Below are 57,671 nucleotides of genomic sequence, written 5' to 3'. Positions count from 1 at the left end.
GTTGGCTCGTCACCGTCACCGACTCGGTGGCCCGTCGCGGTCGCCGAAAATGGTCTCGTGGAAGCCGATGACGAGGCCGGGAACGACCGCCATGAAGAGGTGTTCCTCGAGCGGGATGCCGGCGACCTCGACTCCGGTTCGGAGTTTGATGTCGAAGACGCCGACCGCGAGGGTGTACCGGTCCCAGACGTAGGCGACTGGGTACAGCGCGAGGATGGTCACTGCCGCCTTCCGAAGGGCGTTCGCGCGGGACAACAGCAGGGCTGCGACGGTTCCCCAGACGACCTCCGTCACGAGGTACGTGTAGCGACCGAAGACACTGATATCGAGCATCGGGCCAGGTTCAACGGCCGGTGCAAAAATCCCCCGGGCCGATCCTCCTTGGATAAAACGGGCAGTACGTTAAATACCTCTGCGTCAGTATGTTCCCCTAGAAGGATGAATATCGCTGATATCGCCACCACGGAGTTCATCGAAGTCGACGTCGGCACACGCATGGGGAAGGTCCGTTCGATGTTCGAGGACGGCAACCCCAAGGGAATCATCGTCACCGACGACGGGGAGTACGAGGGCGTCATCAGCGAGCGGGAGGTCCTCCAGTCCCACGTCGAGGACGACGCCAAGGTGGCGGCGCTCACCAAACCGAGCCGGAGCACGCCGTCGCCCAAGGTCGACCGGCAGGAGGACGTCCGGGAGACCGCACGCGTCCTCGTCGAGAGCAACGCCAAGGTCGCCCCGGTCTTCGAGAACGGCAACCTCTGGGGCGTCATCACCGACGACGCCATCCTCGAGGCCGTCCTCGAGAACCTGGACGCGCTGACCGTCGAGGACATCTACACCGCCGATCCGGTCACGCTCACCGAGGACGACGGGATCGGCAAGGCGATCAATCTCCTGCGCGAGCACGGGATCTCCCGGCTGCCGATTCTCAACGAGAACGGCTACCTCTCGGGGGTCGTGACGACCCACGACATCGCCGACTTCGTCATCCGGGAGAACCACACGACGACGACCGGCGACCGAGTCGGTGACACCCAGCGCCTGCTCGACGTGCCGGTCTACGATATCATGTCGAGCCCCGTCGAGACGACGACCCTCGACACGACCGCCGAGGAGGCCGTCGAATCGATGCTCGACGACGATTACGCGGGGCTGATGGTCACGCCGGCCGACGACGACCGCATCGTCATCGGCGTCATCACCAAGACGGACGTGCTGCGCGCGCTGACGTTCACCGAGGAAGAGCACATGGACGTCCAGATCACGAACATCTCGATGCTCGACACCATCACTCGAGAGGGTATCGTCGAGAACATCGAGGAGGTCGTCGACAAGTACCAGGACATGCAGGTGATGCACGCACACGTTCGATTCAAAGAACACCAAGAGCGACTCCGCGGCACCCCGCTCGTGCAGTGTCAGATCCGCCTGCGAACGAACAAGGATCAGGTCGCCGGCACCGGCGAAGGCTACGGCTCCGAGAACGCCTTCCGCGTCGCGCTGGACAAACTCGAGCGCAACGTCTTGGAACTCAAGGGCGTCACCAGCGACGAGGAGTACCGCGGCCAGCTCCTCCGGAAGCTGAACCAGCTGTAGCCGCACTGCCGTAGACGGCCGCCGTCGTCGACGCCACGCTCTCCCGATTATTTTCGACCGCCGAACGGAATGCGGACCCGGGCAATCGACAGCGATACGACACGATACGCGTACCGGGGTGATCGAAACTACGGATTCAGGATCGGACCGTCTCGTCTTCGCCCTCGAGGCCGGTGTCGGTGATCCGGAACTGGGCCGATTGGCCGGCGGGCTTCGAGCGGTGTTTCTCCAGCGTCGCGCGCCGTTTGCCGCCGCGGAAACGCTCGAGGCGGAGGACGGTCCCGGTCCAGTGCTCTAACGTGTTGCCGCCGAGTCCCTTGGTGCGATCCGAGTCGGGGTCCGAAAAGACCTGATTCGTCAGGACGACCGCCAGATCGTGTTTCCGGGCCAGCGAGAGCAGGTGCGTTACCTGCCGGGTGACGCTTCGCAGCGCCTCTCCCTCGTCGCCGTCGGCGGTGCGCTCGAGCCGGTAGAAGCCGGTCGCGCTGTCCAGGACGATCAGTTCCGCGCGCTCGGCGAACTCCTCGGCGTCGCGGACGGCCTCGGCCTGCTCGTCGAAGTCCAGTGCGTCCTCGATGACGATTCGCGAGGCGACGGCTTCGATGTCGTCGGCTGCGTCTGCGTCTCGAGTGCCGTCGGTTCGCGGCGACTGCGTCTCGACGGTGGCCTCGAGCAGCTGCTGGAAGCGGTCGACCGAGACCCCCTCGGTGTCGATGTAGACGGCGGTGCCGCCGTCGACGGCCGTTTGGACGGCCGCCGACAGCGCCAGATTCGTCTTTCCGGCGGCCGGCGGCCCGTATAACTGCGTGACGGTGCCGCGTTCGAACCCCCCACCGAGCAACTCGTCGACCGGGCCGCAGCCGGTTGGAATCGCCTCGTCGGTCACGGTTCGAGTTGGCAGGGTACGCGCAAAAAGGCCCCGGAACGGGCCCGCGCTCGCGTTCGGGTCGCGCAGCGAGAGTGGGTCGCTGCTCGGAATCGGTCGGGAAACGCACAGTCGGGAGCGTCGGCGGAGCCGGCAGTTCGCGTACGTTTATTCGTCGCGGGGGCGAAGCCCGGCTGTGATCGTCGTCGCTACGGCAGACTTCGAGGTGTACCACGGCGTCGTCAACGAACTCCGCGACCGCGGGACGGTGTTTACGACCATCGAGCCCGACGAGGAGCTGCCGGAGCAGACCACTATCGTCGTCACCGGGGCGGAGCACGCCGACGCGTTCGCGGACGTGCCGACGATCGTCGCCGAACCCGACCACCCTCGGCGGGCGGTCGATCAGGCGCTGGCCGCGGTCCGCGGCGACGGCGGCCGAACGATCATCGGCGTCGATCCGGGGAAGAAACCCGGCATCGCCGTCCTCACCGGCGAGACCATCGTCGCGACCTTTCAGGTGCCCCTCGGCGACGCCGTCGACGTGATCCAGCGCGAGGCCGCCGAGGCACCGTCGCCGGTCGTCCGGATCGGCGACGGCTCCCGCCTCGAGAGCGCGAAACTGGTCAACGAACTCGACACCGTCCACGTCGAACTCGTCGACGAGACGGGGACGACGCCCTATCTCGGAACGGGCTCGAGGGGGATGGGTGACGTGCTCGCCGCGGTCAACATCGCCCGGCTCGAGGGGGAGGTGGTCGACGCCCGCGAGATCGAGCCCACGGAGGGCGAGATTCAGGTGATCAAGGACCGCTCGCGCGAACGGAGCGAGCGCAATCGGGCGATCGACGAGGTCCTCGCCCGCCGCGTCGCGTCCGGGGAGTTGACCATCGACGAAGCGCTTTCGGAGCACCGGAACGGCTCCGATGGGGATGGGAGTAGCGACGAAGACGGCAGCGGCGACGACCCGAGAGACGGCGACAGCGACGGAGACGAGTAAGACCGGTTCCGGCGCTCACTCGACCGTCACGCTCTTCGCGAGGTTTCTGGGCTTGTCGATCGATCGACCGAGTCGGTTCGCGACCCAGTACGACAGCAGTTGGAGCTGTACGTTCGCCAGTATCGGCATCAACTGCGGTCGGGTCTCGGGGATACGCAAGCGGTCGTCGACGTGGTGTTCGACCGCGTCCGCCGAGTCCGTCACCGCGATCACCGGCGCGTTGCGGGATTCGGCCTCCTTGACGTTCCCGATCATTTTCTCCCGTTTCGACGAGCCGCTGATGATCGCGAAGACCGGCGTCCGCTCGGACACCAGCGCCAGCGGCCCGTGTTTCAACTCGCCGGCGGGGAACCCCTCGGCGTGTTTGTACGTGATCTCCTTCATCTTCAGCGCGCCCTCGAGGGCCACCGGCGCGCCGTAGCCGCGACCGATGAAGAAGTACGCGTCCGACTCCACGTAGTCGCGGGCGACCGCCTTCGCGCGCGACCGGTCCAAGATCGACTGTATCTGGTCCGGCAACGCCCGAAGCGCCTCGACGAACCCGCGAGAACACTCGCCGGTGAGCGCGCTCGAGAGCATCGCCAGCGCGGCCTGCTGGGAGGCGAACGTCTTCGTCGCGGCGACGCTGATCTCCGGGCCGGCGCGGATGTACATCGCGTGGTCAGCCTCGCGCGACGCCGAACTCCCGACGACGTTGGTCACTGCAAGCGTCTCGGCACCCCAGCGGTTCGCGTCCCGGAGCGCCCCGAGCGTATCGGCCGTCTCGCCGCTCTGGGTGACCGCGATCACCAGCGTGTCGTCGCCGATGGGAATCGCGTCGGCGTCGTACTCGCTCGCGTGGAAGGCCGACGCCGTGATGCCGCGGTCGCGAAAGAGCCGCGCGGCGTAGAGCGACGCGTGGTACGACGTTCCGCAGGCCACGAGTTGGATCCGCGCCGGCGGACTGAGGTCGTCGATTTCGTCGATCGACACGGAGCGGTCGATCTCGTCGATGCGCTCGCGGAGACAGTTGCGAATCGCCCGCGGCTGTTCGTTGATCTCCTTTCGCATGTAGTGGTCGTAGCCGCTCTTGCCGGCCTCCTCCGGGTCCCACTCGACGGTCTGTACCGGCATGTCCACGAGCGCCCCGGACTCGTCGGTGATCTCGACGCCCGACGGCCGAATCGTCGCGAACTGTCCGTCTCGCAGGTAGACGACCCGATCCGTGTGCTCGAGAAACGCCGGCACGTCGCTCGCGAGGTGATAGCCGTCGTCGCCGATGCCGAGGACGAGCGGCGACCGGTGGCGCGCGGCGAGGACCCCCTCGGTGCCGGAACAGACCGCCGCGACGGCGAAACTCCCCTCGAGCCGATCTACCGCGCGCCGAAACGCCGTCTCGATGTCGGCCCCCTGTTCGAGCGACGTCTCGATCAGGTGCGGGACGACCTCGGTGTCGGTCTCGCTGTCGAACTCGTGGCCCGCGGCCTCGAGTTCTTCGCGGAGGTCGCGGTAGTTCTCGATGATCCCGTTGTGAACGACGGCGACGGAGCCGTCGCAGTCGGTGTGGGGGTGTGCGTTCTCGTCGGTCGGCGGCCCGTGGGTCGACCAGCGGGTGTGGCCGATCCCGGCCCGTCCGTCGACGGACCCGTCCGGTACCGCCGCCTCGAGTTCCGACAGTTCGCCGTTTCGCTTGTACACGGAGACCGACGAATCGGCGATGGCGACACCCGCCGAGTCGTACCCCCGGTACTCCAGCCCCGAGAGGCCGTCCAGCAGCACGTCGAGGATGTCGGGGTCCGTCTGTGCGGGCGTGTAGCCGATGATGCCACACATCAGGACCGCACCTCCGTTCCCTCGGGGATCGTTCCGCGGACGGTCGTCCCCGGGTGGACGTCCACGTCGGGGCCGACGATCGATCCGGGAACGTACGTGACGCCGCCGCCGTCGCGGGCCCGATCGGCTAAGAGCGCGCCGAGGGACTCGTCCTCGAAGATGCGGTCCCCGACGCGGACGTCGCCGGGGCCCCCGGAGACTGTCGATCCAGCGCCGATCGTCACGCCGATGCCGGTGATGCACTCGACCGCCGTCGCGTTGGCTCCGAGGCGCGTGTCGGCGTCGATGACGCTCTCTTCGACGACCGCGTTCGTGCCGACGGTTGCATTTTCGCCGAGACAGACGTAGGGACCGACGACGGCACCCGGTCCGATGACGCAGTCGCGGTCGATGACGACGGGTTCTCGAATCACCGCCGACGCGTGCACGCTCACGCCGCGGTGATCGTCCAGCGGTCGGTCCCCGTCGACGATTCCCGCATCGAAGAGTTCGAACGAAACGTCGAGCAGGTCCCACGGATAGGTCGCGTCGGCCCAGATCCCCTCGGAGACCACCCCGCGGACGATTTCGCCGGAATCGACGAGTGCCGATAGTCCGTCCACCAAGTGGTGCTCGCCGGCAGTCGGTTCCACTGCTCGAACGGCATCGAACACCGCCGGCTCGGCGACGTAGACACCGGCGTTGAGGTAGTAGTCTCGGTCGTCGTGCGGGTTTTCGACGATGTTCGTCACGTGCCCGTCCTCGAGGGTGACGCCGCCGTAGGCTTCGACGGACGAGCGCTGTAACAGCCCGAGCGTCGCGGCCGAATCGGACTCGTGGCCCGCGATCGTCTCCCGGATAATGCGGCTATCGACGATCTGATCGCCGTTGATCACGAGGCAGGACCCGTCGACGGCGGATTCGGCCGCGAGCAGGGCGTGGCCGGTTCCGAGTTGGTTCTCCTGCGTGACGTACGTGAGCGGAACGTTCCGGTACGTCGGCCCGAAATACGACTGGACGCGGTCGCACCGGTAGCCGACGACGACGACGATTTCGTCGATGCCGGCGTCGACGAGCTGATCGAAGACGTGCTCGAGAATCGGCTTCGTGGCGGCGGGAAGCATCGGTTTCGGCCGGTTCCGTGTCAGGGGGCGAAGCCGGGTGCCCTCCCCGGCCGCGAGGACGATAGCAGTATAATCGAGCATACGGCTGCTCGTTACCGAGCCCCACGTTTTGAGACCCCAGACAGTCTCACCAAGCCAATAACAGAAATAACGTGGAACATTATCGCCGTCGCAACCACAGCGGGAGAAACAGTTTCTTATCCGGCAACGGATTCCGTGGCATTGCCCGCGTCCGACCCGTCGGACAGCGCGAGATGGACGTGTCCGTCCGCGTTCGAGACGGACGGTTCGTCCGGGGGATCGCCCGGATAGAGCAGCCAGACGACCCGAACGTCCTCGCCCGTCATCGTCGGCTCGAGGTCGTAGTCGACCTCGGCGGTTTCACCGGCATCGACGCGTACGTCGCGCCGGTCGAGTTCTCGTTGGGCCGCGATCATCGTGTCCGTTTCGTCCGACGCAATCTCCTGTTCCGCGACGATCACGGTGTAGTTCACGGACTGGCCCTCGCGGTTCTCGATGCCGACGGTGAGCGCGGCGCTGTCGCCCGGTTCGAGGTCGGTCGGATAGCTATCGGCCTCGAATTCGTCCTCCGAGAGGAGATAAATCGCCGAATAGTCGTCGTCCTGCGGGAGCACCGTGGCGGCGTAGCCGACGCTGCCGGCCGCGAGTAACACTGCCGCGATCAACAGTCCGTTCAGCGCCGCGTCCGCGCGGCTGTCGGGGCCGCGTATCGCAGTCCGTCCCCTCGCCAGCCACGACCGGTAGGGGACTCGAAAGCGGTCCGGTTCCGGGACGGCCAGCCGACGGACGGTGGCGACGACCGTCGCGATCACCGTCCCGACCGTGAGTGCGACCACGAACGGGGCCGGTCGAATCCCCCACGGCGTCAACTCGAGCGAGACGGCGACGAACGGAGCGACCACGAGACTCGTCCCGACCGCGTAGGCGACGCGCTCGATGCCGTCGATCCGTGCGGGCCACGGCGCGTTCCACACGCGAGGATCGAGTCGGGCACCGTCGGATCGGTCCCCGCGTTCCGCGTCCGGCGGCTCGCGGTGGGGGTCCTCGGGGTCTCCCTCGGCCCGGCACGGCCCTCGTTCGGGAAAGAGGGCGGAAACGAGCGCGTATCCCGGGACGAAGAGGACGAACGCGATCCCCACCGGGACCCGGAGGGGCGTCTCTCGAACGACCGGCGCGAATACGACGCCGTTTGCGAGTATCGTCACCGCGACGGCGGCGGTGAGATCCGCCGGCAGTGCGCGGATCGTCCGAAGCCGCGAGCGCGTCGGTGAACGAACATCGGCCATTGCCGATGGCATTTCAGCCGCCGTCTAAAACAGTCGTGTTCGTTTCGACGGATAACCCGATATACCGGACGAATACGGACGTATTACTGACTCCCAGCGACGGCCGACGGCAGTCGGAACGGCTCGGCGATACGGGCTCGCTCGTCGGGCGCGACATCGGCGATCAGTTCGCGACCGCTCCGGACGAACGGGCCGCCCGGCTCCGGCCACTCTCTCTCGTTTTCACAGGGGATACTGGGTGTTAACCGAGAGACGAGCACCTACTCTTTTGGGCGGCTGTGCCGTCGATAGCGTATCCGTTCCGGTGATCCGCTCGCATGTCCCTCGACGTTCGGAAACATAGCAGTATCGAACCGGTGAACCGAAACCAGTGGAATCAGGTCGTGACCCAATCGGATCAGGGAAGCGTGTTTCACCGCTACGAGTGGCTTCGGGCGATCGAGGACGGGACGTCGCTCGAGCCGAGACATCTCCACGTCTCGAAAAAGGGGAATCCGATCGCGATCTTACCGAACTTCGTCCATCGGGTTGGCTCGACCCCGATACGGCGTCTCGTCTCCGTTTCCCCCGGCTCGGGCGGGCCGGTCGCGATGACCGACGAGGAGGCGGCCGTCGAACGGTTGGTCGAGGGGGTTTCCCACCTCTGTTCCGGACTGGTCGCCTTCAACCAGCTGCGAATGACCTACCCGGAGTCGGTTCGATACCACGACTTCCTGAAGGAACGGGGGTACCGGCTGACGGTCCGGCGGTGTCGGTTCACGCTCGATCTCACCCGCCAGTGGGACCGGCTCAGTTCCGAGATGCACAGTTCGCGCCGGCGGGCGATCGAGCAGGGACACGATCAGGAGTACGAGATCGTCGACGAGGACCTCAGCGAGCCCACGTTATCCGAGTTCTACGACAACTTCTCGTCGGTGATGGACCGCGTCGAGGGCGACGGCCTCCCGCGGTCGTTCTTTCGCGCGCTCGGCGAGTTCCCCGAGCGGGTGACGGTGTTCTCCCTCCGCGTCGACGGGGACAGGCGCGGCATGATCATGGTCCTGTTGGACGACGGTCGGTCGACTCTCCACTACCAGTTTTCCGGGATCACGGAGGACCACTTCGAGTACAACGCGTCGGAACTCCTCCACGAGCACGCGATCAAGTGGGGGATCGAAAACGGATACGAGACCTACGACTTCCGCGGGACGGACCCGGACTTCAGGGACGGCCTCTTCCGCTTTAAGGAGCGGTTCGGCGGGAAAGCGAAACCGATGCTCTGGTGGGAACGCGGTCATCCGACGCCGGCGCTACCGGCGTTGAACGCCGGTCGAACCATCTATCGACGGTACACGTCCTGACGTCACCGGCACCGCTGGTAGCCACTGAAACGAGTTCCACACTGATCGCTGGCCGGCGGTGCGATCAGGTGCGCATTGACTTTCAGTGGCGACGATATCGCTTCCGCCGCCATCACCCACCGTAGACACCGTCGGATGGATCCGCCCCTGGGTTAACCGGATCTTTCGCGACCGTGACCATCACTGGTTTCAAACCCGCATCGCCCGTCGTGGGCGGTATGTTTTCGCCGACAGCCGATCGACCGCTCTCCGTCGGCAGCGGCCGCCGTCCCCATCGATCGGCCGCTTCGACGCCGCCGGTGGCCGACCGCTGCATCGATTTCTCGCTTCCCCGTCGACGCGCGGTCCCTCGAGCAACAACAGGGCCGTCACGCTCGCGTGGCACATGAGCGCGGACAACACCAAGAACAGGGCCACAGCGACGGAGACGGCGACCGAACACGGCGACGACGCCGGAGGGGACGATCGGAGCAGCGGTCCGGACCGCGAGGAACGACCTCGATACCGCCCCCGCGACGGACGCTCGCTCGAGTCCCGGTATCGGCGGACGATGCTCGGCTCGCTCGCACTCGGCGCCCTCGCCGCCCTCGGTGGGTTCGCCGTTCCCGACGCGCGCCGGATTCTCTTCGCGTTCGCCGGAACGGGACTGTTCGGCGGGCTGCTCGCCTACTCCCTGTCGCCGACCGCTGTCGTCCCCGCAGCGGTCACCGACCGCGTCTCGACGGCGACCGCCGAGAATCAACGCGCGGTCGCCGACGCAGTCGGCGGAAGCCGTGACCCGGTCTACGTCCCGCACGACGGCGCGGTCCCGGCGCGGCTCCACCTCTCCGGACCCGTCGATTCGACCCGGTCCGGAGACGCGCTCGCTCGAGGCGGAGACGAGACCGGGACGACCCTCGAGCCCTCGGGCGGTCGACTCTTCTGCGATTTCGAACGCGAGTTACACGAGGAACTCGGGAGCGCGCCGCGGCCGCTCGCCGCCCAGCTCGCGGCGGGTCTCGTGGACCTGTTCGAACTCGCGCGGGCAGTCGAGCCGTCCGAGGTCGGAGACGGCTCTCTCACGCTCACCGTCTCCGGCAGCGTCCTCGGCGATCTCGACCGGTTCGATCACCCCGTCGCCTCGTTTCTCGCGGTTGGCTTCGCGACCGGACTCGATCGACCGGTCCGCCTCGAGGTCGCGCCGGGGTCCGACGAGACGGAGTGGCTGGTCACGTGTCGGTGGCCGCCTCAGGGAGAGTGACGGCTCGAGGGATCCTCACGGAAGCGGACCGACCGACAGGATGTCGGTGAGACGGAGGACGACGACGACCGCGTAGCCGAGGAGACCGAGCGCCGCGAGCCGTCGGAGCCGCGAGCGCCACGGGAGGGCCACGAGCCGCGACGTCGAGAGCTCCGTGACGACCACCAGTCCGAGCAGCGATACTCCGAAAAACAGGCCGTAGGAGAGCGAGTCCAGTACGGCGAGCGAGAGCGCCGTCGCTCCCATCACCGCGATCTGCCACCGAACGATTCGGAACCGGCGGTGAGTCGTCATCGGCCGTAGACAGGACGACCGGACTCGTAAAGCCACCTCTCGGTCGGGACAGATGGTCATGAGTAATGGTATCTTTCGGACGGATACCGCACTCGGTCACGCAGCAGGCGTCGACTCGGCGGTCCGCGAGCGATCGCGAGCGGGTAGCTGCCCGCCGCTCTAAATGTCATGTAAATGATCATTTTCGCCGCCGGGACGGACGGACCGCTTTTACCGAGGGTGAGCAGATAGTGGGATCGATAACGCCCTATGGTCGACCGAACCGACGCTCAGGCGTCAGTGCTCATTCCGACGGGGTTCGCTCCGGGCGGGTACTCGTGTGTCCGGTCGCTCGCTCGGCGCGGCGTTCGAACCGTCGTCGCGTCGGAGCACAGGGACGTTCCGGCCGGCGCGTCCCGATTCTGTGACGAACGGCTCCGTATCCCGGCACCTCGAGACGACCTGCTCGCCTACAGGGACGCACTGAAACGGATCGCGGCGCGGCCGGGGATCGAGACGATCGTCCCGATGCGACCGCAGGACACCTATCTGTTCGCGAAGTATCGCGAGGCGTTCGATCGACACGTCTCGCTCGTCGTCCCGCCGTTCGAGACGCTCGCGACCGTTCACGACCGAATCGCGCTCTTCGAGGCCGCGTCGGAAGCGGGGGTTCCGGTTCCGGAAACCGGCCGCCTCGACGAGTTCGCCGACGGGCGGACGGAGTACATCGTCAAATCTCGGTACAACCTCCTCGCCAGCGAGTACGTACCGTCGTACTCGCCGACCGAATCCGGCTTCGCGGACGGAATACGACACGTCGAGCCCGGCAGCGAACCCGACATCGCCGCGCTCACCGCGGAGATGGAGCACGTGCCGATCGGCCAAGAGCGCATCCGCTCGGAGACGCAGTACGTCTTCGGTGCGCTCTACGACCGCGGCGAGCCGGTGACCACGTTTCAGCACAGACAGATTCGCGGCAACTCCTACGCCAGCGGCGGCGGCGTCTATCGGGAGTCGATGTACGATCCCGAACTCGAGTCGGTCGGGAGGCGGCTGTTGGATTACCTCGAGTGGCACGGCCTCGCGTGCGCGGAGTACGCGAAAGACAGCGAGACGGGCGAGTACAAACTGCTCGAGATCAACCCCCGAATGTGGCAGTCGCTCCCGTGTGCCGTCCGCGCCGGCGCGGACTTTCCGTACGATTACTGGTGTCTCGCCACGGGTCGACCGGAGTCGATCGATCCCCGCTACGACGTCGGCGTCAAGAGCCATTTCCTGTATGGAGAACTGAACCACCTCCTCAGCGTGCTTCGCGACGAATCGAGCATGGCGGCCCGACCGGAGTTTACGACGCGGACGTGGGAGATACTCAAATCGTTCTGCCTCGCGCCCCACTTCGACGAGTTCAGACTCGACGATCCGGTTCCGTTCGCTTGCGGGCTCTGTCACCTCCTCAGAACCAGACTGCGGTAGCGGGCTCGTCGGAGTCCGGTCGTCACACTCGCCGCCAAGTTATTAGTGCGTGTCCGGCGGAGGACTGTCGATACATGAACCAGCAGACGACTCACGGTCGGAAGCCGACGGTCGATCGCTGCGAGTATCGATCGCGCGACCTCGAGCACGCGACCCCCTAATCGATGGGGGGAAACGGGTTCGAAGCGCCCGCGGTTTCGAGAACCGCGCCTCGTCGATTCCGTCGAGTCGCACACCGGGATTCCCTCGGCACGCTCCCGCCATGGTGAGCCGATTGCTCTCCAACGTGCTCTCCGATTTCGGCGGGAGAGTCGTCCACGTCATCAGCACCGGCGTATTACTCATATTCCTGACCCGAACGCTGGGACCGGAGTTGTACGGGCTGCTCGCGCTGGCGATATCCATCTTCGCGACCGCGCGATTTTTCAGCGAATCCGGCCTCCCGCGCTCTGCGGCGCGATACATCGCGCAGTTCAAGGAGGACGACCCGGGGACGGCGTTCAGGACCGTCCTCGAGTCCTGGAAGCTACTCGCCGTCGCCGCGGCCGTCGTCTCGCTCGCGCTCGCCGCCCTCTCCGAACCGGTGGCGACGCACCTCGACGAACCGGCGCTCGCACCGCTGCTCGTCGTCGGGTCCGGGTACGTCTTCTTCTATTCGATCCACACCCACCACCGGTTCGTGATGCAGGGGTTCGAGGCGATCGCCGCCAGCGCGAAGGTCCACTCGCTCGAGGGCGCCTGCACGCTCGTCTTCGTCGTGGGACTCGTCCTGTACGATCCGACGCCGCTGTCGGCCGTCACCGGCTACGTACTCGGGTACGCGGTCGCCGCCGTCGCCGGGTTCGTCGTCGTCTACCGGCTGACGAGGGGTATCGATGCGTCCGACTCGAGTCGGGGAACAGTCCGGGCCAAGATCCTCACATACAACGTCCCGATGAGCGTGACGCGGCTCTCCGACGAGGTCGATCAGGAACTGGACACCGTTCTGGTCGGCTTCTTTACCAATCCGACGCAGGTCGCCTTCTACACGCTCGGGAAACAGATCAGTCAGTTCACGCGGGTGCCGGCGGCCTCGATCGGGTTCGCGCTGTCGCCGACCTACGGGTCCGAGCAGGCGAGCGGGCAACTCGAGCAGGCGACCGAGGTCTATCAGGAGAGCCTCTCGAAGACGCTGATCCTCTACGTCCCCGCGGTGGCGGGAATTCTCGCCATCGCCGACGTCGCGATTCCGACGATCTTCGGCGAGGGGTACGCCGACGGGGTGCTCGTCGTCCGGGTACTGGCGCTGTTCGTCCTGTTCGAGGCCTTGGAACAGATCTCCGGTCCTGCGCTGGATTACCTCGGCAGAGCGCGGTCGCGGGCGGTTCTCAAGTCCGTCACGTCGTTCGGCAACCTCGGGTTGAATCTCGTCCTGATCCCGCTCTACGGGGCGGCCGGAGCCGCCGCGGCGACGGTCGTCACCTTCGGGCTCTACGCGGTCTGCTCCGTCGCGATCGTCTACACGGAACTTCCCTTCGATCCCCGGCGGGTCGGGATCAGCCTCTCGAAGGTGGCGGGGATCTCGCTGGTGATGGGGGCCAGCGTCTACGGGCTCACGGACGCGCTCACGGGGTACGCCTCGCTGGTGCTCGGCGTCGGCGTCGGCGTGGCGATCTGGCTACTCGCCTGCCACCTCTTCGGGCTCCTCGATTTCCGGCGGCTCCTCGTCCAGCTCAGAGGGTGAGCGACGATCGGCGCGAGCCAGTCGTTTACGCGTAGTACGACACCGAGCCCGAATCGTAGACCCGGTGGCGGTCGTTTAGCTCCTCCCGCGGGAACTCGGACTCGGGGACGTACTCCCTGAACTGTAACGGCCGCCGCTCGAGTTCGCCCTCGCGGACGACGACGCCGTCGTACCCCGCGAACAGGTCCTCGTCCGCGGCGTTGGCGATCGTACACGTCGACGACCGGACCTCGGTCAGATAGCGGCAGGTGACTCGGTCGGCACCGATCTCGCCGGCGCGTCGCTCGTCGATCGCTTCGAAGGACGCCCGCTCCTGCTCGGTGAGGTAGTACGTATAGAACGGGCGTTCGACCATCGGGTTGTCCGTGGCGACGAAGTCGTTCGAGACGGCCGCGACGGAGAAACAAGAGACGACGAGGAGCAAGACGACGAAGGCCTTGAACCCGCCCCGGCGCAACAGTTGGTGGAGCCCGACGGCCCCGGTGAGCGCCACGAGCATGAAGCTGTAATGCTCGAACCGACCGACGTTCACGCCGACCAGCGAGTCCAACAGGAGCGTCGGCCCCGGGAAGACCAGCGGGATCAGTACGACGGTCAGCACGCCGACCGCGACGAACGTCGTGTCGTGGGTCCGCGTCGACCGGAGCCAGAACAGGAACCCGAGCAAGACGAATCCCAAGAGGAACGCGTACGGGACGTAATTGGCGAGTTCGACCCACGGCGCAGTGAGCACGCTCGAGGGGGCGGACTCCCCGCCGGAGCCGGCGAAACTCGTGACGATCGCGTCCGCGATTCGCGCGACGAGAAACTCCGCGCGGTAGAGCCAGTACGTGGTCGTGACGAGGGCCGCCGACGCGAGGAGGAACCCGTCGACGATCCGGGCTCGACGGCCGAGGAGCCGCTCCGCGACGAACAACACGCCGAGGATGACCAGCACGAACGGGATCGAGACGGGGTGATAGACCACGATTCCGAGGAGGAAGAGCAGGGTCAGCGCCCGCGTCCGGGCCGATGGCGGCGTCACGGCCGCGAGCAGCAGTCCGAGGAAGAGCACGGACGTGATGCTCCGGGGGATCGAATACATCCCGTAGAAGATGTACATCGGGACGGAGATCAGGAGGAGACACGATAGCAGCCCGACCCGCTCGTTGGGGTACACTCGGCGGGCGAAGGAGTACATCATCGGCACGCCGGCGCCGAAGGTGAGCCCGGAGAGCAGATACATCGTGGCGTGGGGCGAGACCCAGTCGCCGAACACCTGCGACGTGGCCCCCGCGAGGGCGTGCCAGAGGACGAACGGCTCGTACGACGCGGGCTGTGACGGCGTCGACCCCGTTTCGACGACGAAATTCGTCATCGAGATGTGGGTCGACAGATCGGTTCGACCGACGAAGAAGTCGTAGTTGAGCGTCACGCTGAAGATTACGAGCAACAGCGCGACCGCGACGTGATAGAGGACGATCGTCCGGCTCGTACTCTCGTCAGTCGAGACGGCGAGCAGGAAACACGTCGTGTACAGCGCCCCGACGCCGAGGAAGAACACCGTGGGACGAACCTCGGAACTGGCGACGAGGAGTACGAGCGCGCTCAGGATGACGTGGAAGACGATCGAGAGGAATCGCCAGTCAACGGCCCCGAGGGAGCCGAGCTGGGTGTGGCGGGCGATTCGGTCGGTGCCGACTCGACGGACGACGAGCGGCGAGGCGACCATCGGAATCGCGACGTACAGCCCCAGAACGGCGAGATTCGACAGCCCGAGCCAGAGCGGCACGGCGAGCCCGATCACCGCCACGATCGGCAGCGCGACCATCGCGCCGACGGAGAGGGCGACAAGTCGCCGACTCATCGGACCCCCTCGAGCGGACGGGTGATCGCCGGGTCGCGACGGCTCGAGCGGGCGACACACCGGTCGTTTCGTCCGGGCAGCGCTGCAGTTGCTGTCGTCGCGGTCACGAGTGGCTCCCCGCTACGCGAACCAGTCCGGAAAAGCTATCCCCCGTTGTTCGCGCGTTCGTGAACGTTACTGCCCGTCTCTCTCGAGGTGACCGATCCCGCCGAACTGGAGCGACCCGTCGGGTTCGCACCGTGGGCTATCCTCGCCCATAGTGTCATCGTATTTTCGTATTACCTGACGACGAACCGTCTAATCCGAGATTCCGACCCACCACGGTACAAACTGTATTGTCACCGGAGCCGATACCGCCGATAGCATGCGAACTCGACGGTCGTACCTGAAGATCGCGGGGGCGCTACTGGCGGGTGCGGGGGTGACGGCGGGTGCCGCGACGCTCGCGCCGACCGACGACCGGACCGTCCACCCCAACGCGACCAACGAGACTGCCGCCATCGAGCCGCCCGAACAGCCGGCGGACGACGCGGCGGTGATCGACGTCGACTACGACCGACACGATCGGCCGGGGGAAGTCTACCGCATCTGGACGGGCAAGGAGGGACAGACGTACTCGTTCGTCGACGATCAAGTATACGACGGCGACAGCGCGATGCGCTGTCGGATCGAGAACGGCGAGAACAACGGCAGCAACGCGACGTACTGGTTGCCCGTCAACGGCTACGGCCAACCCAACGAGGTCTACCAGCGAGCGGTGATCGCGCTGGGCGACGACTGGGAAATGGAGGACGAGGACGTCTGCCGGTTCTGGTGTACCGGGCTGAACGACGAGGCCGGTCCGGCCGGCTCCGGCGGCAACGGACCGCCCACCGGCGACGACGGCTGGTCGAACCTCGTGACCGTCACCACTCGCGGACCGGACGGGAACGGGACCGACGAGTACAATCTGGCCGCCTACACGTACCACATGGACCAATCGTACTCGGCCGGCGAACTCGAGGTCATCGCGGCACCGATCCCGAGCGGCGAGTGGTTCGAACTCGAGACCCACGTACGGATGAACTCGATCGTCGACGGGGAGGCGGTGCCCAACGGCGAGGTTCGGTACTGGCTGAACGGGGAACTGGTGTACGAACGGACGGACTTTCGGTGGACGACGACCGACGCGCAGGCCGTCGAACACGCCGGTCCGATCGTCCGGTACGGCGGCAGCGAGAACGCGCCGACGGATCTCCGGCTGTACTACGACGAGCATCGGCTCGTCCTCGGCGACGCCCCGCCCATCCCGTCCTACGACGAGAAAGACGGGTTCGTGAGCCCGACGGTCAGAGACGAGTACGAGGGACGGATCACGTTCGTGAGCCGGGACGAGCGGACGACGTACACGATCCGCTGTGACGGCGAGATCGTCCACTCGGAGTGGAGCAACATCGACGGCCAGCGGGCGACGTACAACGACACCGTCTCGATTACCGACGACGGGGAGACGGTCGTCGAGGCGACGATCGTGCCCTCGAGTACGGACGGCTACTTCTATAACGGCGAAATCGTCTCGATTTCGGCGGACCCCGACCCCGCCGAGCTGTGGGTCGACGGAGACCAAGCCGACATCGACGACTACGCCGGCGACTCCGCCGGCGAGTGATCGAGGCCCCGTTCGTCTCGGCCGGCCGCGGGCCTCACTGGGTCCGCTCGAGGTACAGCGAGCGGCCCAACCGGTAGAGCGACCAGCCGAGTCGGGAGTACCCCGTCTCCATCTCGACCAGGGGGATCGCGTCGCCGCCGTACTTCCGTTTGAACGTGAACACCGAGTTATCGAAGTGCGAGCCGGTCCGTCCGAAACTGTACCGGTCGTCCCCCCGCTCGATCCCCCACTTGATCGCTCGTTCGTGCATGAGTTCGGAGGGATGGTATTGGTAGTTCTCCGCGTCCGGAATCGCCGACAGCCAGTGGTGGAGCGTTCCGCCTTCCTCGTCGAGCAGGTAGACGTATCGGCCGACGTCGTCCCCGTCGACGACGGCCCGGAGCACGCGGACCCGCTCCTCGAGCCGGTCCGCGATCGCTTCCAGGAACTCACGGGGATGGGCGGTGCCGTCGACGCGGTCGACGTTCTTCGCGTACCACCGATACGTCGTCTCGAGGTCGTCCCCGAGCGGGTCGATCTCCACGCGATAGTCCTGCTCGTGAGCCTTCCGGAGGTCCCGTCGGCGCTCCTTGTCCATGTTCTCGCGGATGGCCTCCCACCCGTCACCGAGGTCGAGAACCAGGAGACAGGAGTCGAGCGTCGAGCGATAGCCCCGCGCCTCGAGGTAGCGACCGTACCGGACGTACTCCGGGTCGTACGCGCGAACGCGGTGGGAGAGGACCCGCGGTCCGGACACCGTCTCGAGGGCGTCGAACAGGAGGTCGACGGTCTCGCCCTCGCTCGAGGTGACGACCGGGCCGCCGAATCCCGGATCGGCGGAGACGAGTTGCCGAACGGGCGGGGTCACCGGGAGCGCGTCGACGACGGCATCGGGCAGCGAGAGGTCGGTGACGAAGTTCGGCATGAGTCCGACCGGGTTCCCGCGTTTCTTCACGACGATGTGACACGGGTCGGAGTCGAACCCGTCCTCGACCGCGCGGAGCCACTCGTACCGGTGAAACAGCGTTCCGCGGTCGGACTGGGAGACGACGTTGTTCCACTGGTTCTCGTTGGCGCCGCTGATGGACCGGTAGCACACCGCCGAGAGCGGTGAGTCGTTCCGGTCGTCCGCGTCCGCCGCACCCACCCGTGTTCCGTTCGTTCGCGCTCTGATCGAGCGAGCGACCGCCCGCGGATCGAACTCCGAGAGCCGATCCTCGATCGTCGATCCGCTCGCGATACCACCGGTATCGGTACTCGCCGAGTCGCGCTGTCGGTCCTCGGTATCGGTCATACGGCCAGTCCACCACCGACCTATGTGTCGTTTTGTGTTGTGTATGTGTACTGTGAAATAATCCAAACAATCCCGTACAGGCGATGTACAGGCTTGGGACAAAGACAGCTCGGTCTGTGGATGCGCGTGCGTCCGTCGTGCGTGGACGGTCGCGCAACTCCGTCGCGTGTCGGTCCGCTCCGAGACGCGATCGAAACAGTTCACTCGTCGGCTGCAACTGGCGATTCAATACGTTATTACTCGCCCATCGTCCCGCGACCGTCGAACGTTCCGGAGAGACCGAATTACTACGAGCGTTAATATTCTCCATCAAACAGTCGTATTTTCGGTACGAAGTCAGGAAACGAAGGTTGATAACGGAACGATTGATTACTCGAGTCGCATGGTCCCCAATCGGTTCTTACCCGGTGGCGACGAGTCGACGAACGCTGCGGAGCGGGCGTCCGACGACGCGTGTTCGCGTCGGTCGTACCTGCGAGCGACCGGCGCGGCGGTCGCGGCCGGGCTGACCGCCGGCACCGCCAGCGCATCGGCGGCCGGCGCTGACGGCGCGCCGGCGACCGGCACGGCGGACGACGCCTCGAGCGTGATCGACATCGACTATGATCGAATCGGCGCACCGTCGGACGCGTACCGCGTCTGGAACGGGAACGAAGCGAGCGCGGCGATGGGTCAGCACCCGACCCAGTCCGGGTCGCAGTCGCTTTCGATTACGGTCGGCAGCGGCGATAGCTGGGGCACGAACGCGATGTACTGGCTGCCCGAGCAGGGCTACGGACAGCCGTCGGAGGCCTACCAGCGACAGCGGGTCTCCATCAGCGACGGCTGGGAGATGGCCCCCGACGACCTCTGTCGGTTCACGGCTATCGGGTTCAACACCGAGGCCGGCAACGCGGGCTCGGGCGGGCGCGGACCGCCGACGGGCGCCGACGGCTGGTCGTCGGTCGTCTGTCTGGCGAACCGCGGGAACCCGCCCGCCGGAACGTACGGGCTGGCGACGTACACCTACCACATGGACTATCACAGCGGCTCCGGCGAGATCGAACTCGCCGACGCGGTGATCCCCATCGGCGAGTGGGTCGACCTCGAGACATACGTCCGGATGAACACGTACCGGAACGGTCAGGCGAATTCCGACGGCGTCATCCGCTACTGGCTCGACGGCGAACTCGCCTACGAGCGCGAGGACCTCCGGTTTACGACGACGGACGCGCAGGGGATCGAGTATCTCGGTCCCCGCGTCAGGTACGGCGGCAGCGAGGTCGCCCCGACCGAGCAATCGATTCAGTACGGCGATCACCGGATCGTCGTCGGACCCGCCGCGTCCGACCGCGCGCCGTCCGCTCGGCGCTCGTAACGAGCCCCGGTGGGTCGCCGAAGGGACGGTTTCGTGCCCTGAGTTCCGCCACTGCCGTTCCGCTGCGGCGGAGTTCTGTGCGGGTAATTAGATATTACGACGGGTGGGTCACCACAGTGTGTAGTGAAACGTTTCGCTCGAGTTGTTCATCGCCGGTAATATTATTTTACTCGCATCCGTTTTGGTATTGCATACAGAAGGAGACGAGAGTAGACAAATGAAACCCCGGGACGGCGACGCGTCGGAATATAAGTTATCGGTACAGATAGGGTATAGTTCCCTATACTAATACTAAGATAAATATATACTCTGAAAATATGAACAACAATGAGTCCGGAAAAGTTTATAGCGGTATCTTCTCATTACCCGATCGAATGGCACGCGACAGATCGGTAGCGGATGACGACAGTACCGACGCCGATGGCCCACGGCGATCGACGACCGACAACGGGATCGACCGTCGTTCATATCTGAAACTAACCGGAACGGCCGCTGCACTTGCGGCGGGCGCGGGCGCAGCGACCGGGACAGTGAGCGCCGCGAGCGAGGTCGACTGGATCGAACTCGACTACGACCAGTACAGCAGTCCCGACGACGTCTACCACTACACGTCCGGGAACGGCTCCTACGGGTTCACGCCCTCGGACAGGGACGACGGGCAGGTCCTGTCCATCCACACGGAGCGAAATCGGAATACCAACCAGAACGTCAGTTACGACATCCTACAGGACGGCTACGACGCGCCGAAAGCGGTCTACCAGTCCATCGACGTCAAGTGCGGTGAATCGATGACGTTCAACGCCACCGGCGACAACGTCCGCTTTCTCAACGCCGGGATCAATATCCAGTGGGGCGATGCGCACTCCGGCGTCGACGGCCCGCCGTCGGGCGACGACGGCTGGTCCGTTCGGCTCTACGTCTACGACCACGACGGCAACTCGAGCGGGCCGTTCGGCCTGAACGTCTACAGCTACCACATGGATCGCCGCGCCTCGTCCGGCGAATCCGACGTCGTCCGGTCGGATATCTTCCGACCGGGAGAGTGGCAGCGCGTCGAGACCTACATCGAGATGAACACGATCTCGAACGGGCAGGCGAACGCCGACGGGCTCGTCCGCGTCTGGGTCGACGGCGAGGAAGTGTACCATCGCGACGACTTCCGCTGGACGACCGAACCGCAGCAGGCCCACCAGCTACTCGGTCCCGTCATGCGCTATGGCGGCTCCGAGGTCGCCCCGCGAGATACGGATATCTACTACGATAACCACCGAATCGCGGTCGGCGGCCTGCCGGAGGACCGCGACGGCGGCAGCGGCGGCTTCGACTACGACGCCCACGACAACGTCGTGCCTCCGAGCCAGAGCGACCAGTACGAGGAGCGCTTTTCCTTCCGGAACGGCGATTCCGCCTCGGAGTACACGCTCTACGTCGACGGCGAGATCGTCCAGTCCGACTGGGGACGAGCGAGCTACAACGAGACCGTCTCCGTCCGCGAGGAAGGCGAGTACGCGGTCGTCGAAGCCACCGCGGGCCCCGGCACGTACGACGGGTTCTACTTCAACGGTGACATCGTCGCGATGGCGTTCGATCCGTATCCCGAACGCGCGTGGCGCGGGCCGGCCGACGGCGCCGGCGACGACGTCGTCACCTTCGACGACTATCCGGAGTCTCCGCCGGAACCCGAGGAGAGCCTCGACAACACGATCCTCATCGACGGCATCGGCACCGTCGGCGGGACCGACTACGAGTTCACCGTCAGCGGCGCGGCCGAAGCGTCGAACTACAGGGGAGCGACGGTCAACGACGCCGACACCGTCGACGGCGGCACCGTCACGGGATCCGTCGGCGGCTGGCGAGACGCGTTCGTCTTCAGCGGCGAACTCGAGGACCTCAGCGTCGACGGACCGGCGCGGGTCTCGGTCAACGACGAGCGGGTCGATCCCGCCGAGTACGGCGACGGATCGTCGTCGACCCTGACCATCGTGGGTAACGGCACCGAGTCCGTCTACGAGATCACCGTCGACGGCACCATCGAACCCGACGACGACACGAGCGCGGACGTGACGAGCAACTCGGCCGACAGCGTGAGCGGAACGATCGAGCGCGGGGTCCACCGGCTGCAGATCACGGGCGAACTGGTCGATCTCACCTACGTCGAGGGCGGAACCCACACCTATCTCGACAAGGAACGAATCCGCTAACGGCCGCGGTACGCCGCACCCGACTGCGGCGTGATTCGACCGACCGGTTCACAGAACGGGCCCTAACGGCCTTCGATTCGATTACCGGAGCCGCCTGTAGAGACTCGAGACGGCGTTCATGACGGGCGTTCCCCGTTCGACCTCGTAGTACGTGACGAGGTCGGGATTGAACTTCGATTTGTACGTACAGATTCGTTCGGTGTTCGCGCCGCAGAGATCGTAGCGCTCGATGCCTCTGTCCCGCGCGTCGCGGATGATCCGCCAGTGCAGGAGGTCGTTTATCGGGTAGTCGACATCCGGCTTGCCGCCGCCCGCCGAGTAGTAGATGGTCGACGGCCCCTCAAAGACGAGGATCCCGCTCGCGAGGTCGCCGTCGACCGCCCCGACGTACGGTCTGAGCCGTCCCTCCGGAAGCGTCTCGTAGGCCTCGAGGAGGAACTCGAGGGGGACCGTGTACGTTCGGTCCTGGGCCTCGTACCTCGCGGTGACCTGCTCGTGGATGAACTCGATCGCGTCCGTGCCGCGTTCCTCGATCCGGAAGCGCTCGGCGTCGTCCCCGTCGGGATCGAGGTACCGTCGCAGCGATTTGGAGAACGACTGTTTGAGGTCCTCGGGCTCTCGATCGATGTCGAGGACGTACGTGTGCCGGGGCGACGCGTCGAACTCGTTCCACGTGAACGGGCGGGGGTCGTCGACGCCGACCGAGGTACAGACGCGACTGTACCGCGGTCCGATCCGCTCGTCGATCGACTCGAGACAGCCCTCGACGAAGCGCCGCAGCCGGCGTTCGGCTTTCCGGCGTTTCAGGTGGCCGTCGTTGAGCGGTGCCGGTCCCATGCTCGGGATCCCCATCCGCGGCGGCGGGGAAAAGGCCGCGGAGATCCCGCCCTTGCTGAGTTCGAAGACCGGAAACACGCCGACCGGTTCCTGTCCCTTGTAGCCGATGAACGGGTACAGGTCGGCCGACGCGTGGCGCTCGATGAGTTCGAGCATATCGAACGTATGGAACAGCGTTCCGCCGCGAGAGGTGCGGACGTGATCGTCCCACTGCTCGCGATCGATGCGGTCGTCGGCGTCGAATCGGGTAATGTCGATGCTCATGCGTTTGCTGTCACCGTCTCGAGTCGGTCGTAGTACTCGCCGCAGGGGCCGACCCACGCCCCCATCGCCAGCGCTTCCTCGATCAGCCGCCGGTAGAGCCGCCGGTAGCCGGGGAACTCGGCCTCGTTCATGTACCGGGGGTGCCAGAGGACGGTCGCGACGGCGTCGTTTTCCGCCGCTTCCGTCAGGAGTCGCCGGCACTCGGACCACGCGCGGTCGATCGAGGGGGTGTTCTCTACCAACGCCGTCTCCATGATCGTCAGCGGGAAGACGACGAACTCGTCGTCGAACGGCCGAACGACGTCGTAGCGGCCGTCGAACCCGTAGTCGTCGCTCGAGCCGAGACTCGCGTCGTAGCGCAGTCCGATCTCGCGGTGGTACCGCCACGTCCGCGGCCGATCCACGTTGAGGTAGTGTTGGCGACCGCCGACGATCTCGTGGCCCAGAATCGACTCGAGCGTCGCCTTCTCGGCGGCGAGTCGGTCGCGGTCGTCGTAGGAGTCGTAGGAGCCGTGGAGACCGATCTCCCAGCCGCCGCGATCCAGCGTCCGGATCGCGTCGACGATCTCGTCGTCGGTGATGTCGTATCTACCGGCGTAGAGTTGCCACGCCCCGGGTCGCACCCACTCCCGCGGCGGCTTCTCCCGGAGGGGTTTCTCGTTCAGGAAGTAAAACGATGACCGAACGCCCAACTCCGCCTCGAGGGAGCGTATCGCGTCGAACTGCCAGTACGGCCGCTCCGCCGTCACCAGCGAGCGCAGCTGTGACGGATCGCGCTCCGTCACCGCGTAGTACGGCGCTTGGTAGGTCTTGTAGGGCCGGTCGACGTCGTGGGTCAGACACAGCGCGAACGCGGAGTCGTCCGGGACCGAGGTCACGCGTCGATCACCTGCTCGACGGCGTGGACGATGAACGCCGTCGTATCGATCTTCTCCTCGAGGATCGCTCGCCGTCGCCGTTGCCAGATCGCCGGATCCGCCGCGACGATCGCGGTGGCAAGTCGGGACAGATCCGCCGGCGTCTCCGTTTCGGAGCGAGAGAACACGAGCCCGTACCGGTCTTCCAGTTCGGTCAGCACGCCCGCGGAGAACGGCGAGACGAACATCGCGGGCGTGCCGAGGAGCGCGCTCTCGATGGTCATCGTCCCGCTCTCGCCGATCAGCAGGTCGGCGTGGGACAGCAGGTCGTGTATCCGGTGTGGCGGAACGGAGACCTCCCTGTCCGCGAGCGACGGCGGAAGCGCCGCCTCGGCGCTTATCACTACCCGACAGCCGGCCGCCTCGAGTCGCTCGACGAGCGGTTCGACGTCTTGCAGACCGTCTTTCCCCACGTCGTGTGCGGCCGTCCACGAGACCAGTCGTAACACGACCAGCGTCTCGTCCGCGTCGGCACCGATCCGGTCCAGTACCGTCGGGTCCGGACTGAACCGGTCCGGATGGAGATACGCCAGTTCGTGATAGCCCGAGTACCGGACGTGGTTCGAGCCGAGATCGTCCCGGAACGAGTCGGGCGTACAGATGACGTCGGAGAACGGGAACGCGAGGAGGTTCTGGACCGTCGCGTGCTCGGTGTCGGTAAACAGCACGCTCCGCCCGCCGCTGACCCGCGACGCGTGCGTGATCGACGGCTCCGCGATGGCCATCAACGCCGCGGGCTCCAACTCGCGAGTGCGTCGGATCACCTCGTACTCGTATTTCGCCTGCACTTTGGCGAGTTCGTACAGGTTGCCGGGTTCGGCCGCGAGCGTCCGGTACTCGATGCCATAGGCCTCGAGCAGATCGCGGACGAGATCCTTCTCACGCGCGAACACGTGCACGTCGTATCCCCGGTCCTCGAGTTCGCCGATCGCGTTCCTGAAGAAGTGGACGTGCGCGGGGTGTTGGATCGTGCTCACGACGCGCTCGGCGGTCTCACTCATAGATCCTGTCCTCCAGCGCTTCGTTATCGCGCATGTCGAGCAGCATCGCAAAGGCCACCGAAACGCCGCCGAAGAGCGCGAGCGCAGCGCTCGTCAGGGCGTCGCGGGTTCGGCTCCCGCCCCCGCTCGAGTCCGGGTCCTCCTCTCGCGTCCGCGCGGCCGTGAGGAGCGACCAGAGGCCGCTCAGGACCCCGACGAACGCCGACGCGACGCCGAAGAGGTAGAACAACACGAGCGGGTGGAAATCGACGACCAGATACCGCGATTTCAGCCGCCACAGGAAGTTGCGGAGGAGCATGCCGGACACCTTGGGAATGTACGTCCGGTACGTGATTCCCGACTCCTCCTCGCCGTAGACCGACGGGATCGCCACGTCGGCGACGCGCATCCGATTGGCGTTCAGCGTCACCAGCAGGTCGTTGCAGTAGCCGTAGTACTCGTACAACTCCTCGACGGCGATGGTCTCGAGCGCGTGGCGCGAGATGGCGGTGTACCCGTTCTGGGGATCGCTCACCTTCCAGTAGCCGCTGGCGATCTTGGTGAGCAACGAGAGGACCGAGTTGCCGACGAACCGGAACGGCGGCATCTCGGCCCGGTACTCTGCGGAGAGGAGCCGGTTCCCCTTCGCGTAATCGGCTCCCTCGACGACCGGGTCGAGGAGTTTCGGCATCTGAGAGAGGTCCATCTGTCCGTCGCCGTCGACGGTCACGGTGATCTCGCTCCCGCCGTCCAATGCGGCCAGATACCCCGTCAGAATCGCCCCGCCGGCCCCCCGATTCTCCCGGTGTCGTATCGGGACGACGCGACCGATCGGATCGTGGACCGACGCGCGCCGCTCGAGGGTGTCACTGATGCTGTCGACGGGGGCGGTTTCCGCGGAGCCACCCACGGCACCGCCGTCGGCGGTCGCCAGCCCGTCGCCGTAGGTCCCGTCGCTTCGGTTCCAGTCGGTTGCATCCGCCCGCGCGCTCGCGGTGATTTCGTCCCACGTGCGATCCGTCGACCGGTCGTCGACGACGTAGATCCGGTCGACGAACGCGGGCATCTCGCGGATCACGTCGCCGACGAACCCCTCCTCGTTGTACGCCGGAACGACGACGCCGATCGTGTGTTCTCGGTACATTATAACCGTTTGTAGCTGGAGACGAGTCCGTCCAATCGCTCTTCGAACGTTCCGTCGACGTCGACCGCGATCGGCTCCTCGCTCATGGCCGACACGATCGCCTCGAAGTCGAGGTCGTCGAAGGCGCTATGTGGCGTTCCGATCACGATGCCGTCGGCCCCGTCGGGCGAAACCGTCGATCGAACCTCGATCCCGAACTCGTCGCGGACGGCGTCGTCGTCGGCGATCGGATCGACCCCGACGACCGACACGCCGAACTCCTCGAGGGATTCGATCACCCCATCGATCGCGGACGTTCTGACGTCGCCGACGTCCGGTTTGTACGCCAACCCGAGTACCAGGACGGTGCTGTCCCGAAGGACGTTTCCACCGTCGTTGAGAGCCTTCATCGTCATGTTGGCGACGTGCTCCGGAACGTAGCTGTTGACCTCCCGGCCCTTCCGGATGAGTTCCGGCGAGAAGCCGTTCCGTTCCGTCTCGTAGATCAGGTAGAACGGGTCGACCGGAATGCAGTGGCCGCCGACCAGTCCCGGCTCGTACTCGTGGAAGTTCCACTTCGTGCCCGCCGCCTCGAGGACGGCGCTCGTGTCCAGGCCCAAGTGACTGCACGCGATCGCCAGCTCGTTGACGAGGGCAATGTTCAGGTCCCGTTGGACGTTCTCGATGCACTTGGCCGTCTCGGCGGCCTCGATTGTCGGCGTCTCGTGGACGTCCGCGTCGACGACGGTTTCGAACAGCGACGCGAGTTCGGCCCGCGTCCCCTCGGTCAACCCGCTGACGAGCTTGGTGACGGTTCGGATCGTGTGCTCTCGATCGCCCGGCACGACCCGCTCCGGGGCGTATCCCACGCCGAACTCCTCGCCGGCGGTCATCCCCGAGTGTTGCTCGATCGCCGGCGCGAATACCGACCGTGTCCCGCCCGGATAGACGGTCGACTCGAGGGCCGCGATCGACCCGGGCTGAATGTGCCGGCCGATGATCCGCCCGGCGTCGGCGACGAACGAGAGGTCCGGCTTCTCGGAGCCGTCGACGGGCGTAGGAACGGTGACGATGACGTATTCGACGTCGGCGATCACGCTCGCGTCGCTCGTGAACTCGATCGAACTGGTCGCGATCTCGCGGTCGCCGATATCGTCCGTCGGGTCCGTCCCCGACTCGAGGGTCTCGACTTTCGCCGGGTCGATGTCGAATCCCCACACCTCGTGGCCCGCGGCGTCGAACTCGTAGGCCAAGGGAAGTCCGACGTAGCCGAGCCCGACGATGCAGATCCGCGCCTCGTCCGCGCCGAGGTCGGGCGTCGCGTACCGGGAGTCACTCATCGGTCTCACCCCCGATGACGATCACTCGGTGGTCGGTCTCCGCAATCGTCGCATCCTCGAGTGCCGCCCGTCCGTCGACGACGACGAGTCGGCCGCCCTCGCGCTCGAGGTCGTCCCACCGGATCGCGTCGAACTCCTCGTGGGGCGTGACCAGCACTGCGCCGTCGACGGGTCGGTCATACAGGTCCTCGAGCGAGACGGGAGTCAGCCCCCGCTCCTCGAACGGTTCGAACGAGTCGAGGACCGGATCGACGCCGTAGACCTCGGCCCCGAACGCCGCGAGTCGGTCGGCGATCCCGAGCGCCGGCGACGCCCGAGTCTCCTCGACGCCGGGGCGGTAGGTGAGTCCGAGGAGCGCGATCGCGGTATCGGCCAACTCGGTTCGCTCCGCGGCGAACGCCTCGCGGAGCGTATCGACCGTGTACGACGGCATCGAGTCGTTGACCGCTCGAGCGGTCCGCAACAGCGGCGCGTCCGTCTCGAAGGGCTCGATGACGAAGTAGGGGTAGAACGGAATGCAGTGGCCGCCGACGCCGGGTCCGGGGTCGTGGATGTCGCAGTAGGGCTGCGTGTTGGCGACCTCGATCGCGTCCCTGACGTCGATGCCGAACTCGTCGGTGAACGTCGCCAGTTCGTTCGCGAGCGCGATGTTGACGTCCCTGTAGAGCCCTTCGAAGACCTTCACGGCCTCCGCCGTCGCGGCGTCGGCGACGGCGATCACGCCCTCGTCGTTGATCGTCTCGTAGACCGCCGTCGCCGCGCGGGTGCTCTCGGCGTCGACACCGCCGACGACCTTGGGGTACGCGCCGCGGATGTCCGCGAGCGCCCGACCGCTCGCGGTCCGCTCCGGACAGAACGCCAGTCCGAACTCGCCGCGGTCGAGCCCCGACGCGTCCTCGAGTGCGGGCAGCACCCGGTCGCTCGTCGTCCGCGGCGGGACGGTACACTCGACGAGGACGAGGTCCCCCGCGTCCAGCCCGGCACCGATCGCCTCGGTGACGGCGTCGAGGACCGAGAGGTCGGGTTCGTTCTCGTCGGTGATCGGCGTCGGGACGATGACGACGTGGACCGACGCCCGCTCGGCGGCCTCCCGCGGACTCGTCGTCGCGGACAGTGCGTCGTCGGCGACCGTCTCGCCGACGAGCGACGGGAGTCCCGGCTCCCGCTTTAGGTGGCAGTTACCGTCGTTGATCGACGCGACGACATCGGGGTCGATGTCGGCTCCGCGGACGTTCCCCGTCGTCTCCGCGAACACCGCCGCCACGGGAAGCCCCATCTTGCCGAGCCCGTAGACGGCGACCGGGATCTCCCCGCTCGCGAACGCGTCCCGCTGTCTGGCTGGTGGTCGATCGACCCCGTACAGGCGGTCGCGGTCGCGTCGGTGGCGCTGCTCAGTCATGTGCGACCTCCACGTCCGCGGCGGCTCGGTCGCTCGCCCCCTGTGCCTCGATTCGCTTCGCGATTTCGAGTACCGCGAGCCCGTCGTCGACCGTCACCCGCGGCGGCTCGCCCGAGGCGGCCGTCTCGAGGAACGCCGCGAGTTCGTTGCGAAGCGGTTCCTCGTTCGGGACGCGGGGCCGTTCGACGAGACTCTCGTGTCTGAACCGGACGTCGCCGTTCTCTTCGACGTACTCGGGAACCGAGCGGCGGTGGATCTCGATCGACTGATCGATGTAATCGACTTCGACGAGACACTCCTCGGCGGTCACCTCGAGCGTCCGCACCTTCCGCTGGGTCAATCGACTGGCCGTCAGCGAGGCCATCGCGCCGGAGTCGAACTCGAGGAGCGCCGCGGCGTGTCGGTTGTCACTGACGCCACTGCTCTGTATCGCGGTGGGCTCTGCATCGAGCAGGGAGCGCACGATATCGATATCGTGAATCATCAGGTCGAGGACCGCACTGTCGTCGATAGCGCGGTCCGGCGGCGGGCCGAGCCGCTCGGCCGAAATACCGACGACCGACAGGTCGGCGATCATCGACTCGAGCGTCTCCACGGCTGGATTGAACCGTTCGATGTGCCCGATCTGGACCGGAACGGCCGCCGCGTTCGCCGCCGATCGGAGTTTCCGCCCCGTCTCGAGGTCCTCGACGACGGGTTTCTCGACGAGGGTCGCGACGCCGGCCTCGAGACAGTCCGTCGCCACGTCGTAGTGGTGTGCGGTGGGGACGACGACCGAGACGGCGTCGACGGACGCGAGGAGGTCATCGAGTCCCATCGGGGACGCGCCGTACTCGGTCGCGACGGCCGTCGCGCGGTCCGCGTCGACGTCGAAGACGCCGACGAGGTTCGCGTCGGGGAGCCCGTGGTACACTCGCGCGTGGTTTCGCCCCATCGAGCCGACGCCGACGACGCCGACGTCGAGTTGCCGTTCAGGCGGCATAGTCGGCGATCACCCCCGTGATGCGGTCGATATCGTCGGCCGAAACGTTCGGGTGGACCGGGACCGACAGCACCTCGGCGGCCGCTCGCTCCGCCGCCGGAGCGTCGTGGGTCACGCCGTCGTAGGCCGGTTGCTCGTGGATACAGGCGGGGTAATAGACGCCGGCCCCCACGTCGTGTGCCGCGAGGTGGTCCCGCATCGCCGATCGATCGGTGACGCGGACGGTATACTGATGATACGCGTGTCGCGCGTGAGCCGGCTCGGTCGGCAACGAGAGCGACGTTCCGGCGAGCCCCTCGGTCAGCCGAGCGGCGTTCTCCCGCCGCCGCTCGAGGAACGTCGGTAACCGCTCGAGTTGCGCGCGGCCGATCGCGGCCGCGAGCGACGTCATCCGGAAGTTGTGACCGACCGTCGCGTGAGTCCCCTCGTCCGTGCGACCGTGATCGACGAACCGCTCGACCCCGGCCGCGACGTCGCGGCGGTCGGTCAGGACGATTCCGCCCTCGCCGGTCGTCATGTTCTTCGTCGGATAGAACGAGAAGCAGGCGGCGTCCCCGAACGACCCGACCTGCTCGCCGCAGTACGTCGCACCGTGGGCCTGTGCGCAGTCCTCGATCAGCGGCACCTCGAGTTCCGCGGCGAGGTCGACGAAGGCGTCTAGCTCGGCCGGACAGCCGTACAGGTGAACGACGAGTATCGCGTCGATGTCGTCCGTCCGCGCGACCTCGCGGGCCGCGGCCGGTTCGAGGTTGTACGTGGCCGGCTCGATATCGGCGAAGACCGGCTCCGCGCCGGCGTGTCTGATCGCGTTCGCCGTCGCGACGAACGAAAACGGTGTAGTGAGCACGCGATCGCCCGCGCCGATGCCGAGTCCCTCGAGCGCGGCGTGGAGCGCCGCCGTTCCGTTCGCCGTCGCGACGCCGAATTCGGTGTCGCAGTAGTCGGCGAACTCCCGTTCGAACGCCCGGACCTCGTCCCCGTCGGCGAGCATCCCGCTCTCGAGAACGGCCGAGACGCGGTCGGTCTCTCGCTCGCCCAGTTCGGGGTTCGCGATCGGAATCACCGGTCGTTCCCCCCGCAAAGCGACTCCGGCAGCGGCTCGTGGCTCGCCGGCGCGCCGACCGCCAGCGTCCGCTCGGGAACGTCGTCCGTCACGACGGCGCCGGCGGCGACGAACGATTCCCGGCCGACGGTTACGCCCGGAAGGATCGTCGCGTTCGCACCGACCGAGACGTGATCCTCGAGAACCGGCCCCTCGAGATCCGTCTCCCGCCGGAGCGGATACGGATCGTTCGTCAGGACGGCGTGTGGCCCGAGAAAGACGTGATCGCCGATCGTACTCTCCGCGGGAACGTACGCGCCCGTCTGGAGGCTCGCGCTCGAGCCGATCGTCGTGGTGCCGTCGACGACCGCGTTCGTTCCGACGAGGACATCGTCACCGATCTCCGTTCCCTCGCGAACGAGCGCGAAGTGGCCGGTATCGAACCGGTCACCGATGACGACGTCGTTGTAAATAATCGTTCCCGGTCTGATCGTCGGATCGGCCCCGATAACCGGTTTCCGGCTCTCTTCGTCGTATTCGTATCCGATCGTCTCCATCCCTCTTGTAGTCATGTCTGGTACCCCCGTGCTCATGCTCTCGGTCCCGACATGGCCACTGTATTTCAAAAGCAAGAGAGATCGTTTCAGCGGTAAACAGCCGTAGAACCGCGGATTCGAGACAGCGGTCACATCCCGCCGTCTATCACGCCATTTCTCGACGATGACAATGGCTACTGGTGAATAGTGGGACCGCTCGGAGCCAAGATCGTGTTTCCGGGACGAAACGCGGACCGGTGAGTCGACACCCCACGCGCGAGAACCGCAGTGACGGCTTCGTTTCGAGCGGCGCGGTCGTTCGGTCTCGAAAGAGTTTCTTGGCGTACATCTAGTCGAAATTACCTCCTCTCAGAAAGGGGAGAATCGGTGCAGTATCGCGGTTCGAAATCGATTCGCGTCGCTCTCGAGCGCGTCTCGTTTCGACCGGATTGAGAGGACAGTACCCGAACCCGACCCCGATCACGACACCGGTCGGCGAGCTATCGGGTATCGAAGCACCGGGAAAACCGCGTTCTGAAATCGCGAACGAAGAAACAAAAGGAACGACGCTACCGGTCACGCCGGTCGGAAATCGACCGTGTGGCGGACGTAGCGAATATTACGCTTCGACCCAGGTGTTCGTCGCGGAGACGGACGTGAGCTGGACGTTCTCGTTCTCCTGCAGACTGATCTGAGAGCTGCCGGCACTGCCACCGTCTTCGGCGACTGCGACGGAGGTGTGCTGCTCGTTCAGGTTCTCCTGGGTGATGATCTGACTCTGTTCGATCGCTGCGCTTGCGGTCTGTTCCGCGTCGTTCGTCTGCGTGGCGTTGCCGGCGTAGTCGTACGACGTGCCGGGGGTAGCCGTGCCCGCGTTCCCGTCGACCGTGACGGTGGTACTCGAAGTCCGCGTGACGTCGTCGGAGACGTAGCCCGGACTCGCGTAGACGTTGATCGCGTCGGCGTACGCGACCTGGGCGTTGTAGTTCTGCTGGTAGGCCAGCTGGATCGCGGTGGACTCGCTGTCGTTCTGTGCGATGGCCATGGCGGTGTTCTGCAGGTTGATGTTCTGCTGTTCGACCTCTTGGCCCTGTGCCACGCCGGCGGTCGCGGTCTGCTCGCCGTCGATGTCGTCTTGCTTCTTGTCCTTCTTGTCGGGCTCGTGAACCTCGGTCTCGGACGAGAGGACATCGCCGCTGACGTTACCCGCGGTCGCGACGTCCATCCCGGCGGCCGACGCCATCAGGTTCGAGGCGGAGGCGCTACCGATCTGCTCGTTGAGGTTGCTCTGGTCGGTGAACTGGATCGCCGTGGCGGTGCTGCCCTCGCCGATCGCGATGGCGACCGCACCGTCCTGTTCGTTGACGTTCGTCTGCGTGACATCCTGTGACTGCTCGAGCAGCGCGTCGGCACCCTGACCCGCGCTCGAGCCGGCACCGTGATCGCCCGTCTTGTCCTTCTTGTGACCGAACTTGCCGTCACCGAGGTAGACGTTGGACGCGTTTGCCATCCCCTCCTGGAGGTTCTCGTTTCGCTGGTAGGACTGCTGGAGGGCGGTCGCATCGCTCTCGTTCACTGCGAGCGCAAACGCGGTGCTCTGGTTGTTGTAGTTGACCTGTCCGACCGACTGGGCCTGGCTCACGCCAGCGACGGCTTCCTGCGTGACCGTCTTGTCGCCCTTCTTGTCTTTGACAGCCCAACCGTCGAACTGCTGGTCGCCGCCGTCGCCGACGATGATGTTGACGTCGCCGACGTTCTCGAACTGCGTTTCCGCGCTGCGCACGTCGCGGCTCTCGGCGGTCACCTCACCGCTCTGGACGTTGTCGTTCTCCTGGTTCGATTCCTGAATGGCGGTCGCGTCACCGCCGTCGATCGCGATCGACACCGCAGTTCCCTGCTCGTTGATGTTGACCTGATCGACGTCTTGGTGCTGGATGATCTCGGCGGAGGTACCGCTCGAGTCGTCGGCGTGTTCGTCGACGTACTCCTCGAGCGACTGTCCGTCGAGGTCGGCACCGAAGACGAGATACAGTTCCTCCCCGTCCTCGAGCGCGTGTATCGTTCCTGCGTCCAGTTCTCCTTCCCCGCCTGCGGTGGCTGCCGGCACGCCGGCTGCGATCATCGACAGGGCAACCATACAGGCCATAAGGAGTGTCGTAGTTCGTGAGCGTCTCGTTGTGTTGGAATTCATTGAGCGTTTGATCTGTATCGTGATGGTCTTTCGTTTCTGAGTCTCTGCGACGCAAACCATCCTATCCGCAAGAGTACCTTTGTTATCGACAGGTTGGGAACCGTATGAACCGGCCTATGGAACCGAAGGCGACTGCTTACCGAGAGAAATCAGTGACTTCGGCGGGGTGTCCCGGAACTATGAGCCGCGACCGAAACCATCTTATATCTGATCCGTTCCGATCGTACCGACAGATAACTAAACCAGTCCGGACGGTCGCGGATCGATTACCGTTTCGGGAATCGAAGTCAAATATTAGCGGCTCATAGCCGATCAGCAACCGTTACACAGCAGACATTTCGGGGACGGTGGACCGAACGATGGGTCGCTGAAACCAGCGTCCAGCGACTCAATAGGGTTGTCGAAACGACAACAGTTTCCGCTGACAATCGGTGAACGATCCGCCTGAGTCGATAAGCGGTCCGATCAGGCCCTCTAATGCCGCGATTCGCCTCGAAACCGTTTGCCGGGTTCAAATGGGATACTGGTATGAGTAGCGACTGGGCAACGCGCCACAGCGGGAGACCGGGAGGAGACAGTCAGTCTCGTGCCGAGCGATAGGCTGTCAGTCGAGGAGGTTCCCTCCTCGAGGGGTCCTCTCGTTGTGGTTGACACGCGTGGTGCCCGACTGCAACACGGTGACCGAACCAATATGAAACGCGCACTCACGCTTGCACTGACGGTAGCACTAATCGGCGGCCTCGCGTTTATGGGGGCTGCAGGAACAGCAGCGGCACAGGAAGAAGGCGCCGAGTTCGATGCCGATCTCGGCTCTGACGTTGATGTCGATCAAGACTCCGACGCGACGACTACGATAACCAACGATCAGAGCAACAGTAACTCGCAGACGCAGACCGCGACGTCGTACAGCAGCTCGGACACGAGTCACGCTGACACGTCCGCCGTGCAGACCCAGGACGTCTCACAGGCGAACTCCAACAACGTCGAAGACACGACCACGGTCGCCTCGAACGACGCTGACGTCGAATCGCAAGGTGCCGAGATCGACGCCGATGTCAGCACTGGTGACGACGGCGAGCCTGGTGAGGGCGAGCCTGGTGAGGGCGAGCCTGGTGAGGGCGAGCCTGGTGAGGGCGAGCCTGGTGAGGGCGAAGATGAGACTGTCAGTCAGTCCGAGTTCGACAGTCTCGTCGATACGCTTGTCGATAGTGGTGTCTTCGAGGATGGTACTTTCGACGACCTCGTTGACGTTGACGCGTAAATAGACTAACGATATATTTCTATTTTTATAGAGTGATATTGTCCATTCAACAGTAGAGACATCTATAAACATAATTCTATTTAGATCATATACGGAACTCAGATCCTCATGAAGAGTGCTCAGACCGAAGTGGTTTGATGGCAGCCATTTCTGCCCGACGTATCACCTCACGAACTACAACTTCAGTTTCTCGAGCGACCGCCTTCGCCTCGTCGTACTCCGCGCTCACGTCGTAGACCTCGCCATCGGCGTCGCTGGCGATTTTGACGGTGACTTCGTACTCCTCGCCGTCGATCTCGAGCGTCACGGTCTCAAATTCACGATTCGCGATCCAGCGATGCGTAACACCGGCGTCACGGACTCCGAGCGTCCCGGTCTCCTCGGCCAGCGCTCGAGCGACCCGCTCTCGGTCCGCGGGCTTGCAGATGACCTTCACGAGGTGGCCCGGACGGGACTTCTTCATCGTCGCGGGGAGAATCGAAACGTCTCGCGCGCCCGCGTCCGCGAGAGTGTCGTGAAGTCCACCCAGCACTTCGGGGGTCGCGTCGTCGAGGTTCGTCTCGAGGACCGCGATATCGTCCTCGACCAGTTCCCCGCCGCTCTCGGCGCTTCCCACCAAGACGCGGAGCACGTTCGGGTGCGGATCGAGGTCGTAGCCGCCCGCGCCGTTGCCCGCAGCCTCGAGGTCCAGTGCGGGCAGCGAGTCGACGCCGTCGGCGACGTGACCCAGAATCGCCGCACCGGTGGGGGTCAGGAGTTCCGACTCGACCGGGCCGCCGCGCAGCGACCAGTCGGCCCGCTGGGCGATCTCGACGACCGCCGGCGTCGGCACGGGGTACTCGCCGTGGCTCATCGTCACCGTTCCGCCGCCGGTCGACAGCGGCGTGGTGACGACGCGGTCGGGCCCGAGGTCGTGGAGCAACGCGACGGCACCGACCACGTCCGCGATCGCGTCGTCGGCCCCGACCTCGTGGAAGTGAATGTCCTCGAGATCCTCGCCGTGAACGCTGGCTTCGGCCTCGCCGAGCAGTTCGAAGACGGCGAGCGCGTCGCGTTCGACCGCCGGCTCGAGGTCCATCTCCGTGACGATGTCGCGGACCTCGAGGTAGCTGCGGTGGGGCCCGTGGCCTTCAGCGGGGACCTCGTCGCTGTGCTGGTGAGTATCGTGGCTGTGGTCGTGGTCTCCATCGTGGTCGTGACTGTGGCCGTTCTCGTCGTGACTGTGGTCGTGGCCATCGTTCCCGCCGTCGACGTCCGCGTCCGTCAGGACCACGTCGACCGCCGTCGCGGCGATACCGCTCTTGTCGGCCGCGTCGATTCGATACTCCACCTCGAGGGCGTCGGTGACGGACTCTAAGGCGTCGGGGTCGGCACCGGCGTCGAGGAGGGCAGCGAGGATCATGTCACCGCTCGCACCCATTCGGCCGTCGAAGGCGAGGACTCGCATATCTCCGTTCCGGAGCGGAAGACGCAAAAAGCCACCTGTCCTAGTCCCCACGGACGCGGTGTCGATAGGGCCAAAACCAACCGATGCCGGTACATCTTTGTAGCGTCCGGTCCTACCCATGTGTGATAGCTACTAGCACAGGAAATGACTCACCCTAGCAAAAAACCTATCCGCGCACGTATCGGAGTCATTGACATCGCCGTCCATCCCTAAATCATGAACGAAGTCCAACTGGAGGTTGCGAAGGCATACCCGAACGACTCGGGTCGTGGTATCGCCCGACTCGACCCGGACACGCTGTTGCATTTGAAGCTGAGTCCGGGCGACATCATCGAGATCGAGGGTGCAGATACGACTGCCGCGAAGGTCTGGCGTGCAGACCGGCAGGACTGGAACACCGACACCGTCCGCATCGACGGCTTCACCCGCCAGAACGCGGACGTCGGTATCGGCGAGCGGGTCACGATCCGCAAGGCCGAAGCGACGAAAGCGGACAAACTCACGCTCGCACCGCCGGAGGAGGCGTCGGTCCAGTTCGGCTCCGACGCCGCCGGCATGGTGAAACGCCAGATCCTCAAGCGCCCGGTCGTCGGCCGCGACATCGTTCCCGTGATGTCCTCGACGAACCATCCGTTCATGCGGTCGCCGGGGCAGGCGATTCCGCTGATCGCCGTCGAAACTGAACCCGAAGGGGTCGTCCTCATCACGGAAGACACCGATGTCGAACTCCGCGAGGAACCCATCTCGGGCTTCGAGAAGACCGGAGGCGGGATCACATACGAGGATATCGGTGGCCTGCAAAACGAGATCCAGCGGGTCCGGGAGATGGTCGAACTCCCGATGAAGCATCCGCAGATCTTCAAGAAGCTCGGCATCGAGCCGCCACAGGGCGTGCTCCTGCACGGCCCGCCGGGCACCGGGAAAACCCTGCTCGCCAAGGCCGTCGCCAACGAGACCTCCGCCAGTTTCTTCTCTATCGCTGGCCCGGAGATCATCTCGAAGTACTACGGCGAGTCCGAACAGCAACTCAGGGAGATCTTCGAGGACGCCACCGAGGAGTCGCCGTCGATCATCTTCATCGACGAACTTGACTCCATCGCGCCCAAACGCGAAGACGTCACCGGCGAGGTCGAACGCCGCGTCGTCGCCCAACTACTGACGATGATGGACGGCCTCGAGTCCCGGGGACAGGTCATCGTCATCGCGGCGACCAACCGCGTTGACTCGGTCGACCCCGCACTGCGCCGCCCCGGCCGCTTCGATCGCGAGATCGAGATCGGCGTGCCCGACGAGACCGGCCGCGAGGAGATCCTGCAGATCCACACCCGCGGGATGCCCCTTTCCGACGACGTCAGCCTCGGTCATCTCGCCGACGAGACCCACGGCTTCGTCGGTGCCGACATCGAGAGCCTGACCAAGGAGGCCGCGATGAAGGCGCTGCGACGCTACCTCCCCGAGATCGATCTCGACGAGGAGGACATCCCGCCGAGCCTGATCGATCGAATGATCGTCAAGCGCGAGGACTTCAGCGGCGCGTTGAACGAAGTCGAGCCCTCGGCGATGCGGGAGGTCCTCGTCGAGCTCCCGAAGATCTCGTGGGACGATGTCGGCGGCCTTCACGACGCCAAAGAGCAGGTCCAAGAGTCTGTCGAGTGGCCGCTCTCGAACCCAGAGCGGTTCGAGCGGCTGGGCGTCGATCCGCCGGCCGGCGTGTTGCTGTACGGCCCGCCGGGCACCGGGAAGACGCTGATGGCGAAGGCCGTCGCCAACGAGACGAACGCGAACTTCATCTCGGTGCGCGGCCCGCAACTGCTCTCGAAGTGGGTCGGCGAGTCGGAGAAGGCCATCCGGCAGACCTTCCGCAAGGCCCGGCAGGTCTCGCCGACGGTCATCTTCTTCGACGAGCTCGACGCGCTCGCGCCGGGCCGAGGCGGTGAAACCGGCTCGAACGTCTCCGAACGGGTCGTCAACCAGCTCCTGACCGAACTCGACGGCCTCGAGGAGATGGGCAACGTGATGGTCATCGGAGCGACCAACCGGCCGGACATGATCGACCCCGCACTGCTGCGCTCGGGTCGGTTCGACCGGCTGGTCATGATCGGCGAACCCGACGTCGACGGCCGCGAGCGCATCCTCGATATCCACACGCAGGACACGCCGCTGGCCGCGGACGTCACGCTGCGGGAAATCGCCGAGATCACGGACGGCTACGTCGGCAGCGATCTCGAGTCGATCGCGCGCGAGGCGGCCATCGAGGCGCTGCGCGAGGACGAGGAGGCCGACATCGTCGAGATGCGTCACTTCCGGCAGGCCATGGAGAACGTCCGGCCGACCATCACCGACGACATCCTCGACTACTACGAGCAGATCGAAGAGGAGTTCCAGGGCGGTACGAGCGGCGGTCCGGACCCGTCGGGTCGCCGCGGCAGTCGCATCGGCTTCCAGTAGTCGCAGGGACACGCGATCGTCTATCGCCGGTTCGATTTCGGTTTTCCGTTTTCAGTTTCCCGTTTTCGCTGCCGAGTAATCGTTCGTCCATGTCATCCGCTATCGGACACGCGGTCGCTCGCGTTCGGACTGTCGCCCCCGTGTGGCGTGTCGCGGGACCGAATCCGCGCCGCGTGAACCGTCTCCGTCGCGTCGTCGATTACGATGACATCGCCCGGAGACTCGGGCAAGCGGTCCGCATCGGCCAGCGAGCCGTTCATGTACGTCGGCTGGGCGCTCTCGAGGGCCGCCAGATCCGCTCGAGCGGTCAGCCGGTGCGAGACGAGGATATCCGACTGGGAGATACCGACCTCGGGGACGGCGCTCGGGCGCTGTGTCGCGGCGACGAGACTGACACCGGGCGCGCGGCCGCGCGTGAGGATCGTCTCGAGGCCGGGTTCGGCGACGCCGTCGAAGAAGGTGTGGGCCTCGTCGAGCAGGAGCCACGGCAACCGATCGATCGACCGGCGGATCCGGGCGCGGTACAGCGTCTCCGCGATCCCGCGACAGACGGCGTTCATCGGCGCGTCCGCAAGCCCCGAGACGTCGACGACCGTCGCTTCCGCGGTCGCGAGATCGGCGGCCGCGAGTCCGTCGGCATCGAAGACGCCCCACGACTCGGCGAGGCGGAGGTGGTTTTCCGCGGCGCGCGTCGCGGCGCTCGAGGCGTCGGCCGACTCGAGGTGTGTCCGCATGCCGTCGATGGTCGATTCGGCCTGTGCGGCCTGCCAGAGCAGTCCGCCAGCGCCGCTCTCCGGCGAGAGCCCGAGCAGCGTACACCACGATCGGGGATCGAGCGAGTCGGGCGCGACGGCCGGGTCGTCGATCACGCGTGCGGGGACCGCGTCGCCGGTAGCAGGCTGTGACAGCGTGTCGAACGCGCCCATCGGATCGACGATCACGGGTGCGACGCCGCGCGATCGCGCGAGCCCTTCCGCGATGACGCCCATCGTGTAGGATTTCCCGTAGCCGCGCTTGCCGACGAGCAACACCGCGTGGGGGGAGTCCAGATCGAGGTGGACGGCCGCGCCGTCGCTCCCGTCGAGCGCGCGGTAGTCGCCGAGGCGACAGACCGGTCCGTCGGCGGGGGCGGCGTCGCGACCGAGTACGAAACTCACGGGCCGACTTCCCGCGGCTTCGTATTTGAACCCGCGATCCAACGTTTAAGACGGAAGGCGGGGCCAAGCGGGGCGTGACTTCGAAACGGACCGACTCGGATTCGACGGACAGGAGGGACGGCTCGCGGTCGTTCGCTCGAGACGACCGCGCGATCGAGGGGTTGCCGATTCGGCTGGTGATCGCACTGGTCGTCGGCGTCGCGGCGCTGGCGATCATGCTGAACATGCTCGGCGGGATCGGCAGCGTCGGTGACACGGAGGTAACCGTGAAAATCGCCGACGACGATCAGGTGATCGAAGCGGATGCCACCGGATCGAGCGCGGAAGTGAACGCGTACGCGATCGACGAAAACGGGAACAACGTCTCGGACGCGACGATCGTTGCCACTGCCGATTCCGCACAGCTCGACGGCGTGCTCGACGAATCCACCGGTGACGATAATCACGCGGCGCTGGATTTCGACGGCAGCCAGAGCCTTCGCGCGGACCAGGACATGGGAGCGATCCAGTTGGAGGTCATCCCGCCGTCCGACAGCAATTACATCGACGAACAACCGAATCCGGACATCCGCGTCGTCTCCCGCTGAGACCGTGACACCACGCTATTCAGCCGCGATCGCGGTCCGGCGTACCGCACCGCGCCGACACCGAACGCCGGGTCGATGCCGAACGCACCGCCGCCGCGGGCTCGAGCGACCATGATCGGGACGACGACCGAACTCATCACCGGACTGGCGTTCGGGCTGGTCTTCGGCATCGGCCCCGCGATCGTCGTCGGACTCCTCGGGGCCGCGTTTCACCACCGCGGATCGACGCTTCCGTGGCCCGGCGCCGTCGCGATCGCGCTGTCGCTGACCGGGTTCAACGCCGCCGTCGCGGGTGTGCTCGAGACCGGCGCACGATCACCGGCGCGGCTGGCGATCGGGGCCGCCGCAGTCTGTCTGCTCGCAGTGTACGCCGTCAGTCAGGGCGAACGCGCCGCGACGGAGCTACCGATCGGAATCGAACGACCGGTCCTCCGGCGGCGAGCCCTCTCCGCCGAGGCCGTCGACTCGATCGACGCGACGGGGCAAGTGACGATCCGCACGACGGGGGCGGTTCGCGGTATCGACGGCTACCCGTCGCTCTCGCCCGACCTGCGGGCGGCACTCGAGGCGGACTCGTGGCGGCTCCCCGCCGACCTCCCGCTCTCGGCGATCGAGACGCGGCTCGAGACTCGGCTCCGAACCGAGTTCGAACTGGCCGCGGTCTCGGTATCGATCGACGGCCGCGGTCGGGCGACGGTCGCCGCGGCACCGCCCTCGGGCGGCGATTCGACGGCCGTCCCCGACGGGTGGCGCGCCGTCTCGATCGACGCGCTCCTGCCGACGGGACTGGCACCCGGCGACGATGTCGCGGTTCACGTTCCGGACGAGGCGGTTCGGGGGACGGTTCTGAGCATCGGCCGGGGCGACTCGACGGAATCTACCGATCGAAGCGAAACCGAACCGGGAGTCAAGCGCGGTACGCGGCTCGATGTGAGAACGCGACCAACTGCCGAAACGGCCGGCGGCAACGGGCGCGTCACCGTCGCCGTTCCGTCCGGCCGCGCTAACGCGTTGCTCGCCGCCGATCGCGCTCGAATCGTCGTCCCCGCCGGCGGCACGGACGCCGACCGCGAGGCGATCTCCCGACTCGAGCGGGCCGACTACTCGCTCCGTCGCGCCTCGTTCGGAGCGATCGAGACGGCCCTCGAGTCAGTCGATGACGTGACCGACGACGAACTCCATATCCTCGCGGCGACTCGTCACACCGAGATCGAAATCGATACCGAGGAAACGGCAGCGACGAGTGCCGAGACGATCGCCGACCGCGAGACGTGGGCCGTCGTCCCCGACGAGGCGGACCTCGAGGACGGGGACGACGTGTTCGTCGCCGGCGAGCGAACGACGGTGAAACGAGCGCTCGACGCGGCTCGCGACTCGAAGTCGGGTCCGAACACGACCGTGGAGACGGAGGTGCGACCGTGACGGGAGTCGTCGTTTTGCAGGCGGTCGTGACCGAGTGGACCGAGACGGCGCTGATCAACGTTCTCGGGTTCGCCCTGCTCGCCGGCATCACGGCGACGATCGTCGCGTTCGGCTACCGCGCCACCAGCGCTCGAGTCGCCCCGGTCGGCGCCGGCGTCTTCGCCGGCCTCGCCGTCGTCGCGGGTTGGCTCAACGCAGTCGGTCTCGGGCACGCGACGGTCATCGACCAGACGCCGCTCGTCCATCACGCGACCGCCGCGTACTTTCTCGGTGCGATCGCCGTCAGTGCGGGAACCACCGAGGGCGGGCGTCGGATCGGCGACCGGTTCGCCCGCGAGGTCTTCGATATCGATCGACTGGCGGCCGCCGGCGAGGGCGCGTCACTCGTCCGATCGGCGCGGCGACCGACGCCGATCGAGTTACCCGAACGGATCGGCGATGTCGACGGCTATCCGGCCGCCGACGCGGCGACCAAACGCGACCTCGCCGGGCGGACGGTGCTGGTTCCCCAGTACCGCGACGCGTCGACCCTCAAGTCACGGCTCTCGAGCCGCCTCGAGCGGGATTACGACATCGACCACGTCTCGATCACGGTCGGAGACGACGGCGGGATCGAGCGCCTCGCGGTCGGCCGACAGCGAACCGGACTCGGGCCGACGCTTCCGGACGGCACCGCCGCCACCGCGATCCGCGCCACTTCGTCGCCGACCGCCAGCGCCGGCGATCCGATCGAGGTCTGGACGGGTGGGGACGACGGCGACTCGAGCCGGCTCGTCGCGACCGGGACGCTGCGGGCCGCGACCGTCGATGTCGCGACGATCACCGTCGATGCCGACGCCGTCGACGAGTTCGAATTCTGGTTCGAGGCCGACTCGAGGTATCGCCTGGCGACGCGGTCGGTGTCGCCGGACGACGGCTACGGATTCGTGTCCGTGCTCCGCGCCACCGACGAGACGGTGCGCTCGGTGACGGTCGCAGAAGATGACCCGATCGACAACGAGTTCGTCGGCTGGCTCTCGGGGACCGTCCTCCTCGCGGTACGCGACGGCGACGCGATCCCGTTTCCGGACGAAAACGAGACCGTGCGGGACGGTGACCGGCTCTTCGTCATGGGGACGCCCGCAGAACTGGAGCCGCTGTCGGCGAACGAGCCGGGGTCGGCAGCGTAATAGATCCGGACGAGTGTCGAATCGGTGGTATCAGGACCGATTCACGTCGTCCGTCTCCTCTCGAGCGGCCTCGATGTGATGGCGCTCGATGCGAACCGTCGACGCCTTCTCGTTGGCCGCTTCGGGACCGTACTCGCTCGCGACCTCGCGGATCGCCCGCATCGAGGCGTTCCTGATCAGGGCCTCGAGGTCGGCCCCGGTGTAACCCTCGAGTTCGCCGGCGAGTTCGGCGATGTCGATATCGTTGTCGAGCGGTTTCCCCTGTGCGTGGACCTCGAGGATCTTCTCGCGGGCCTCGAGATCGGGCTCGCCGACGAAGACGTGGGTGTCGAGCCGGCCGGGCCGGAGCAGCGCGGGATCGATCTGGTCCTTGCGGTTGGTCGCGGCCAGCACGACGAGGTTGGGGTTCTCCCGCATTCCGTCGAGTTCGGTCAGGAGCTGCGAGACGACGCGTTCGGTGACTTCGTGGCCGTCGCCTCGAGCGGCCGCGATGGCGTCGATCTCGTCGAAGAAGACGATCGAGGGGGCCGACTGGCGGGCGCGCTCGAACACCTCGCGGATCGCCTTCTCGCTCTCGCCGACGTAGCGGTCGACGATCTCGGGACCGTCGACGCGGACGAAGTTAACGTCGGTTTCGCCCGCGAGTGCGCGTGCGAGTAACGTTTTTCCGGTTCCGGGCGGGCCGTACAGGAGGACGCCGGACGGCGGATCGGTGTTCGTCTCCTCGAAGAGCCGGTCGTAGGTCAGCGGCCACTCGACCGACTCGCGGAGCGTCTGTTTAGCCGTCTCCAAGCCCCCGACATCGGAGAAATCGGTGGTCGGTGACTCGGCGACGTACTCGCGCATGGCCGAGGGTTCGACGGCCGCGAGCGCGGTATCGAAGTGGGTTTTCCGAACCATCGGATTCCGGTTCCACGTTCGCTGCTCGTCGGTCTCGGTCGGCCGGTCGCGGATCGCGGCCATCGCGGCCTCGCTCGCGACGGCGTCCAGATCCGCCCCGACGAAACCGTGGGTTCGCCGCGCGATCGCGTCGATGTCTACGTCGTCGGAAAGCGGCATGCCACGAGTGTGTACCTCGAGAATCTCCCGGCGACCCTCCTCGTCGGGGACGCCGATCTGGATCTCGCGGTCGAACCGGCCGCCCCGGCGGAGCGCGGGATCGATCGCGTCGACGCGGTTGGTCGCGCCGATGACGATGACCTCGCCGCGGGCGTCGAGGCCGTCCATCAGGGTCAGCAGTTGGCCGACGATCCGGTTTTCGGCGTCGCCCTCGTCGTCGCGGGTGCCGGCGATCGAGTCGATCTCGTCGAAGAAGATGATCGTCGGCGCGTTCGCCTCGGCCGTTTCGAACACGTCGCGGAGCCGCTCCTCGCTCTCGCCTTTGTACTTCGACATGATCTCCGGTCCCGAGATCGTCTCGAAGCGGGCGTCGACCTCGTTGGCGACCGCGCGGGCGATCAAGGTCTTGCCCGTGCCCGGCGGGCCGTACAGGAGCACGCCCGACGGCGGTTCGACGCCGAGTCGCCGGAACAGTTCCGGCTCCGACAGCGGGAGTTCGATCATCTCGCGGACCTGCTCGAGTTCCTCGTCTAACCCCCCGATGTCCTCGTAGGTGACCCCGGAGCTCGGACTGGGTTCGGGCTCGTCGGCCGCGACCTCGGAGCCGGAGTCGGTCGCGGTCGGGGCACCCGTCGATTCGCTCGATCGATGGCTGCGGCCGCCGGCTCCGGAGCCACTCGAGGTCGCGGTGTCGCCCGGTCCGACGTCGGCGTCGACGATGCGGATCGTCGTCGCGTCCGTGATTCGAACGTCGCCGTCCGGGTCCGTGTCGGTTACCCTGAACGGCTGTTGATCGATCCCCTCGATCCGGACCTGTTCGCCGGCGCGAACCGGCCGGTTGCGCAGTTTCTCCGTCGCTTCGCTCTCGGCGGCCCGGCGCTGGCGGTCGGGGAGCCCCGGCGGCGCGACCAGCGTGACCCGGTCGGCGTCGGTGATGGTCGACTTGTCTTTCGCTCTGACGGAGACCGTATCGCCGACGTGGACGCCGGCGTTGGCCCGCGTATCGCCGTCGATCTGTACCGCATTCTCGGGGACCGACTGGTCTGCGGGCCACATCTTGGCGACGGTCGTCTCGTCGCCCTCGATCACGACGGTATCGCCGCTGAGAATACCGAGCTGTCGCCGCGCCGGTTCGGGGATCCGCGCGACGCCCCGGCCGGCGTCTCCCTTCTCCGCAGCCCGAACCGACAGCGTCACGCCGTCCGATTCCGACGAACTCATACCCGTTCCTTTCGCGTCGGTCGCCTTGAGAATTGTCCCGTCGCCGGCGGTCGGAACTCGTCGGGAGAGTTTGGCGACGACCGAGACCGGACTCGAGTCGGTTCAGAGCACGTTCTCGAGGAGCCGATCGATGCCGCGTCGCAGCCGTTCGGAGGCCGAGGGTGCCGAAATTCCCAGTCGGTCGCCGACGTCCTCTGTCGACGCCGCCCGCGGGACCTCGAAATAGCCCACCTCGCGGGCCGCGACCAGCGCCTCGTATTGCTCGCGGGTGAGTCCGAACGGCGGGTCGTCCGACGACGACTCTCGGGTGAGCCGCTCGAGTTTGAACGTTCCGCCCCGGTCCGTACAGAACGCGCGGTACTCCGCGAGCGCCTCCCTGTCCGGGAACCGCGCTCGTCCCCACCAGCCGTCGACGGTCACGACCCCGCCCAGCGGCGTCGTTCCGAGTTCGACGTACTTCCGATAGATCGGCAGCGGCGGGTCCCGGAGCCTGATCCGATACATCGTGCCCTCGGCTCGCTCGTCTATCCGCCGATAGGTCTCGACCGTCGGATCGTCCGCGAGCGCCGCGGTGAAGCCGTCGGCAGCCCCCGCGGTCCGACAGAGAACGACCGGGCGGTCGGGATCGACGACGAGGATCCGTTCGATGTAGAGTGTGATGTCGGGAACGGCCGACACCGCGTCCGTCAACGGTAGATCCGGAGAGTTGAGCTGGAACTCCGCGATGAGGCCCATACGTTCCCTTTCGTGCGACGGGACTTAAACACCCTTATGGATTAGATACAGGTTGATCGGGGATCGGCGCATATGTTCGGCTAAGCATGGACCCCGACGACCAGCCACCGATGCAACTCGAGACGACGGTTCGATCGTACAACTACTACCGCAACGCGGTCGAGAAACACTGGGATCCACACGAGGTCGACCTCGAGGCGGACCGCGAGGGGGTCGCCGACCTCCCCGAGCCGGCCTTTCGGGGACTCAAGCAGTCGCTCGCGCTGTTCGGCGCGGGCGAGGAGTCGGTGACGGAGGACCTCTCGCCGCTGGCGGTCGTCCTCGAGGACATCGGCGATCAGATGTTCATCACGACGCAGCTCTACGAGGAGTCCAAACACACCGACTTCTTCGACCGCTACTGGCGCGAGGTGGTCCGTCCGGAAGAACAACGGCGCGGGCAGGACCTCACCTCGCCGACCGACGAGGCGTGGTTCAACGAGCCCTACGACGAACTGTTCGAGCGCAACGAGCGGGCGATGGCGCGACTCCTCGAGGAGGACACGCCGGAGAACCGCGCGAGGGCCTACTGTCACTACCACCTGACGATCGAAGGGATCCTGGCCCAGACCGGCTACTACGGACTCACCCTCGCCTACGGTGAGAGCGAACCCGACCTTCCGGATCTGCCGGGACTGGTCGAGGGGCTCAAACTGGTCCGCAGCGACGAGGGACGCCACGTCGGCTTCGGGATGGCGAAACTCAAGTCGCTCGTCAGCGAGGGCAAGGTCGACCCCGACCTGCTCCGCGAGACGATCGACGAACTGGTGCCGCTCGTCCAGGAGAGCCTGGCCGGCGACGACGGGGCCAGCACCGAGGCGGGGCCCGGCCCGAGCCCGTCCGATCTGGCCGACTACGCGTACACGAAACACGAACAGCGGATGCAACAGATCACCAGCGCGAGCGAGGCGATTCCGGACGTCGAGGAACTGACCGAACTCGACGCCTGACGACGGCGGTTCGCGACGCGCCGTCGGACTCGATCACAGACGGCTCCAACTCGAGGGTCGACCTCGGCTGCAGCGACCGGAGAAACGCCTTTTGTCGTCCGTGTACCATCGTCTAGCATGGTGGTCCAGACAGAACGCGACGACACTACCTGGTACGAGTGTGAGACCTGCGGACTACTCTTCGACGAGCAGTCGGAGGCGTCCGAACACGAACAGCGGTGTGACGGCTCCGATCCGACGTACATTCAGTGAGCCGACCGATCCCGACCCCGCGAGCCGGTCACTCGAGTCGCTCGCGGTGCTCGGCGGCGAGTTCGCGGGCCTGCTCAAGCGTATGTGTCTCCGTCCAGCGGACGCGGTCGCCGTCGCCGTAGGCCAGCGCGGTCTTGAGTTCGTCCCGGAGGACGCCGTGGTCGACCGCGAGCACCGTCCCCGACCCGTCGCCGAGTTCGTAGACGCCGGGCCGGTCCGGCGCGGCGGCGACCGTCTCCCGCTCGAGGTCGCGCCACGGTTTCTGTAGCGGCATCAGTCGGCGCTCTCGACGAGTTCGTAGGCGTGCTCGCTCATCTCGTCCTCCGCGAAGACGAAGACGCGGCCGTCGACGACCGAGAGGTCGGCCTCGACGCGGATCGAATAGGCCTCCGTGGCGACGGTCACGCCCGGGAACAGTTCCTCCTCGTCGTCGCGATCGAGCATCACGCGACCGACGCCGGTCGTCTCGAGGATGTCGTCGTGGGTGTTCCGGTCGTTGACGTAGGTCATGACGCCCTCGACGCCGTCGGGATCGGTGACGAGGACGTGGACTTCCTTGCCCGGCGGGGTCGAGAGGGGACCATCGACGGGTTCGGGCGGCCCGTGGTAGAATACCTCCCGGCCGTCGTGGTACTCGACGACCACGCCACCGTCGACGAAATCGACGCCGATCGTGCTGGGGGCGACGTTGTTGCGCGCGCTCATGTGCGTTCGTTCGGTCGGATCGGGGAAAAGCGGTGTGTTCCAGTCGCCGGTTCGTCTGTCATCTGATCGAGTCGTTTGCCGTCGCCCGCGGACCGTAACGCCCGGTCGACCCGATTCGCCGAGACCGTCAGCCGTAAATACGCGGTCTGAGTCGCTTGTGGTATGGATGGCCGTGCTGTCGCCCCCGCAGCCGGGACGATACTCAACGCGCTCGCGACCGGCACCGGGTCGGCCTTCGCGATCGACCTCGAGACGACGGCGACCGTCGAACTCACGAGTGACAGCGATATCGTCGGTGACATCGCCGGCCGGCCCGACGCCGACGCGACGCTCATCGAGCGCTGCGTCGAACTGACGGTCTCGGAGTACGCCGACGCGGCCGGACTGGACGAGACGGACGTGGGCGCTCGCGTCCGCACCGAGAGCGAGATTCCGATGGCCGCCGGCCTGAAGAGTTCCAGTGCCGCGGCCAACGCGACGGTGCTCGCGACGCTCGACGCCCTCGAGGTCGCCGACTCGGTCGAACGGATCGAGGCCTGCCGACTCGGCGTCCGGGCCGCCCGCGACGCCGGCGTAACCGCCACCGGCGCGTTCGACGACGCCAGCGCGAGCATGCTCGGCGGCGTGACGGTGACCGACAACGCGACCGACGCGTTGCTCGCCCGCGAGGAGATCGACTGGACGGCGGTAGTCTACACCCCGCCGGAACAGTCCTACAGCGCCGATGCGGACGTGTCGGCCTGCGAACGCGTCGCCCCGATGGCCCGACTCGTCGAGGAACTCGCGCTCGACGGCCGCTACGGCGAGGCGATGACCGTCAACGGCTTCGCCTTCTCGGCCGCACTCGAGTTCCCGACCGGGCCGATGATCGAGGCCCTGCCCGATGTCGCCGGCGTCTCGCTGTCCGGAACCGGACCGAGCTACGTCGCCGTCGGTGAGCGGGAGACACTCGAGGCAGTCGAGCGACGGTGGGACGAACGCGACGGAACGACACGATTACTGCAGACGCGAACGGACGGTACCCAAACGACATGACTCGAGAGCCAACGGACACAGCGACGGACGGTGGAATCGACGAGGAGGAACGCACGCCTGAGGAGATGGACCTCGACGAACTGCGCGAGGAGATCCGGACGATCGATCAGGAGATCGTCGAACTGATCGCCCAGCGAACGTACGTCGCGGACACGATCGCGGCGGTCAAGGACGAACAGGGGCTGCCGACGACCGACGAGAAACAGGAACAGCAGGTCATGGACCGGGCGGGCGACAACGCCGAACAGTTCGACGTCGACGCCAATCTTGTCAAGGCGATCTTCCGACTGTTGATCGAACTGAACAAGGTGGAGCAAAGGGATAGTAGATAGCACTAAGCGGGTTTTGAGAGCGTGTACCGCGTGATTCGACCTCAGAAATCTTCCGGTTGTTGTTCAGTTGGTTCGTATCGAAGGATATGAGCTGTGGACCGATAACCGGAGCCAGCGGACACTATACGTGCCAACATTTTGCTCTGCGCTCCCTCGCTTCCGCTCAGTCGCTCGGCAAAATGTTGATTAAAAGCACAGCGTCACCCCCTCAGCCGCGCCGTTGGCGCGGCTTCGAGGGATTCCTTGGCCCGCTCGCTCACACCGTTCGCTCGCGGCTGCTGGCGGTAACGCCTCCGCCTATACTGATCACAGCAGATACGTCAGTCCAGTCCGAGACTCAGTTTCAACGCTTCGTCCACTGTCTCCATCGACTCTCGGTCGAGACTTCCAAGCACCGAGTAAATCCGTTTTTCGATGGAGACGGCACGAATTTGATCGAGGCGAATCGAAGAATCTTTCTCGAACGGCGACTCCGCTGCTTCAACGAGAACCTCGAACGGATAGCCCCGATATGTCCCCGTCACAGGTGCAACGATAGTCGTACTAGCATTTTCATTCCCAACATCGTTCTGGACGACTACCGCAGGACGAGTTTTCTTCATCTCGTGCCCTTCTGCTGGATCAAGACGAACGATAACGACGTCACCGCGACGAACCTCCGTATCCTCGCTCATTCATCCAGCCCGCTCCACGCTTCGTCCGACGCTTCATCCCACTCGTCCGCAAGTTCTTCCGCACTCTCAGAAGCCTCGCGATACGCGGCAGCCAGTTCGTCCTCGTCGGGATGATCAGATTCTACTTCGACGACAGCGACGGTTACGCGCTTGTTTGCGTATTCCGTCCCGAGATAGATTCGGCCTCGGTCGTCGGTCTCGTTAGTTCGTAGGTCCCGAGCATCTACTTTCGTCATGTTACCGACTTGGACCTACTGCTGAATAAGTGTTGCCCACTATTACCCACGATAGATATTTTCTGTGACTCGTACCATGGCTTTCATCTATCTGAACAAAGTTGAGCAACGGGAGAGCAGGTAAGGGTCAAAACACACGCCTTAGGCGTTCTATCTTCAAAGTGGGTTTTAGGTTCGTTCTGAGGGATTCTCCTCGTTCAGTCGGAGTCGGTGAGCAGCCGGAAGACCGGATACTCGCCCGAATTGAATGCGTTCTAACAACTTCGTTCAAGTATCCGCCCAGTCTTGATGAGAAAAACACCGCGAAGCTAGCGGGCAGTTCTTACTGCTGTGTTCTGACCCAATGACACAATATTCTGTGCGTACATAGTTTCCTGTATGCCCAGTATCACTGTCAATGTCGACGATGACCTCAAAAACCGGATGGAGAAACACCCGGAAATCAACTGGAGTGAGGTTACCCGACAGGCCATTCAGGAAAAAATCGAGACACTCGAAGTAATGGACGAACTCACGTCCGAGAGTGAACTCACCGAGAGCGATGTCGCCGATATCGCCGACAGAATCAACGAGAGCGCACGCGAGCGCGTCGAAGAGGAGTCGGAGTAGCCTCAACGAATGAAGCTGGTCGTCGATGCCAACGTCGTCATCTCTGCGCTCATCGCTGACTCGAAAACCCGTGAACTCATCGTCACGCTCGAACCGACCTCCTGACACCAAAATTCGTCTACGACGAGATCGAGAACTACACGGAGCTGATTGTCGAGAAGTCCGGTATGAGTCCAGAGCGAGTCGCCCAGTTCGTCGACCTCCTGTTTCAGTACATTGAGGTCGTCCCTGCCGACGAGTTCTATCCGCACATCGAAGAGGCCGAAGCAGCGATCGGTGAAACCGACCCCAACGACGTGCTATATGTCGCGTGCGCCTTGGCCAGGGACACAGACGGCTGGAGCGATGATACTGACTTCGACGAACAAAATCTCGTCGAGACACATTCGACGAGCGACGTGATCGACTCGTTCGACACGCTCTAGCCGATCCGAACAACTGCCTGTAGAGCAGGACGTGCTTCTTTATACGTGGTGTGCAGAGATGATCACTGTGTCCCACATTCGGTGAACGAATCCATGGTATGATGTGGTTTTCACAAGAGAATACTATATAATTTCAGCCATCTGAACAAAAGCGGGCAGCGCGAGAACCGATCCGCCGTTGAGGCTCGAGTCGCCTAGTTCTTCCCTGTCAAGGAACGAACCGACTCCCGCCACTGAATCTCTCCGAGCGGGCCGAACCGCCGCTCGAGGCGGTCCCAGACGACGATCGTCGACGGGAGCAGGAAGATCGACGTGAGATAGGCGTAGAAGATCCCCAGCGCGAGCAGGAGTCCGAACTCCATGATCATGGGGATCAACGCGAGGTACAACACGCCGAGTCCGCAGACGGTAGTGAGCATACTGCCGGTCAGGGCACCGCCGGTGCCGCGGACAGTCACCTGCAGGGCCTCGTGGACGTCGGCTCCCGCCTCGTATTCGTCGACGAACCGGTGCATGAAGTGGACCGTGTAGTCGACGCCGAGCCCGATCGAGATCGACAGGATCGGGGTGTTGATCGGCGACAGCGCGATTCCGAACAGGCGCATCGAGCCCGCCAGCATCGCGACGGTCACGAGGACCGGAACGAGGTTGATCACGCCGTAGACCATCCGTCCCTCGAGCCACCAGTACGACAGCATCAGGAAGACCGCAGTGAGGAGGAACGCGACGACCAGACTCTTGATCGCCGAGTCGCCGATGCGGTCGATGACAGCCTGATTGACTACCAACTCGCCCGTCGCCGTCGCGTCCATCTCCATCTCGTCTGCGACCGTCTGGGCGGCGTGGGTCGCGTCCGTCTGGTCAGCGTCGGAGTCGACCTGATACACGATGCGGGTCGAACTACGGTCGCTCGTGACGTACTGCTGGGCGGACTCTTCTTCGAGCAGTTCGTCGTAGACTCGGTCGATATCCCGGTTTGGAAGCCCGTCGTGGTCCGAGTCGGTTTGCTTGACCGTTGCCGCGAACTCGGGGTCGGTCGACTTGCGCTGCTCGATCGTGCCGACGACGCTGTCCGCCTCCGCGCGCCGGTCGGTTTCCTTGAACGTCTCGGGCGGATTGGTAAGCGCCCGGTCGATGTCGCGGAGTCCGGCGGCCGATCTCACGTCCGGATCGTCAACATAGACGGTTACCGACCCCACGAGCCCCTGATCGAAGTCTTCCTCGAGGTAGTCGAGTACAGTCATGAACGTGTACTGACTGGGTGCGAGCGGTTCGGGAAGCCGTTCGTACTGGGCGAGCCGATCCTCGTCCGGGAAGAACGCCTCCTGCGAGAACTCCGAATCGACGCCCGTACCGTAGCCGGCCGCCGCCGCGCCGAAGACGAGCGCGCTCACGAGGATGATCGCGGGCGCGATCCGCGCGAGCGTTACCCCGACCGGAAGGATACGACCGAGGACGGAGTCTTCGTTCCCCATCGGGCTCGTGCCGAACTTCGGGAATCGAGTCCCGTCGCGGAGTCGATCCAGTCCGACCTTCCCGGCCGGGAGGAAGACGCCGAAGATGAGGAAGGTAAACAGGATACCGACCCCGGCGACGATACCGAAGTCACGGAGCTGACCTATCGAACTCGTCAGGTTCGAGGCGAAGCCGATCACGGTCGTCATCGTGACGATCAGGAACGCACCCGTGAGCTGGCGCGTCGTGATACCCATGGCGTCGCCGATCGCCGCACCCGTCGCTCGCTCCTCGCGATAGCGGTTGATGATGTGGATTCCGAAGTCGATCCCGACGGCCAGCAGGAGCGGGAAGACCGTGATCATCATATCCGAGAACGGAATGCCAGCATAGCCCATGAACCCGAACGTCCAGAGCATCGTCATCATCAGCGCGGCCAGCCCGAGGGCGAGATCGATCGGGTCGCGGTAGGCGACGATCAGGAAGAACAGGATCAACACGAGCGCCGCCGGGAAGACGACGATCGCGGTGTCGCCGAGCAACTGCAGCATCTCCTCTTCGATGATCGCGCTGCCGAACACCTCGACGTTCTCGCCCGTTTCGTAGCCGTCGATATCGTTGGCTAACGCGGCCGTTTCCGACTGTAGCTCGGCCGTGTCGTCCGTGTCCGCGTTCGGCGGCGTATCGTAGGTGACCGCGATCTGAGCAACGTCTGCCTGTGCCGACTCACGGGTGAAGTCCGTACTCACCGGCAGCCCGGCGGCCTCGTCGGCGTCCGCGATAGCCCCTTCTAACTGCCGCTGAGAGGCGCGTTCGATGGCGCGTCGCTGCGTTTCGGGCGTGTCAGCTTTTGGATCGAGCTGCTGAGCGACGAGCGAGGCCGGACTCGTCGACGACTCGACTCGCAGCCCCGCATCGTTTTCCGCACGCTCCTGAAACTCGAGCATCCGGAGGAGGCTCTGCTTCGAGAGGGCGTTGCGTTCCTCGATGAACAAGCTCGCGGTCGAGCCGCCGCCCTCGCGGCCCTCCCGGGCGAAGTCGTCTTGCATGTCCTCGAGGGCCTGCTGTTCCTCTAACCCCTCGGTGAACTGGTCGGTTCCGGCCTGTTGTTCGCCTCCGCCGCCGATTCCACCGACGAATAGGACGGTAACGACGGCAAAGGCGAGGACGACCCGCCACGGGTGGTCGGTGATCGCCGTGTTGAGCCGATCGGAAAGAGAGCGATCGCTCTCCGCGGCGTCGTCCCGGTCGCGGATCTCATCGATGTCGGGCATCGATCAGTGCTGTCGCCACCAGAGGCCGACCCCGATACCGCTCACGGCGAGCGCGGCGAGTATCCCGACGATAACCGACGGGAAGCCGCCGCCGTCATCGCCGCCGGCTTCGACCTCGATCGGGTGTTGGTAGACATCGGAGAGGACCGTCTCGCCGCGTTCGGTGTCGTACTCGAAGTCGAGTTCGACGGGGTGGGTCTCGACGCTCGCGTCTTCAGCCGCCGAGACCTCGAAGGGGATCTCGGCCGACTCTCCCGGCTCGAGTTCGTCGACGAACGCCTCGTCGTTGGGCGCATCGAGGGGGCTATCGGTGTAGAGTCTCGCGTCGATGTTCGACAGCGTCTCCGGGCGCTCGTTCGTGATCTCGAGGACGAGATCACTCGAGTCGCCCTGCCGGACCGACACCCCGTCGTCGCTGAGCGAGAACTCATCGGTTCGTTCGTCGACCACGACTCGTTCGGAGATCGGACCGTCCTGCAGGGTCGTATCTCCGCTCCCGGTGTACTCGACGGTAAAGCGGAGTTGCCGGGCACCAGCATCGGCCTGCCCGCTGACGTCCGTCGAGTAGGCGAACGTCGCGGCTTCACCCTGTTTCAGTTCGGGGAGCGCGTAGCGGGTGTCCTCGACGAACAGCGAGTCACTCATCGGCTCGATGACCAGCACTGCGTCGTCGACGGGTCGGGGTCCGTCGTTGACGATTTCCCCAGTTACGTCGCCCTCGTAGCCGACCGAGAGGGTGTCCTCGAGGTTTCGAATCGAGAACGATTGCTCGGCTGCGGGCGCGAGTGATGCGGTTACGTCGTTTGCCTGTCGTTCGATACCCGAGGCGTCGCGATAGGAGAAACTTACCTCGAGGGGGCGCTCGCCGCCGCTGACCGCCCCGTCGATCGCCACGTCGACGGTCATCGTCGTCGATTCGTTGGGCTCGAGGTCGCCGAGTATCTCTTCGGCGGGATTCTGGGCCGAGCCACCGTCGACGACGACGCCGTTACCGCCGGCGATACTCGTTCGGGTCTGATTCGCGGGTTCCGTCCCGACGTTCTCGATCTCGAGAGTCGCGTCACCGCTCGTCCCGGGTTCGACATCGGTCGTAACGTCGGTGACTTCGAATCGGGGATCCTCCGGGACGACGATCGTCACGTCTTTGAGTTCCGTTCTCGTTCTCCGGTCAACATCCCCATCGGAGTCAATATTTTTATTATGGCTGTAGCGAAGTTTGAGGGTGATATCGTATTCACCGGGTTCAACGTCTTCAGGTACGGCAATTCTCTGATTAGCAGGAACTGTCTGCCCGTCAGCGATGGTGCCGATAGAAGCCTTCTCGGATTCGACTTCGAACGGTCCGCCATCAGTTATCTCAACAGTCGTCGCTCGTGCGTCGGTAACCCCCTCTCCGGAGCCGGCGATAACTCGTCCATCGTTCCGGATCTGGAACTCGAGTTCGGCCGTCGTTCCGGGCGTAACTTCGTTATCGGAGAGTACCACTCCGAGATCGGGGTTTCCCATCGTGTACCCACCACTGGTCTGTTGGGCGATCGCACTTGGGAGAGCTCCGCTAGCACCAGCGAACAGAACAACTACCACGACGAGGAGGCGGTGCTTCTTCATCAGAACCACCTAGTATTGCCCTCTCTGGCAGGATATGCCGGTGTATCTCGGTTTTCCGAGAAAATTGATTCGAATTGACCAGTATTACTCATTGGATAACAACTAGAGTACTGAAAGATATACCTTCTGATTGAACGTTCAATCAGGCCGCTTTTGAGAGTGCGTCTCGTCCAGCGTGATATGACTACTAGAGGGGATAGTACAGGCAACGAAATTGGTCGACCGATGCGCTCAAGAGGAGTCGATGACGGCGTAAACAGTGGGTGGCAACTGTGACGAATGAACTCTTCGACGACCCGTCGGGCACGCGCGAGAAAATTATGATTGCGACGTTGCGGTCCTTACGCGAACACGGGTACGCGGACCTCACGATTGAGAAGATCGGCGACGAATTCGAAAAGAGCCAATCGCTGATCTACCACCATTACGACGGAAAGGACGATCTCGTCCTTGAGACGCTCGAATTCGTTCTGGACCGACACAGCGAGCAGGTAATCGAGGAGCGCATAGAGGATCCCCGAAGTCATCTCGAGAAGGTGATCGAGCAGTTTGTCGGAAGTAGCAACGAAGAACAGTCCCAGTTGTCCACGACGCTGTTCGAGCTCCGGGCGCGAGCGATCCACGACGAGGCCTACCGGAAGCACTTCACTCGAAGCGACGAGATTTTCGAACAATATCTTGCGGACATCATCGCAAGCGGGATCGAGTGCAACGTATTTCGAGAGTGCGAGGCGCAGGCAGTCGCGACGACGATTGTTACCATGATCAACGGGATTCTAGTCCGTCGGTCCACGAACCACGACGAGGGTTGGCTTGAAGACGTTCGTGGTGAACTCGATACGTATCTCGAGATGCAGGTCTACCAGACAGACGGAGAGTGATCTTCCCCGGGGACAACGAGGGCCACGATATCTATTGACACATTATTTCTCGTGACGATAATTTCGAAATTCATGGGGACGAACTACAAGAGGTTCGGTCCCGCGCACGAGATCGACTGTCGTTATTTGTGTCCCCTCACTGGCAGCCATTCTCGACTCCATAATTAGTTTTTACTCGCGTATCGAGGGATATTGGCCTCGAGTAATATGATACTACTATCGGAGCAATCTCAGCCGCCGCAGTGCCACTACGAGCAACGTACCAACGATTAGGATTTCACGGTGAGTGTGATGATCGAGTAATACGCCGTCACCAGCCTTCATACAGCAGTTATACAGTATTACTCTCTTATGCTGATATGGTGGCAGTCCAGAAAGCTTATTACGTGATCCTTAATAGAACTGAATACCCCTACCCGGTGCCAGTCCGTTCGCCGACGGATGAGAGTTCGTTGGTGACTGACTCGCACTCCGACTGAATCGCGCGCTAACCAACCGAAACACGACAATAATACATAACACATGACAAGCGAAACGACCTATCGCGAAAAGGGACGTGCAGTAGTCCTGGCCGCGCTTATGGTCCTCTCTGTTGTCGCAATGTCCGCAGCGTTTGTGGGCGGCGCGGCAGCAGTTCAGAACGCCGATACCTATACGGACGGAGAGACGTACGACACGACAACTGAACTCGAAAACGATAACGCCTGGATGGGCCAAGAGATTACCCTCACGGGTGTCGACGCTAACGGCCTCGAGATCCGAGAAGGTCTATCCGCCGGACAGACCGATTCTGATGATCGAGTGACCTTCGTTGAGGTCAACAACGGCGAAGCCACGATCGACACCACCAAGCTCGAAGCTGGCCAGCCGTACGTCATCTACACTGGCGATAGTAACAATAAGTGGCATGATGTATCCTTCTGGGTGAAATCGGAGGAACTCAGCGTTAGCTTCGACCAGAACCGTGTGTCCGAAGGCAGCAGTACTAACTTCGAGTTCGAGACTGAGCGTAGCTCGCAGTG

General features: G+C 65.0%; 49 protein-coding genes and 1 pseudogene. 22 read left to right on the top strand and 28 right to left on the bottom strand.

Annotated elements, in window-relative coordinates:
• Positions 1-15: 15 nt before the first annotated feature.
• Entirely contained in the window at positions 16-333 is a 318-nt protein-coding gene (locus ACT4ML_RS00250) for a lycopene cyclase domain-containing protein (RefSeq protein ID WP_444719066.1), read from the bottom strand.
• 105 nt (positions 334-438) lie between these two features.
• Between ACT4ML_RS00250 and ACT4ML_RS00245 the strand changes: the two genes are divergently transcribed.
• On the top strand, positions 439-1,596 hold the full coding sequence (locus tag ACT4ML_RS00245) for a CBS domain-containing protein (RefSeq protein ID WP_444719065.1): 1,158 nt from the start codon (positions 439-441) through the stop codon (positions 1,594-1,596).
• A gap of 136 nt (positions 1,597-1,732) precedes the next feature.
• Here ACT4ML_RS00245 and radB read toward each other — a convergent pair whose 3' ends face one another.
• Positions 1,733-2,497: a DNA repair and recombination protein RadB gene (radB, locus tag ACT4ML_RS00240; protein WP_138246724.1), complete on the bottom strand. Its 765-nt coding sequence runs from the start codon at positions 2,495-2,497 to the stop codon at positions 1,733-1,735.
• A gap of 160 nt (positions 2,498-2,657) precedes the next feature.
• On the opposite strand from radB, the gene ACT4ML_RS00235 reads away from it, so the two are divergent.
• Positions 2,658-3,461, top strand: a complete 804-nt coding sequence (locus ACT4ML_RS00235; protein WP_444719064.1) for a hypothetical protein — start codon at positions 2,658-2,660, stop codon at positions 3,459-3,461.
• A 15-nt stretch (positions 3,462-3,476) separates the two neighbouring features.
• Here the strand turns inward: ACT4ML_RS00235 and glmS are convergent, their stop codons facing one another.
• From glmS to ACT4ML_RS00220, 3 genes are all read right to left on the bottom strand, one after another.
• Positions 3,477-5,273: a glutamine--fructose-6-phosphate transaminase (isomerizing) gene (glmS, locus tag ACT4ML_RS00230; protein WP_444719063.1), complete on the bottom strand. Its 1,797-nt coding sequence runs from the start codon at positions 5,271-5,273 to the stop codon at positions 3,477-3,479.
• Entirely contained in the window at positions 5,273-6,457 is a 1,185-nt protein-coding gene (locus ACT4ML_RS00225) for a sugar phosphate nucleotidyltransferase (protein ID WP_444719062.1), read from the bottom strand. The genes glmS and ACT4ML_RS00225 overlap by 1 nt, the downstream gene beginning before the upstream one ends.
• 116 nt (positions 6,458-6,573) lie before the next feature.
• The gene (locus ACT4ML_RS00220; protein ID WP_444719061.1) at positions 6,574-7,683 is read right to left on the bottom strand and encodes a DUF1616 domain-containing protein; all 1,110 of its coding nucleotides are present in this window, start codon (positions 7,681-7,683) and stop codon (positions 6,574-6,576) included.
• A gap of 317 nt (positions 7,684-8,000) precedes the next feature.
• Between ACT4ML_RS00220 and ACT4ML_RS00215 the strand changes: the two genes are divergently transcribed.
• Positions 8,001-9,023, top strand: coding sequence for a lipid II:glycine glycyltransferase FemX (locus ACT4ML_RS00215; protein ID WP_444719060.1), 1,023 nt, complete (start codon positions 8,001-8,003; stop codon positions 9,021-9,023).
• 385 nt (positions 9,024-9,408) lie between these two features.
• The gene (locus tag ACT4ML_RS00210) at positions 9,409-10,263 is read left to right on the top strand and encodes a hypothetical protein (protein WP_444719059.1); all 855 of its coding nucleotides are present in this window, start codon (positions 9,409-9,411) and stop codon (positions 10,261-10,263) included.
• A gap of 15 nt (positions 10,264-10,278) precedes the next feature.
• Here ACT4ML_RS00210 and ACT4ML_RS00205 read toward each other — a convergent pair whose 3' ends face one another.
• Positions 10,279-10,557: a hypothetical protein gene (locus ACT4ML_RS00205; protein WP_444719058.1), complete on the bottom strand. Its 279-nt coding sequence runs from the start codon at positions 10,555-10,557 to the stop codon at positions 10,279-10,281.
• A 249-nt stretch (positions 10,558-10,806) separates the two neighbouring features.
• Here ACT4ML_RS00205 and ACT4ML_RS00200 point away from each other — a divergent pair, with 249 nt between their 5' ends.
• Entirely contained in the window at positions 10,807-12,009 is a 1,203-nt protein-coding gene (locus tag ACT4ML_RS00200) for a carboxylate--amine ligase (RefSeq protein WP_444719057.1), read from the top strand.
• A 262-nt stretch (positions 12,010-12,271) separates the two neighbouring features.
• Positions 12,272-13,732, top strand: a complete 1,461-nt coding sequence (locus tag ACT4ML_RS00195; protein WP_444719056.1) for an oligosaccharide flippase family protein — start codon at positions 12,272-12,274, stop codon at positions 13,730-13,732.
• Between the two features lie 25 nt (positions 13,733-13,757).
• On the opposite strand, the gene ACT4ML_RS00190 is transcribed toward ACT4ML_RS00195, so the two are convergent.
• Positions 13,758-15,578 (bottom strand): hypothetical protein, encoded by a 1,821-nt coding sequence (locus ACT4ML_RS00190; protein WP_444719055.1) that lies wholly within the window; start codon positions 15,576-15,578, stop codon positions 13,758-13,760.
• Between the two features lie 364 nt (positions 15,579-15,942).
• Here ACT4ML_RS00190 and ACT4ML_RS00185 point away from each other — a divergent pair, with 364 nt between their 5' ends.
• The gene (locus ACT4ML_RS00185) at positions 15,943-17,226 is read left to right on the top strand and encodes a heparin lyase I family protein (protein ID WP_444719054.1); all 1,284 of its coding nucleotides are present in this window, start codon (positions 15,943-15,945) and stop codon (positions 17,224-17,226) included.
• Positions 17,227-17,260: 34 nt separating this feature from the next.
• On the opposite strand, the gene ACT4ML_RS00180 is transcribed toward ACT4ML_RS00185, so the two are convergent.
• Positions 17,261-18,499, bottom strand: coding sequence for a GNAT family N-acetyltransferase (locus ACT4ML_RS00180; RefSeq protein WP_444719053.1), 1,239 nt, complete (start codon positions 18,497-18,499; stop codon positions 17,261-17,263).
• A 382-nt stretch (positions 18,500-18,881) separates the two neighbouring features.
• Here ACT4ML_RS00180 and ACT4ML_RS00175 point away from each other — a divergent pair, with 382 nt between their 5' ends.
• The gene (locus tag ACT4ML_RS00175; RefSeq protein WP_444719052.1) at positions 18,882-19,856 is read left to right on the top strand and encodes a hypothetical protein; all 975 of its coding nucleotides are present in this window, start codon (positions 18,882-18,884) and stop codon (positions 19,854-19,856) included.
• A gap of 374 nt (positions 19,857-20,230) precedes the next feature.
• Positions 20,231-22,057 (top strand): hypothetical protein, encoded by a 1,827-nt coding sequence (locus ACT4ML_RS00170; RefSeq protein ID WP_444719051.1) that lies wholly within the window; start codon positions 20,231-20,233, stop codon positions 22,055-22,057.
• Positions 22,058-22,138: 81 nt separating this feature from the next.
• On the opposite strand, the gene ACT4ML_RS00165 is transcribed toward ACT4ML_RS00170, so the two are convergent.
• From ACT4ML_RS00165 to ACT4ML_RS00120, 10 genes are all read right to left on the bottom strand, one after another.
• The gene (locus ACT4ML_RS00165; protein ID WP_444719050.1) at positions 22,139-23,158 is read right to left on the bottom strand and encodes a lipid II:glycine glycyltransferase FemX; all 1,020 of its coding nucleotides are present in this window, start codon (positions 23,156-23,158) and stop codon (positions 22,139-22,141) included.
• Positions 23,155-24,036, bottom strand: coding sequence for a polysaccharide deacetylase family protein (locus ACT4ML_RS00160; RefSeq protein WP_444719049.1), 882 nt, complete (start codon positions 24,034-24,036; stop codon positions 23,155-23,157). Before ACT4ML_RS00160 ends, ACT4ML_RS00165 begins: the two co-directional genes overlap by 4 nt.
• On the bottom strand, positions 24,033-25,076 hold the full coding sequence (locus tag ACT4ML_RS00155) for a DUF354 domain-containing protein (RefSeq protein ID WP_444719048.1): 1,044 nt from the start codon (positions 25,074-25,076) through the stop codon (positions 24,033-24,035). Before ACT4ML_RS00155 ends, ACT4ML_RS00160 begins: the two co-directional genes overlap by 4 nt.
• The gene (locus ACT4ML_RS00150; RefSeq protein ID WP_444719047.1) at positions 25,069-26,199 is read right to left on the bottom strand and encodes a glycosyltransferase family 2 protein; all 1,131 of its coding nucleotides are present in this window, start codon (positions 26,197-26,199) and stop codon (positions 25,069-25,071) included. Before ACT4ML_RS00150 ends, ACT4ML_RS00155 begins: the two co-directional genes overlap by 8 nt.
• Entirely contained in the window at positions 26,199-27,518 is a 1,320-nt protein-coding gene (locus ACT4ML_RS00145; protein ID WP_444719046.1) for a nucleotide sugar dehydrogenase, read from the bottom strand. Before ACT4ML_RS00145 ends, ACT4ML_RS00150 begins: the two co-directional genes overlap by 1 nt.
• Positions 27,511-28,917 (bottom strand): nucleotide sugar dehydrogenase, encoded by a 1,407-nt coding sequence (locus ACT4ML_RS00140; RefSeq protein ID WP_444719045.1) that lies wholly within the window; start codon positions 28,915-28,917, stop codon positions 27,511-27,513. Before ACT4ML_RS00140 ends, ACT4ML_RS00145 begins: the two co-directional genes overlap by 8 nt.
• Positions 28,910-29,899, bottom strand: coding sequence for a Gfo/Idh/MocA family oxidoreductase (locus ACT4ML_RS00135; RefSeq protein WP_444719044.1), 990 nt, complete (start codon positions 29,897-29,899; stop codon positions 28,910-28,912). Before ACT4ML_RS00135 ends, ACT4ML_RS00140 begins: the two co-directional genes overlap by 8 nt.
• The gene (locus ACT4ML_RS00130) at positions 29,889-30,962 is read right to left on the bottom strand and encodes a DegT/DnrJ/EryC1/StrS family aminotransferase (protein ID WP_444719043.1); all 1,074 of its coding nucleotides are present in this window, start codon (positions 30,960-30,962) and stop codon (positions 29,889-29,891) included. The genes ACT4ML_RS00135 and ACT4ML_RS00130 overlap by 11 nt, the downstream gene beginning before the upstream one ends.
• Positions 30,959-31,513: a DapH/DapD/GlmU-related protein gene (locus tag ACT4ML_RS00125; RefSeq protein WP_444719042.1), complete on the bottom strand. Its 555-nt coding sequence runs from the start codon at positions 31,511-31,513 to the stop codon at positions 30,959-30,961. Before ACT4ML_RS00125 ends, ACT4ML_RS00130 begins: the two co-directional genes overlap by 4 nt.
• A gap of 583 nt (positions 31,514-32,096) precedes the next feature.
• Positions 32,097-33,614 carry a hypothetical protein gene (locus ACT4ML_RS00120; protein ID WP_444719041.1) on the bottom strand — a complete coding sequence of 506 codons (1,518 nt, stop codon included), beginning with the start codon at positions 33,612-33,614 and terminating at the stop codon, positions 32,097-32,099.
• A gap of 745 nt (positions 33,615-34,359) precedes the next feature.
• On the opposite strand from ACT4ML_RS00120, the gene ACT4ML_RS00115 reads away from it, so the two are divergent.
• Positions 34,360-34,929 carry a hypothetical protein gene (locus tag ACT4ML_RS00115; RefSeq protein ID WP_444719040.1) on the top strand — a complete coding sequence of 190 codons (570 nt, stop codon included), beginning with the start codon at positions 34,360-34,362 and terminating at the stop codon, positions 34,927-34,929.
• 106 nt (positions 34,930-35,035) lie between these two features.
• Here ACT4ML_RS00115 and larC read toward each other — a convergent pair whose 3' ends face one another.
• Positions 35,036-36,376 (bottom strand): nickel pincer cofactor biosynthesis protein LarC, encoded by a 1,341-nt coding sequence (gene larC, locus ACT4ML_RS00110; protein WP_444719039.1) that lies wholly within the window; start codon positions 36,374-36,376, stop codon positions 35,036-35,038.
• A gap of 216 nt (positions 36,377-36,592) precedes the next feature.
• Between larC and ACT4ML_RS00105 the strand changes: the two genes are divergently transcribed.
• Complete coding sequence (locus ACT4ML_RS00105) at positions 36,593-38,824, top strand: CDC48 family AAA ATPase (RefSeq protein WP_444719038.1); 2,232 nt, start codon at positions 36,593-36,595, stop codon at positions 38,822-38,824.
• Positions 38,825-38,916: 92 nt separating this feature from the next.
• On the opposite strand, the gene ACT4ML_RS00100 is transcribed toward ACT4ML_RS00105, so the two are convergent.
• Entirely contained in the window at positions 38,917-39,981 is a 1,065-nt protein-coding gene (locus ACT4ML_RS00100; RefSeq protein WP_444719037.1) for an ATP-binding protein, read from the bottom strand.
• Between the two features lie 74 nt (positions 39,982-40,055).
• Here ACT4ML_RS00100 and ACT4ML_RS00095 point away from each other — a divergent pair, with 74 nt between their 5' ends.
• The 3 genes from ACT4ML_RS00095 to ACT4ML_RS00085 all read left to right on the top strand — a co-directional run bounded on the left by ACT4ML_RS00095 (position 40,056) and on the right by ACT4ML_RS00085 (position 43,159).
• Positions 40,056-40,568: a DUF7382 domain-containing protein gene (locus tag ACT4ML_RS00095; protein WP_138244463.1), complete on the top strand. Its 513-nt coding sequence runs from the start codon at positions 40,056-40,058 to the stop codon at positions 40,566-40,568.
• Between the two features lie 75 nt (positions 40,569-40,643).
• Entirely contained in the window at positions 40,644-41,990 is a 1,347-nt protein-coding gene (locus ACT4ML_RS00090; protein ID WP_444719036.1) for a hypothetical protein, read from the top strand.
• Positions 41,987-43,159, top strand: coding sequence for a TrkA C-terminal domain-containing protein (locus tag ACT4ML_RS00085; RefSeq protein WP_444719035.1), 1,173 nt, complete (start codon positions 41,987-41,989; stop codon positions 43,157-43,159). Before ACT4ML_RS00090 ends, ACT4ML_RS00085 begins: the two co-directional genes overlap by 4 nt.
• Positions 43,160-43,189: 30 nt before the next feature.
• Here ACT4ML_RS00085 and ACT4ML_RS00080 read toward each other — a convergent pair whose 3' ends face one another.
• Together ACT4ML_RS00080 and ACT4ML_RS00075 are read right to left on the bottom strand one after the other, a co-directional pair.
• Positions 43,190-45,439 carry an AAA family ATPase gene (locus tag ACT4ML_RS00080; protein WP_444719034.1) on the bottom strand — a complete coding sequence of 750 codons (2,250 nt, stop codon included), beginning with the start codon at positions 45,437-45,439 and terminating at the stop codon, positions 43,190-43,192.
• Between the two features lie 102 nt (positions 45,440-45,541).
• Positions 45,542-46,174, bottom strand: coding sequence for a helix-turn-helix domain-containing protein (locus ACT4ML_RS00075; protein WP_444719033.1), 633 nt, complete (start codon positions 46,172-46,174; stop codon positions 45,542-45,544).
• An 86-nt stretch (positions 46,175-46,260) separates the two neighbouring features.
• Here ACT4ML_RS00075 and ACT4ML_RS00070 point away from each other — a divergent pair, with 86 nt between their 5' ends.
• Both ACT4ML_RS00070 and ACT4ML_RS00065 read left to right on the top strand, forming a co-directional pair.
• Positions 46,261-47,163 (top strand): ribonucleotide-diphosphate reductase subunit beta, encoded by a 903-nt coding sequence (locus tag ACT4ML_RS00070; RefSeq protein ID WP_444719032.1) that lies wholly within the window; start codon positions 46,261-46,263, stop codon positions 47,161-47,163.
• A gap of 117 nt (positions 47,164-47,280) precedes the next feature.
• Positions 47,281-47,415: a DUF7128 family protein gene (locus tag ACT4ML_RS00065; protein WP_267877933.1), complete on the top strand. Its 135-nt coding sequence runs from the start codon at positions 47,281-47,283 to the stop codon at positions 47,413-47,415.
• Positions 47,416-47,443: 28 nt separating this feature from the next.
• Here the strand turns inward: ACT4ML_RS00065 and ACT4ML_RS00060 are convergent, their stop codons facing one another.
• Positions 47,444-47,689: a DUF7508 domain-containing protein gene (locus ACT4ML_RS00060; RefSeq protein ID WP_444719031.1), complete on the bottom strand. Its 246-nt coding sequence runs from the start codon at positions 47,687-47,689 to the stop codon at positions 47,444-47,446.
• The gene (locus ACT4ML_RS00055) at positions 47,689-48,120 is read right to left on the bottom strand and encodes a DUF5796 family protein (RefSeq protein WP_444719030.1); all 432 of its coding nucleotides are present in this window, start codon (positions 48,118-48,120) and stop codon (positions 47,689-47,691) included. Before ACT4ML_RS00055 ends, ACT4ML_RS00060 begins: the two co-directional genes overlap by 1 nt.
• A 162-nt stretch (positions 48,121-48,282) precedes the next feature.
• Here ACT4ML_RS00055 and ACT4ML_RS00050 point away from each other — a divergent pair, with 162 nt between their 5' ends.
• Positions 48,283-49,155 (top strand): shikimate kinase, encoded by an 873-nt coding sequence (locus tag ACT4ML_RS00050; protein ID WP_444719029.1) that lies wholly within the window; start codon positions 48,283-48,285, stop codon positions 49,153-49,155.
• Positions 49,152-49,487: a chorismate mutase gene (locus ACT4ML_RS00045; protein ID WP_138244472.1), complete on the top strand. Its 336-nt coding sequence runs from the start codon at positions 49,152-49,154 to the stop codon at positions 49,485-49,487. Before ACT4ML_RS00050 ends, ACT4ML_RS00045 begins: the two co-directional genes overlap by 4 nt.
• A gap of 320 nt (positions 49,488-49,807) precedes the next feature.
• On the opposite strand, the gene ACT4ML_RS00040 is transcribed toward ACT4ML_RS00045, so the two are convergent.
• Entirely contained in the window at positions 49,808-50,161 is a 354-nt protein-coding gene (locus ACT4ML_RS00040; protein WP_444719028.1) for a type II toxin-antitoxin system PemK/MazF family toxin, read from the bottom strand.
• The gene (locus ACT4ML_RS00035) at positions 50,158-50,397 is read right to left on the bottom strand and encodes a hypothetical protein (RefSeq protein WP_006431312.1); all 240 of its coding nucleotides are present in this window, start codon (positions 50,395-50,397) and stop codon (positions 50,158-50,160) included. The genes ACT4ML_RS00040 and ACT4ML_RS00035 overlap by 4 nt, the downstream gene beginning before the upstream one ends.
• 378 nt (positions 50,398-50,775) lie before the next feature.
• Between ACT4ML_RS00035 and ACT4ML_RS00030 the strand changes: the two genes are divergently transcribed.
• Together ACT4ML_RS00030 and ACT4ML_RS00025 are read left to right on the top strand one after the other, a co-directional pair.
• Entirely contained in the window at positions 50,776-51,006 is a 231-nt protein-coding gene (locus ACT4ML_RS00030) for a hypothetical protein (protein WP_444719027.1), read from the top strand.
• 9 nt (positions 51,007-51,015) lie between these two features.
• Positions 51,016-51,431, top strand: a pseudogene (locus ACT4ML_RS00025) (PIN domain-containing protein).
• 194 nt (positions 51,432-51,625) lie between these two features.
• Here ACT4ML_RS00025 and ACT4ML_RS00020 read toward each other — a convergent pair.
• Together ACT4ML_RS00020 and ACT4ML_RS00015 are read right to left on the bottom strand one after the other, a co-directional pair.
• Positions 51,626-54,160, bottom strand: coding sequence for an efflux RND transporter permease subunit (locus ACT4ML_RS00020; protein WP_444719026.1), 2,535 nt, complete (start codon positions 54,158-54,160; stop codon positions 51,626-51,628).
• 3 nt (positions 54,161-54,163) lie between these two features.
• A complete protein-coding gene (locus ACT4ML_RS00015) occupies positions 54,164-55,768 on the bottom strand; it encodes a COG1361 S-layer family protein (protein ID WP_444719025.1) in 1,605 nt (534 codons plus the stop codon).
• 263 nt (positions 55,769-56,031) lie between these two features.
• On the opposite strand from ACT4ML_RS00015, the gene ACT4ML_RS00010 reads away from it, so the two are divergent.
• Positions 56,032-56,649 (top strand): TetR/AcrR family transcriptional regulator, encoded by a 618-nt coding sequence (locus ACT4ML_RS00010; RefSeq protein WP_444719024.1) that lies wholly within the window; start codon positions 56,032-56,034, stop codon positions 56,647-56,649.
• Between the two features lie 522 nt (positions 56,650-57,171).
• On the top strand, positions 57,172-57,671 hold a 500-nt coding region (locus ACT4ML_RS00005; protein WP_444719023.1), incomplete at its 3' end, for a surface glycoprotein.

This window comes from Natrinema sp. LN54 (genome assembly GCF_052439245.1).
Taxonomy (GTDB): Archaea; Halobacteriota; Halobacteria; order Halobacteriales; family Natrialbaceae; genus Natrinema; species Natrinema versiforme_A.
This window is presented reverse-complemented; position numbering and strand designations above follow the sequence as displayed.

Excerpts from the sequence above, each read along its gene's own strand:
- ACT4ML_RS00220 (WP_444719061.1), bottom strand. The coding sequence starts at position 7,683 with ATGGCCGATGTTCGTTCACCGACGCGCTCGCGGCTTCGGACGATCCGC.
- ACT4ML_RS00050 (WP_444719029.1), top strand. The coding sequence starts at position 48,283 with ATGGATGGCCGTGCTGTCGCCCCCGCAGCCGGGACGATACTCAACGCG.
- ACT4ML_RS00055 (WP_444719030.1), bottom strand. The coding sequence starts at position 48,120 with ATGAGCGCGCGCAACAACGTCGCCCCCAGCACGATCGGCGTCGATTTC.
- ACT4ML_RS00080 (WP_444719034.1), bottom strand. The coding sequence starts at position 45,439 with ATGAGTTCGTCGGAATCGGACGGCGTGACGCTGTCGGTTCGGGCTGCG.
- ACT4ML_RS00205 (WP_444719058.1), bottom strand. The coding sequence starts at position 10,557 with ATGACGACTCACCGCCGGTTCCGAATCGTTCGGTGGCAGATCGCGGTG.
- glmS (WP_444719063.1), bottom strand. The coding sequence starts at position 5,273 with ATGTGTGGCATCATCGGCTACACGCCCGCACAGACGGACCCCGACATC.
- larC (WP_444719039.1), bottom strand. The coding sequence starts at position 36,376 with ATGCGAGTCCTCGCCTTCGACGGCCGAATGGGTGCGAGCGGTGACATG.
- ACT4ML_RS00075 (WP_444719033.1), bottom strand. The coding sequence starts at position 46,174 with ATGGGCCTCATCGCGGAGTTCCAGCTCAACTCTCCGGATCTACCGTTG.
- ACT4ML_RS00150 (WP_444719047.1), bottom strand. The coding sequence starts at position 26,199 with ATGTACCGAGAACACACGATCGGCGTCGTCGTTCCGGCGTACAACGAG.
- ACT4ML_RS00120 (WP_444719041.1), bottom strand. The coding sequence starts at position 33,614 with ATGGTTGCCCTGTCGATGATCGCAGCCGGCGTGCCGGCAGCCACCGCA.
- ACT4ML_RS00225 (WP_444719062.1), bottom strand. The coding sequence starts at position 6,457 with ATGCTCGATTATACTGCTATCGTCCTCGCGGCCGGGGAGGGCACCCGG.
- ACT4ML_RS00040 (WP_444719028.1), bottom strand. The coding sequence starts at position 50,161 with ATGAGCGAGGATACGGAGGTTCGTCGCGGTGACGTCGTTATCGTTCGT.
- ACT4ML_RS00135 (WP_444719044.1), bottom strand. The coding sequence starts at position 29,899 with ATGCCGCCTGAACGGCAACTCGACGTCGGCGTCGTCGGCGTCGGCTCG.
- ACT4ML_RS00015 (WP_444719025.1), bottom strand. The coding sequence starts at position 55,768 with ATGAAGAAGCACCGCCTCCTCGTCGTGGTAGTTGTTCTGTTCGCTGGT.
- ACT4ML_RS00250 (WP_444719066.1), bottom strand. The coding sequence starts at position 333 with ATGCTCGATATCAGTGTCTTCGGTCGCTACACGTACCTCGTGACGGAG.
- ACT4ML_RS00175 (WP_444719052.1), top strand. The coding sequence starts at position 18,882 with ATGGTCCCCAATCGGTTCTTACCCGGTGGCGACGAGTCGACGAACGCT.
- ACT4ML_RS00195 (WP_444719056.1), top strand. The coding sequence starts at position 12,272 with ATGGTGAGCCGATTGCTCTCCAACGTGCTCTCCGATTTCGGCGGGAGA.
- ACT4ML_RS00170 (WP_444719051.1), top strand. The coding sequence starts at position 20,231 with ATGGCACGCGACAGATCGGTAGCGGATGACGACAGTACCGACGCCGAT.
- ACT4ML_RS00035 (WP_006431312.1), bottom strand. The coding sequence starts at position 50,397 with ATGACGAAAGTAGATGCTCGGGACCTACGAACTAACGAGACCGACGAC.
- ACT4ML_RS00210 (WP_444719059.1), top strand. The coding sequence starts at position 9,409 with ATGAGCGCGGACAACACCAAGAACAGGGCCACAGCGACGGAGACGGCG.
- ACT4ML_RS00115 (WP_444719040.1), top strand. The coding sequence starts at position 34,360 with ATGAAACGCGCACTCACGCTTGCACTGACGGTAGCACTAATCGGCGGC.
- ACT4ML_RS00090 (WP_444719036.1), top strand. The coding sequence starts at position 40,644 with ATGCCGAACGCACCGCCGCCGCGGGCTCGAGCGACCATGATCGGGACG.
- ACT4ML_RS00155 (WP_444719048.1), bottom strand. The coding sequence starts at position 25,076 with ATGAGTGAGACCGCCGAGCGCGTCGTGAGCACGATCCAACACCCCGCG.
- ACT4ML_RS00060 (WP_444719031.1), bottom strand. The coding sequence starts at position 47,689 with ATGCCGCTACAGAAACCGTGGCGCGACCTCGAGCGGGAGACGGTCGCC.
- ACT4ML_RS00070 (WP_444719032.1), top strand. The coding sequence starts at position 46,261 with ATGGACCCCGACGACCAGCCACCGATGCAACTCGAGACGACGGTTCGA.
- ACT4ML_RS00215 (WP_444719060.1), top strand. The coding sequence starts at position 8,001 with ATGTCCCTCGACGTTCGGAAACATAGCAGTATCGAACCGGTGAACCGA.
- ACT4ML_RS00245 (WP_444719065.1), top strand. The coding sequence starts at position 439 with ATGAATATCGCTGATATCGCCACCACGGAGTTCATCGAAGTCGACGTC.
- ACT4ML_RS00065 (WP_267877933.1), top strand. The coding sequence starts at position 47,281 with ATGGTGGTCCAGACAGAACGCGACGACACTACCTGGTACGAGTGTGAG.
- ACT4ML_RS00105 (WP_444719038.1), top strand. The coding sequence starts at position 36,593 with ATGAACGAAGTCCAACTGGAGGTTGCGAAGGCATACCCGAACGACTCG.
- ACT4ML_RS00180 (WP_444719053.1), bottom strand. The coding sequence starts at position 18,499 with ATGACCGATACCGAGGACCGACAGCGCGACTCGGCGAGTACCGATACC.
- ACT4ML_RS00030 (WP_444719027.1), top strand. The coding sequence starts at position 50,776 with ATGCCCAGTATCACTGTCAATGTCGACGATGACCTCAAAAACCGGATG.
- ACT4ML_RS00190 (WP_444719055.1), bottom strand. The coding sequence starts at position 15,578 with ATGAGTCGGCGACTTGTCGCCCTCTCCGTCGGCGCGATGGTCGCGCTG.
- ACT4ML_RS00020 (WP_444719026.1), bottom strand. The coding sequence starts at position 54,160 with ATGCCCGACATCGATGAGATCCGCGACCGGGACGACGCCGCGGAGAGC.
- ACT4ML_RS00185 (WP_444719054.1), top strand. The coding sequence starts at position 15,943 with ATGCGAACTCGACGGTCGTACCTGAAGATCGCGGGGGCGCTACTGGCG.
- ACT4ML_RS00045 (WP_138244472.1), top strand. The coding sequence starts at position 49,152 with ATGACTCGAGAGCCAACGGACACAGCGACGGACGGTGGAATCGACGAG.
- ACT4ML_RS00140 (WP_444719045.1), bottom strand. The coding sequence starts at position 28,917 with ATGACTGAGCAGCGCCACCGACGCGACCGCGACCGCCTGTACGGGGTC.
- ACT4ML_RS00200 (WP_444719057.1), top strand. The coding sequence starts at position 10,807 with ATGGTCGACCGAACCGACGCTCAGGCGTCAGTGCTCATTCCGACGGGG.
- ACT4ML_RS00165 (WP_444719050.1), bottom strand. The coding sequence starts at position 23,158 with ATGAGCATCGACATTACCCGATTCGACGCCGACGACCGCATCGATCGC.
- ACT4ML_RS00125 (WP_444719042.1), bottom strand. The coding sequence starts at position 31,513 with ATGACTACAAGAGGGATGGAGACGATCGGATACGAATACGACGAAGAG.
- ACT4ML_RS00145 (WP_444719046.1), bottom strand. The coding sequence starts at position 27,518 with ATGAGTGACTCCCGGTACGCGACGCCCGACCTCGGCGCGGACGAGGCG.